At 68.5% G+C, this 55,615-nt stretch carries 58 protein-coding genes and 1 tRNA gene; 39 read left to right on the top strand and 20 right to left on the bottom strand.

From position 1 onward, the window contains the following. Positions 1 to 98: 98 nt before the first annotated feature. A complete protein-coding gene (locus tag EV653_RS17880) occupies positions 99 to 887 on the bottom strand; it encodes a polysaccharide deacetylase family protein (RefSeq protein WP_134104867.1) in 789 nt (262 codons plus the stop codon). 129 nt (positions 888 to 1,016) lie between these two features. Between EV653_RS17880 and EV653_RS17875 the strand changes: the two genes are divergently transcribed. The 5 genes from EV653_RS17875 (at position 1,017) to EV653_RS17855 (ending at position 6,893) form a co-directional block, all read left to right on the top strand. Then, the gene (locus EV653_RS17875) at positions 1,017 to 2,834 is read left to right on the top strand and encodes a bifunctional metallophosphatase/5'-nucleotidase (protein ID WP_202871725.1); all 1,818 of its coding nucleotides are present in this window, start codon (positions 1,017 to 1,019) and stop codon (positions 2,832 to 2,834) included. A gap of 43 nt (positions 2,835 to 2,877) precedes the next feature. Next, a complete protein-coding gene (locus tag EV653_RS17870) occupies positions 2,878 to 3,567 on the top strand; it encodes a FadR/GntR family transcriptional regulator (protein ID WP_238159863.1) in 690 nt (229 codons plus the stop codon). A gap of 11 nt (positions 3,568 to 3,578) precedes the next feature. Next, positions 3,579 to 4,307 carry a creatininase family protein gene (locus EV653_RS17865; protein ID WP_238159862.1) on the top strand — a complete coding sequence of 243 codons (729 nt, stop codon included), beginning with the start codon at positions 3,579 to 3,581 and terminating at the stop codon, positions 4,305 to 4,307. A 97-nt stretch (positions 4,308 to 4,404) separates the two neighbouring features. Continuing rightward, positions 4,405 to 5,358, top strand: coding sequence for an alpha/beta hydrolase family esterase (locus tag EV653_RS17860; RefSeq protein ID WP_134104861.1), 954 nt, complete (start codon positions 4,405 to 4,407; stop codon positions 5,356 to 5,358). Then, positions 5,355 to 6,893: an AbgT family transporter gene (locus EV653_RS17855; protein WP_134104859.1), complete on the top strand. Its 1,539-nt coding sequence runs from the start codon at positions 5,355 to 5,357 to the stop codon at positions 6,891 to 6,893. Before EV653_RS17860 ends, EV653_RS17855 begins: the two co-directional genes overlap by 4 nt. A gap of 9 nt (positions 6,894 to 6,902) precedes the next feature. Here the strand turns inward: EV653_RS17855 and EV653_RS17850 are convergent, their stop codons facing one another. Together EV653_RS17850 and EV653_RS17845 are read right to left on the bottom strand one after the other, a co-directional pair. Next, complete coding sequence (locus tag EV653_RS17850; protein ID WP_134104857.1) at positions 6,903 to 7,481, bottom strand: nicotinamidase; 579 nt, start codon at positions 7,479 to 7,481, stop codon at positions 6,903 to 6,905. A gap of 74 nt (positions 7,482 to 7,555) precedes the next feature. After that, the gene (locus tag EV653_RS17845; RefSeq protein ID WP_134104855.1) at positions 7,556 to 8,335 is read right to left on the bottom strand and encodes an SDR family NAD(P)-dependent oxidoreductase; all 780 of its coding nucleotides are present in this window, start codon (positions 8,333 to 8,335) and stop codon (positions 7,556 to 7,558) included. A gap of 136 nt (positions 8,336 to 8,471) precedes the next feature. On the opposite strand from EV653_RS17845, the gene EV653_RS17840 reads away from it, so the two are divergent. The 4 genes from EV653_RS17840 to EV653_RS17825 all read left to right on the top strand — a co-directional run bounded on the left by EV653_RS17840 (position 8,472) and on the right by EV653_RS17825 (position 13,136). After that, the gene (locus EV653_RS17840; RefSeq protein ID WP_134104853.1) at positions 8,472 to 9,623 is read left to right on the top strand and encodes a cation:proton antiporter; all 1,152 of its coding nucleotides are present in this window, start codon (positions 8,472 to 8,474) and stop codon (positions 9,621 to 9,623) included. After that, positions 9,620 to 10,657 carry a DUF2252 family protein gene (locus EV653_RS17835; protein ID WP_134104851.1) on the top strand — a complete coding sequence of 346 codons (1,038 nt, stop codon included), beginning with the start codon at positions 9,620 to 9,622 and terminating at the stop codon, positions 10,655 to 10,657. The genes EV653_RS17840 and EV653_RS17835 overlap by 4 nt, the downstream gene beginning before the upstream one ends. Before the next feature lie 114 nt (positions 10,658 to 10,771). After that, a complete protein-coding gene (locus EV653_RS17830) occupies positions 10,772 to 12,313 on the top strand; it encodes a fibronectin type III domain-containing protein (protein ID WP_134104849.1) in 1,542 nt (513 codons plus the stop codon). A gap of 58 nt (positions 12,314 to 12,371) precedes the next feature. Further along, positions 12,372 to 13,136: a sulfite exporter TauE/SafE family protein gene (locus EV653_RS17825; protein ID WP_134104847.1), complete on the top strand. Its 765-nt coding sequence runs from the start codon at positions 12,372 to 12,374 to the stop codon at positions 13,134 to 13,136. Positions 13,137 to 13,156: 20 nt separating this feature from the next. Here the strand turns inward: EV653_RS17825 and EV653_RS17820 are convergent, their stop codons facing one another. Further along, positions 13,157 to 14,152, bottom strand: coding sequence for an ElyC/SanA/YdcF family protein (locus tag EV653_RS17820; RefSeq protein WP_134104845.1), 996 nt, complete (start codon positions 14,150 to 14,152; stop codon positions 13,157 to 13,159). Between the two features lie 81 nt (positions 14,153 to 14,233). On the opposite strand from EV653_RS17820, the gene EV653_RS17815 reads away from it, so the two are divergent. Beyond that, on the top strand, positions 14,234 to 15,469 hold the full coding sequence (locus EV653_RS17815) for a D-arabinono-1,4-lactone oxidase (protein WP_134104843.1): 1,236 nt from the start codon (positions 14,234 to 14,236) through the stop codon (positions 15,467 to 15,469). Here EV653_RS17815 and EV653_RS17810 read toward each other — a convergent pair. Next, on the bottom strand, positions 15,466 to 15,942 hold the full coding sequence (locus EV653_RS17810) for a MarR family winged helix-turn-helix transcriptional regulator (protein WP_134104842.1): 477 nt from the start codon (positions 15,940 to 15,942) through the stop codon (positions 15,466 to 15,468). The two genes, EV653_RS17815 and EV653_RS17810, sit on opposite strands and share 4 nt — an antisense overlap. Continuing rightward, complete coding sequence (locus EV653_RS17805) at positions 15,939 to 17,228, bottom strand: nicotinate phosphoribosyltransferase (protein ID WP_238160151.1); 1,290 nt, start codon at positions 17,226 to 17,228, stop codon at positions 15,939 to 15,941. The genes EV653_RS17810 and EV653_RS17805 overlap by 4 nt, the downstream gene beginning before the upstream one ends. 106 nt (positions 17,229 to 17,334) lie before the next feature. Between EV653_RS17805 and clpS the strand changes: the two genes are divergently transcribed. From clpS to EV653_RS17785, 4 genes are all read left to right on the top strand, one after another. After that, positions 17,335 to 17,622 carry an ATP-dependent Clp protease adapter ClpS gene (clpS, locus tag EV653_RS17800; protein ID WP_130444963.1) on the top strand — a complete coding sequence of 96 codons (288 nt, stop codon included), beginning with the start codon at positions 17,335 to 17,337 and terminating at the stop codon, positions 17,620 to 17,622. Next, positions 17,619 to 18,170, top strand: coding sequence for a DUF2017 domain-containing protein (locus tag EV653_RS17795; RefSeq protein WP_134104838.1), 552 nt, complete (start codon positions 17,619 to 17,621; stop codon positions 18,168 to 18,170). Before clpS ends, EV653_RS17795 begins: the two co-directional genes overlap by 4 nt. Continuing rightward, the gene (gene ileS / locus EV653_RS17790) at positions 18,171 to 21,209 is read left to right on the top strand and encodes an isoleucine--tRNA ligase (RefSeq protein ID WP_134104836.1); all 3,039 of its coding nucleotides are present in this window, start codon (positions 18,171 to 18,173) and stop codon (positions 21,207 to 21,209) included. It begins immediately after the preceding gene. A gap of 110 nt (positions 21,210 to 21,319) precedes the next feature. Beyond that, positions 21,320 to 22,297, top strand: a complete 978-nt coding sequence (locus EV653_RS17785; RefSeq protein ID WP_134104834.1) for an aldo/keto reductase — start codon at positions 21,320 to 21,322, stop codon at positions 22,295 to 22,297. Position 22,298: 1 nt separating this feature from the next. Here the strand turns inward: EV653_RS17785 and EV653_RS17780 are convergent, their stop codons facing one another. Then, the gene (locus EV653_RS17780; RefSeq protein ID WP_134104832.1) at positions 22,299 to 22,682 is read right to left on the bottom strand and encodes a hypothetical protein; all 384 of its coding nucleotides are present in this window, start codon (positions 22,680 to 22,682) and stop codon (positions 22,299 to 22,301) included. Positions 22,683 to 22,785: 103 nt separating this feature from the next. On the opposite strand from EV653_RS17780, the gene EV653_RS17775 reads away from it, so the two are divergent. Genes EV653_RS17775 through EV653_RS17765 form a run of 3 tightly spaced genes read left to right on the top strand, consistent with a single transcriptional unit; the run spans position 22,786 to position 24,489 of the window. Further along, the gene (locus tag EV653_RS17775) at positions 22,786 to 23,244 is read left to right on the top strand and encodes a Mov34/MPN/PAD-1 family protein (RefSeq protein WP_238159861.1); all 459 of its coding nucleotides are present in this window, start codon (positions 22,786 to 22,788) and stop codon (positions 23,242 to 23,244) included. A 1-nt stretch (position 23,245) separates the two neighbouring features. Continuing rightward, positions 23,246 to 23,539: a MoaD/ThiS family protein gene (locus EV653_RS17770; RefSeq protein ID WP_134104828.1), complete on the top strand. Its 294-nt coding sequence runs from the start codon at positions 23,246 to 23,248 to the stop codon at positions 23,537 to 23,539. Between the two features lie 2 nt (positions 23,540 to 23,541). Next, positions 23,542 to 24,489 (top strand): PLP-dependent cysteine synthase family protein, encoded by a 948-nt coding sequence (locus EV653_RS17765; protein WP_134104826.1) that lies wholly within the window; start codon positions 23,542 to 23,544, stop codon positions 24,487 to 24,489. Between the two features lie 93 nt (positions 24,490 to 24,582). Here the strand turns inward: EV653_RS17765 and EV653_RS17760 are convergent, their stop codons facing one another. Next, positions 24,583 to 24,876, bottom strand: a complete 294-nt coding sequence (locus tag EV653_RS17760; RefSeq protein ID WP_238159860.1) for a hypothetical protein — start codon at positions 24,874 to 24,876, stop codon at positions 24,583 to 24,585. A gap of 231 nt (positions 24,877 to 25,107) precedes the next feature. On the opposite strand from EV653_RS17760, the gene murI reads away from it, so the two are divergent. Next, positions 25,108 to 25,911, top strand: a complete 804-nt coding sequence (murI, locus tag EV653_RS17755) for a glutamate racemase (RefSeq protein WP_134104822.1) — start codon at positions 25,108 to 25,110, stop codon at positions 25,909 to 25,911. A gap of 147 nt (positions 25,912 to 26,058) precedes the next feature. Continuing rightward, entirely contained in the window at positions 26,059 to 26,805 is a 747-nt protein-coding gene (locus tag EV653_RS17750) for an MBL fold metallo-hydrolase (protein WP_134104820.1), read from the top strand. Between the two features lie 9 nt (positions 26,806 to 26,814). Here EV653_RS17750 and EV653_RS17745 read toward each other — a convergent pair whose 3' ends face one another. Then, the gene (locus EV653_RS17745; RefSeq protein WP_166679477.1) at positions 26,815 to 27,651 is read right to left on the bottom strand and encodes an alpha/beta fold hydrolase; all 837 of its coding nucleotides are present in this window, start codon (positions 27,649 to 27,651) and stop codon (positions 26,815 to 26,817) included. Positions 27,652 to 27,725: 74 nt separating this feature from the next. Here EV653_RS17745 and EV653_RS17740 point away from each other — a divergent pair, with 74 nt between their 5' ends. The 3 genes from EV653_RS17740 (at position 27,726) to EV653_RS17730 (ending at position 30,578) form a co-directional block, all read left to right on the top strand. Then, positions 27,726 to 28,427, top strand: coding sequence for a TetR/AcrR family transcriptional regulator (locus tag EV653_RS17740; protein ID WP_134104816.1), 702 nt, complete (start codon positions 27,726 to 27,728; stop codon positions 28,425 to 28,427). A gap of 61 nt (positions 28,428 to 28,488) precedes the next feature. Further along, positions 28,489 to 29,997: a DHA2 family efflux MFS transporter permease subunit gene (locus tag EV653_RS17735; protein WP_202871723.1), complete on the top strand. Its 1,509-nt coding sequence runs from the start codon at positions 28,489 to 28,491 to the stop codon at positions 29,995 to 29,997. Then, positions 29,994 to 30,578: an acyl-CoA-like ligand-binding transcription factor gene (locus EV653_RS17730; protein ID WP_134104814.1), complete on the top strand. Its 585-nt coding sequence runs from the start codon at positions 29,994 to 29,996 to the stop codon at positions 30,576 to 30,578. Before EV653_RS17735 ends, EV653_RS17730 begins: the two co-directional genes overlap by 4 nt. On the opposite strand, the gene EV653_RS17725 is transcribed toward EV653_RS17730, so the two are convergent. Further along, on the bottom strand, positions 30,579 to 31,379 hold the full coding sequence (locus EV653_RS17725) for an SAM hydroxide adenosyltransferase (protein ID WP_134104812.1): 801 nt from the start codon (positions 31,377 to 31,379) through the stop codon (positions 30,579 to 30,581). A 161-nt stretch (positions 31,380 to 31,540) separates the two neighbouring features. Further along, positions 31,541 to 32,713 (bottom strand): Gfo/Idh/MocA family protein, encoded by a 1,173-nt coding sequence (locus EV653_RS17720; RefSeq protein WP_134104810.1) that lies wholly within the window; start codon positions 32,711 to 32,713, stop codon positions 31,541 to 31,543. Positions 32,714 to 32,859: 146 nt separating this feature from the next. On the opposite strand from EV653_RS17720, the gene EV653_RS17715 reads away from it, so the two are divergent. The 4 genes from EV653_RS17715 to EV653_RS17700 all read left to right on the top strand — a co-directional run bounded on the left by EV653_RS17715 (position 32,860) and on the right by EV653_RS17700 (position 35,935). Further along, positions 32,860 to 33,768 (top strand): SGNH/GDSL hydrolase family protein, encoded by a 909-nt coding sequence (locus EV653_RS17715; protein ID WP_134104808.1) that lies wholly within the window; start codon positions 32,860 to 32,862, stop codon positions 33,766 to 33,768. Between the two features lie 10 nt (positions 33,769 to 33,778). Beyond that, on the top strand, positions 33,779 to 34,495 hold the full coding sequence (gene rph, locus EV653_RS17710) for a ribonuclease PH (RefSeq protein WP_134104806.1): 717 nt from the start codon (positions 33,779 to 33,781) through the stop codon (positions 34,493 to 34,495). Between the two features lie 76 nt (positions 34,496 to 34,571). Beyond that, positions 34,572 to 35,177: an RdgB/HAM1 family non-canonical purine NTP pyrophosphatase gene (gene rdgB / locus EV653_RS17705; RefSeq protein WP_134104804.1), complete on the top strand. Its 606-nt coding sequence runs from the start codon at positions 34,572 to 34,574 to the stop codon at positions 35,175 to 35,177. 167 nt (positions 35,178 to 35,344) lie between these two features. Next, positions 35,345 to 35,935, top strand: coding sequence for an ASCH domain-containing protein (locus EV653_RS17700; protein WP_134104802.1), 591 nt, complete (start codon positions 35,345 to 35,347; stop codon positions 35,933 to 35,935). A gap of 161 nt (positions 35,936 to 36,096) precedes the next feature. Here the strand turns inward: EV653_RS17700 and EV653_RS17695 are convergent, their stop codons facing one another. Further along, positions 36,097 to 36,705, bottom strand: a complete 609-nt coding sequence (locus EV653_RS17695) for a transcriptional regulator (protein WP_134104800.1) — start codon at positions 36,703 to 36,705, stop codon at positions 36,097 to 36,099. Further along, positions 36,702 to 37,073 (bottom strand): DNA-binding protein, encoded by a 372-nt coding sequence (locus EV653_RS17690; RefSeq protein WP_134104798.1) that lies wholly within the window; start codon positions 37,071 to 37,073, stop codon positions 36,702 to 36,704. The genes EV653_RS17695 and EV653_RS17690 overlap by 4 nt, the downstream gene beginning before the upstream one ends. A 72-nt stretch (positions 37,074 to 37,145) precedes the next feature. Between EV653_RS17690 and EV653_RS17685 the strand changes: the two genes are divergently transcribed. Further along, positions 37,146 to 38,267 carry a PEP/pyruvate-binding domain-containing protein gene (locus EV653_RS17685; protein ID WP_134104796.1) on the top strand — a complete coding sequence of 374 codons (1,122 nt, stop codon included), beginning with the start codon at positions 37,146 to 37,148 and terminating at the stop codon, positions 38,265 to 38,267. A 1-nt stretch (position 38,268) separates the two neighbouring features. Here the strand turns inward: EV653_RS17685 and EV653_RS17680 are convergent, their stop codons facing one another. The 4 genes from EV653_RS17680 to bcp all read right to left on the bottom strand — a co-directional run bounded on the left by EV653_RS17680 (position 38,269) and on the right by bcp (position 41,197). Then, positions 38,269 to 38,598, bottom strand: coding sequence for a nucleoside triphosphate pyrophosphohydrolase family protein (locus tag EV653_RS17680; RefSeq protein ID WP_134104794.1), 330 nt, complete (start codon positions 38,596 to 38,598; stop codon positions 38,269 to 38,271). Position 38,599: 1 nt separating this feature from the next. Then, positions 38,600 to 38,680, bottom strand: a tRNA-Leu gene (locus tag EV653_RS17675). Positions 38,681 to 38,733: 53 nt separating this feature from the next. Beyond that, positions 38,734 to 40,365, bottom strand: coding sequence for a substrate-binding domain-containing protein (locus tag EV653_RS17670; protein ID WP_238159859.1), 1,632 nt, complete (start codon positions 40,363 to 40,365; stop codon positions 38,734 to 38,736). A gap of 364 nt (positions 40,366 to 40,729) precedes the next feature. Next, positions 40,730 to 41,197 (bottom strand): thioredoxin-dependent thiol peroxidase, encoded by a 468-nt coding sequence (gene bcp / locus EV653_RS17665; protein WP_134104789.1) that lies wholly within the window; start codon positions 41,195 to 41,197, stop codon positions 40,730 to 40,732. 55 nt (positions 41,198 to 41,252) lie between these two features. Here bcp and EV653_RS17660 point away from each other — a divergent pair, with 55 nt between their 5' ends. From EV653_RS17660 to EV653_RS17635, 6 genes are all read left to right on the top strand, one after another. After that, the gene (locus tag EV653_RS17660; RefSeq protein WP_134104787.1) at positions 41,253 to 42,833 is read left to right on the top strand and encodes a circularly permuted type 2 ATP-grasp protein; all 1,581 of its coding nucleotides are present in this window, start codon (positions 41,253 to 41,255) and stop codon (positions 42,831 to 42,833) included. A gap of 16 nt (positions 42,834 to 42,849) precedes the next feature. After that, a complete protein-coding gene (locus tag EV653_RS17655; RefSeq protein ID WP_134104785.1) occupies positions 42,850 to 43,794 on the top strand; it encodes an alpha-E domain-containing protein in 945 nt (314 codons plus the stop codon). Positions 43,795 to 43,841: 47 nt separating this feature from the next. Next, complete coding sequence (locus EV653_RS17650; protein WP_134104783.1) at positions 43,842 to 44,666, top strand: transglutaminase family protein; 825 nt, start codon at positions 43,842 to 43,844, stop codon at positions 44,664 to 44,666. A 4-nt stretch (positions 44,667 to 44,670) separates the two neighbouring features. Then, a complete protein-coding gene (locus tag EV653_RS17645; protein WP_134104781.1) occupies positions 44,671 to 45,714 on the top strand; it encodes a glucose 1-dehydrogenase in 1,044 nt (347 codons plus the stop codon). Between the two features lie 68 nt (positions 45,715 to 45,782). Further along, positions 45,783 to 46,046 carry a DUF3618 domain-containing protein gene (locus tag EV653_RS17640; RefSeq protein WP_202871722.1) on the top strand — a complete coding sequence of 88 codons (264 nt, stop codon included), beginning with the start codon at positions 45,783 to 45,785 and terminating at the stop codon, positions 46,044 to 46,046. Then, positions 46,043 to 46,381, top strand: coding sequence for a GroES family chaperonin (locus tag EV653_RS17635; RefSeq protein WP_132210994.1), 339 nt, complete (start codon positions 46,043 to 46,045; stop codon positions 46,379 to 46,381). Before EV653_RS17640 ends, EV653_RS17635 begins: the two co-directional genes overlap by 4 nt. 61 nt (positions 46,382 to 46,442) lie before the next feature. Here the strand turns inward: EV653_RS17635 and EV653_RS17630 are convergent, their stop codons facing one another. Beyond that, complete coding sequence (locus tag EV653_RS17630) at positions 46,443 to 47,507, bottom strand: FAD-dependent oxidoreductase (RefSeq protein ID WP_134104777.1); 1,065 nt, start codon at positions 47,505 to 47,507, stop codon at positions 46,443 to 46,445. Positions 47,508 to 47,612: 105 nt separating this feature from the next. On the opposite strand from EV653_RS17630, the gene dapC reads away from it, so the two are divergent. The 6 genes from dapC (at position 47,613) to EV653_RS17600 (ending at position 54,223) form a co-directional block, all read left to right on the top strand. Next, a complete protein-coding gene (dapC, locus tag EV653_RS17625; protein WP_202871836.1) occupies positions 47,613 to 48,713 on the top strand; it encodes a succinyldiaminopimelate transaminase in 1,101 nt (366 codons plus the stop codon). An 84-nt stretch (positions 48,714 to 48,797) separates the two neighbouring features. Beyond that, the gene (locus EV653_RS17620; protein ID WP_166679476.1) at positions 48,798 to 50,153 is read left to right on the top strand and encodes a M15 family metallopeptidase; all 1,356 of its coding nucleotides are present in this window, start codon (positions 48,798 to 48,800) and stop codon (positions 50,151 to 50,153) included. Beyond that, positions 50,150 to 50,971 (top strand): hypothetical protein, encoded by an 822-nt coding sequence (locus EV653_RS17615; RefSeq protein WP_134104773.1) that lies wholly within the window; start codon positions 50,150 to 50,152, stop codon positions 50,969 to 50,971. Before EV653_RS17620 ends, EV653_RS17615 begins: the two co-directional genes overlap by 4 nt. 42 nt (positions 50,972 to 51,013) lie before the next feature. After that, complete coding sequence (locus tag EV653_RS17610; protein WP_134104771.1) at positions 51,014 to 52,180, top strand: amino acid deaminase/aldolase; 1,167 nt, start codon at positions 51,014 to 51,016, stop codon at positions 52,178 to 52,180. Next, entirely contained in the window at positions 52,177 to 53,475 is a 1,299-nt protein-coding gene (locus EV653_RS17605) for a D-arabinono-1,4-lactone oxidase (protein WP_134104769.1), read from the top strand. The genes EV653_RS17610 and EV653_RS17605 overlap by 4 nt, the downstream gene beginning before the upstream one ends. 28 nt (positions 53,476 to 53,503) lie before the next feature. After that, positions 53,504 to 54,223: a PIG-L deacetylase family protein gene (locus EV653_RS17600; RefSeq protein WP_134104767.1), complete on the top strand. Its 720-nt coding sequence runs from the start codon at positions 53,504 to 53,506 to the stop codon at positions 54,221 to 54,223. Here the strand turns inward: EV653_RS17600 and EV653_RS17595 are convergent. After that, the gene (locus EV653_RS17595) at positions 54,213 to 54,629 is read right to left on the bottom strand and encodes a hypothetical protein (RefSeq protein WP_134104765.1); all 417 of its coding nucleotides are present in this window, start codon (positions 54,627 to 54,629) and stop codon (positions 54,213 to 54,215) included. The genes EV653_RS17600 and EV653_RS17595 overlap by 11 nt on opposite strands. Positions 54,630 to 54,675: 46 nt before the next feature. After that, positions 54,676 to 55,605 (bottom strand): alpha/beta fold hydrolase, encoded by a 930-nt coding sequence (locus EV653_RS17590; RefSeq protein ID WP_166679475.1) that lies wholly within the window; start codon positions 55,603 to 55,605, stop codon positions 54,676 to 54,678. Positions 55,606 to 55,615: the final 10 nt, after the last annotated feature.

The following is a 55,615-nucleotide window of genomic DNA, read 5'->3' as shown; positions in this document are numbered from 1 at the left end:
CTAGCAGGGCAGCTCTAGCAGGGCAGCTCTAGCAGGGCAGCTCTAGCAGGGCAGCTCTAGCAGGGCAGCTCTAGCAGGGCAGCTCTAGCAGGGCAGGTCTAGCAGGGCAGGGAGCGGTACGTGTAGCCGAGCTTGGTCAGCTTGGTGAGCGCGCTGTCCAGGGCGGCGACGGTCTGGGAGCGGTTGCCGCCGCCGTCGTGCATCAGGATGATCGCGCCCGGGCGGGCGCCGGACATGATCGCGTGCTCGATATGGGCGGTGCCGGGCTTCTCCCAGTCCTTGGTGTCGACGTCCCAGAGCACCTCGTGCAGGTGGTCCGCCGCCGCGATCGCCTGGATCTTCGCGTTCGTCGCGCCCTCCGGGGGCCGCAGGCACTTCGACGCGATGCCTTGGCTGATCTCCTGCCGCACCTTCGCGTCCGGAAGCCGGGTCAGCGTCTTGTGGTCGTACGTGTGGTTGCCGACGTGGTGGCCGGCCGCGCGCTCGGCCGTGACCAGCTCCGGGAACTGCGCCACCTGGATCCCGATGACGAAGAACGTCGCCTGCGCATTGTGCTTCCGCAGTACCTGAAGGATCTTCGGCGTCCACTCGTGCTGCGGGCCGTCGTCGAACGTCAGGTACAGGACCTTGCCGTGGCCGGTGAGGTTCCAGTCGTCGACGGGCGGCTTGGGCGCCGGTGGCTTGACCGCGGGTTGCGTGGGTTTCGTCGACGACGGTTCGCCTCGCTTGGACGTGGTCGACGTACTGAGGAGTCCGTGACTCGACGCGTGGGCCGCGGGTTTCGCGGATGCGGACGAGTGTTTGGACGGACTGGCGGCTTGGGCTAGGACGGCACCGCAGAGCAGGGCGGCGACCAACGGCAGGAGTTTGCCGGGCGGCTTGGTCATGCACGGCATCCTCTCGCGTCGGGTGGTTCATCCAGGCACCGGGTCGCCCGTAGGGTGGCCCCCAGGCCGGAGATCCCGGCCCACAGACCAGTGAGGCGGCTGATGACCGACAGCGGTGAGCGTACGACGATGACCAGACGAACCCTGATCGGTGGAGCATCCGCCCTGGCCGCGGCCGGGTTCACGGCTGTGCCGGCGTACGCCGGTGGACCCGGGCCCGGCCGGACCGTCCGGTTGAGCGTGATGGGCACGACCGACCTGCACGGCAACGTCTTCAACTGGGACTACTTCAAGAACGCCGAGTACGACGACAGCGCGCACAACGACATCGGCCTGGCGAAGATCTCTACGCTCGTCACCGCCGTCCGGGATCGCATCGCCGCCGACCCCCACGCGCCGCGCCCGCTGCTGCTCGACGCCGGCGACACGATCCAGGGCACCCCGCTGGCGTACTACTTCGCCAAGATCGAGCCCATCACCGGCGGCCACACCCACCCGATGGCCGCGGCGATGAACCGGATCGGGTACGACGCGGCCGCGCTCGGCAACCACGAGTTCAACTACGGGATCGAGATCCTCCGCAAGTTCCAGCGGCAGCTGCGGTTCCCGCTGCTCGGCGCGAACGCCCAGGACTGGACCACCGGGCTGCCCGCGTTCCCGCCGTACGTGCTGAAGCGGGTGCACGTGCCGGGCGAGAAGCCGATCACGGTCGGCATCCTCGGCCTGACCAATCCGGGGATCGCGATCTGGGACAAGGCGAACGTCGAGAACAAGCTGAAGTTCGGCGGGATCGTCGAGCTGGCCAAGATCTGGGTGCCGCGGGTCCGCCAGGCCGGCGCCGACATCGTGATCGCGTCCGTGCACTCGGGGATGGATCTGTCCTCGTCGTACGGCGACGCGCTGCCGTACCCGGAGAACGCGTCCGTCCTGATGGCCGAGACGGTCCCCGGCATCGACGCCGTCCTCGTGGGGCATGCGCACCTGGAGATCCCCGAGCGCCTCGTTACGAACAAGACCAGCGGCGAGCAGGTCGTGCTGAGCGAGCCGCTGAAGTGGGGCATGCGGCTGTCCCTGATCGACCTCGACCTGCAGAAGGTCCGTGGGCAGTGGAAGGTGGTCGGCCGGCACAGCCAGGTGCTGAACGCGAACACCGTCGACGCCGACCCGCAGGTCGTCGGGCTGCTGCAGAAGGACCACGACAAGGTCGTCGAGTACGTGAACTCGAAGATCGGCACGTGCACCGAGGCGATGTCCGCCGCCACGGCACCGTGGGAGGACACGGCCGCACTCGACTTCGTCAACTTCATCCAGGCGGATGCGGTCTCGAAGGCGCTGGTCGGTACGCCGCAGGCGTCGCTGCCGGTGCTCGCGATCGCCGCACCGTTCAACCGGGCGGCCGCGATCCCGGCCGGCGACGTGTCCATCCGCGATGTCGCCGGGCTCTACATCTTCGACAACACGCTGCTCGCGGTGACGATGACGGGCGCGGAGATCAAGGATTATCTGGAGTTCTCGGCGCAGTACTACAAGCAGGTGACCGGGGCCGGGCCGTTCCCGTCCGACCAGGTAACCAACGCGCCGACCCCGACCGCTCCGAATGGCACGCCGGACTACAACTACGACGTACTCGGCGGGCTGACCAAGCCACTGACCTACAAGATCGACATCGCCAAGGCTGCGGGGGCACGCATCACGGACCTCGCATACGACGGGGTTGCGGTGGCGGCCGACCAGCAGTTCGTTGTCGCAGTCAACAACTACCGCCAGTCCGGCGGCGGCAACTTCCCGCACGTCTCCACCGCCCCGGTGGTCTACAACCGCCAGGTCGAAATCCGCCAGCTGATGATCGACTACGTCACCGCCACCGGCGAGGTCGACCCAACCACCTTCCACACCGTCGACTGGTCCCTGACCTCGAACGGCACCCCGATCGTCATCACCGCCTGACCCAGCTCTTGACCCGGGAAAGGCTAAGTGATTTAGTCAGTTTGTGACTTACTCAGCGGCTGAGGTGCCGCCCAGCCTGTCGGACCGGTTGACCGAGTCGATTCTCGGCATCATCCGGGACGGCGGGTTGGGGCCGGGGGATGCGATTCCGTCCGCGCGGGAGCTGGCGAAGCGGTTCGCGATCACCACGCCGACGGTCCGCGAGGCGCTGCGGAAGCTGGAGGCGACCGGGGCGGTCGAGTTCCGGCACGGCTCCGGTACGTACGTCGGTCCGACCATCAACAACGTCGTACTGGCGAATCCGCACCGTCCGCCGATCACCAAGGACTCGGTCCTGCAGCTGATCAGCGCCCGTCTCGTGCTCGAGCCGGCCGTCGCCGCACAATCCGCCGTCGCACGCCGGCCGGAAAACCTGGAGCGCCTGGAGGCCGCGGTCACCAACGCGCTGATCCCGCCCGGCGGTCCCGCGTTCGCGCTCAACTTCCACGTCGAGCTCGCCGCCGCGTCCGGGAACCCCTTGTTACAAGAGGTTCTGGCGTCCCTGCTGAAGGTGCGGGTGCGCGAGCAGCAGCAGATCCGCGCCCTGTACGACAACCGCGAGCGCGACCACGAAGAGCACCAAGCGATCGTCGAGGCCGTCCGCGCCCAGGACGCCGCCGAGGCCGAACGCCTGACCCGCGAGCATCTCGACAACATCCGCCGCGCCATCGAGTCCGCGCCGGAGTGGTCATGAAGCTTGCCGAGATGACGACTGACGAAGCGCTCGTCGCCGTACGCCGGTCTCCGCTGGTGATCGTCCCGGTGGGGGCGCATGAGCAGCACGGCGGCGGGATGGCGATGTCCACCGACACCGTGCGCGCCGTCGGCGTGGCCGAGCGGGTCGCGGAGCGGCTGGCCGGTCGCGCGGTGATCGCGCCGGCCGTCCCGTACGGCGTCTCGCCGCACCACATGGCGTTCGCCGGCACCATGACGTTGTCCCCGGCAACGTTCATGCAAGTACTCCGGGATGTCGTCGCAAGCCTGCACGAACACGGCTGGCGGCGGTTCCTGGTGATCACCGGGCACGGAGGGAACAACCCCGCCCTGTCCGTGCTGGCGCAGGAGTACGTCCGCAGCGAGCTCACGTTCGCGTGGACCCCGGTCACGTCCGTGGTGTCGGACCTGATCACAGGAGTCAGTGAGGTACACGGTCACGCCGGCGAGGCGGAGACCGCGCAGATGCTGTACCTGGCCCCGGACCTGGTCCAGGCCGATCGCCTGGAGCCGGGCGCCACCACGCTCGATGGATTGACCCCGACCGCCCGGCTGTCCCGGCAGTCGCGCGGACCGCGGCTGTCTGTCGGGTTCGACGCGTACCACAAGCGTGGCGTACTGGGTGACCCCCGTCGCGCCACCGCCGAGGACGGCCGTCTGCTGGTGGAGACCGCCGCCGACCGGATAGCCGCCTTCGCCGACGAGTTGCTCTCAGCCTGATGGCCTGACGCACCACCCCGAACACTGGACCTTCGCTCAGGGAGGTCCAGGCGCGAGCCTGCCCGCCTGCAGGCCGCCTGCCCGAGGAGGCACCCTGATGAACCTCGCACGCCCGAAAACCCTCAGCCTGTCCGGTTGGTATTCCACCCGGCGGATCGGCGCCCTGCTGGCTTCGGCGGCCCTGGTGACCGCCGCCACCACGTTGCCCACGGCAACCGCATCTGCCGCGTCCACCACACCGGGCTGCGGCAAGCAGGCCGCCCCGAGCGGCGACTACACGATCCAGAGCGGGGGTCTCACCCGCACCTACCGCCTGCACCTGCCGGACAACTACCGGAGCTCCAAGGCAGCCTCGCTCATTTTGGTGTACCACGGTCGCGGCAAGACCGGTGCTCAGACCGAGGCGTTCTCGGACCTGTCGAAACTTGACGCGATCGTTGCCTATCCCAACGGTGTGATCGGCGACGAGGACAAGCAGGCCTGGCAAGGAGCGCCGTACTCCGCCAAGGGTGTCGACGACGTGAAGTTCACCGCCGACCTGCTGGACGACCTGGAGTCGAAGTACTGCGTCGACACCCGCGCCGTCTACGCGACCGGCAAATCCAACGGTGCCGGCTTCACCGGGATTCTGGCCTGCCAGATGGCCGATCGGTTCGCGGCGATCGCGCCGGTCTCCGGCGCGTTCTACATCGAAGGCACGCACTGCGCGCCGAGCCGTCCGATTCCGGTGCTCGACATCCACGGCACCGGCGACACGACGATTCCGTACAGCGGTGACGGCGAGCGGGACCTGCCGAGTATCCAGACCTGGGTCCGCGACTGGACGGTCCGCGATCACTGCAATCCCGATCCGAAGACGAGTCAGCTCGGTGACGACGTCCTGAAGTTCACGTACAAGGGCTGCAAGGCAGACGTCGTACACGTCGCGGTCACCGACGGCGGGCACAGTTGGCCGGGCTCGGACTCCACGTCCGGACCGGGCTACGTGACGCAGACCTTCGAAGCGCACGAGTTGATCGGCGCCTTCTTCAAAGCGCACAAGCTCTCATGAGTACGGCTACAACCACCGACCGCGGGGAGCTGCCCCGGCTGGTCCGGGCGATGGCTGTCATCGAGCGGGTCGGGAACGCATTGCCGCATCCGTTCTGGCTGTTCTGGATCCTGTCCGCGATCCTCGCCGTCGTCAGCGCGATCCTGTCGGCCCTGGATGTCTCGGTGCTCTCGCCCAAGGACGGCAAGGAGGTCGCAGTACAGAACCTGCTGTCCGGTGACGGGCTGCAGATGGCCGTCTCGACGGCGATCTCGAACTTCGCCGAGTTCCCGCCGATGGCGACGATCGTGGTCGTGATCATGGGCGTCGCGCTCGCCGAGCGGACCGGGTTTCTGCAGGCGCTGATGCGGGTCAGCGTGTCGCGCGTGCCGACGTCGATGGTGGTGTTTGCGGTCGCGTTCGCCGGCACGATGGCGCACGTGGCGTCCGCGGCGGCGTACATCATCCTGGTCCCGCTGGGCGGGCTCGCGTTCCGTGCGGTGGGGCGGTCGCCGATCCTTGGCATCGTGGTGGCGTACACCGCGATCGCGTCCGGGTACGACGCGAGTCCGATCCCGACCCCGAACGACGCGATCTTCGCCGGCATCACTACGGCGGCCGCGAAGACGATCGATCCGAACGCGCACGTGTCGGTGCTGTCGAACTGGTTCTTCAACATCGCGTCGTCGATCCTGTTGGCGCTGGTGATCACACTGGTCGCGAGGCTCGTGCTGAGCAAGCGCACCGACCTGGACGCCGATCCGGAGGCACCCGGCGACGACCCGGATCAGTTGTCGGTATCAGTTGCCGAACGCAAGGGTCTGCGCCGGGCCGGCATCGTGTTCCTGGTCGCCGCGGTGGCGATCGTCGCTGTCCTGCTGCCGCACGATTCCCCGTTGCGCGGCAAGGACGGCAGCATCGTCGACTCCCCGTTCCTGGACGGGATCGCGATGGTGGTCGCCGTGCTGTTCGGTCTCGTCGGCATCACGTACGGCGTGGCGGTGAAGGCGATCGAGCGCGCGGCCGACGTACCGAAGCTGATGGCCGAGGGGATCAAGCAGATGGCGCCGGTACTGGTGCTGTTCTTCGCGATCGCGCAGTTCCTCGCGTACTTCGACTGGAGCAACATCGGCGACCTGCTGTCGGCGGAGTCGGCGCGCTGGCTGGGTGAGCTCGGTGCGCCGAAGGTGGTGATCTTCCTCGGCATCCTCGCGCTGCTCACGGTGATCAACGTCCTGGTGACGAGCGGCTCGGCGATGTGGTCGCTCACGGCGCCGATCCTGGTCCCGATGATGCTGCTCCTCAACGTCCCCGCCGAGACCACGCAGGCGCTCTTCCGCATCGCCGACTCGGGCTCGACTGCGATCACCCCGATGAGCCCGTACTTCGTGATGGCCCTCGGCTTCCTGCAGCGCTACCGCAAGGACGCCGGCGTAGGCACGCTGGCGTCGTACACCGTGCCACTGGCGGTGTCGATGACCGTCGCGTGGACCCTGCTGTTCCTGGCATGGTGGGCCCTCGGCATCCCCCTCGGCCCAGGCGCACCGGTCAGATAAGGGGACTCCTCAGGTGACGTTGACGCCGGCTGTACGCAGGTCGGTCAGGGCTTGTTCGGTGGTGGAGGGGGCGACGCCGGCGGTCAGGTTGATGAGGACGGTTGTGTCGAAGCCTTCCTTGCGGGCGTCCAAGGCAGTGGCGCGGACGCAGTAATCCGTCGCGATCCCGCAGACGTCGACGTCGGTCACGCCCTTGCCGCGGAGCCAGTCGGCCAGGGCGTGACCGCCTTCGTGCGACTTCCCCTCGAACCCGGAGTACGCCGCCGCATACTCACCCTTGTCGAAGATCGCGTCGAACGGCTGCGGGTCCAGATTCGGGTGGAAGCTGACCCCGTCCGTGCCCGCGACGCAGTGCCGCGGCCACGAGTGGACGTAGTCGGGCTCCCTGGAGAAGTGGTCGCCGGGATCGATGTGGTGGTCCCGGGTGGCCACGACGTACGCGTACTGGCGGTCGTCGGGTTCGGCCTCGTGCCATTCGTGGAGAAGTTCGCCGATCCGGAACGCTACGTCGGCGCCGCCGGCGACGGCCAGGCTTCCGCCTTCGCAGAAGTCGTTCTGCACATCCACCACGATCAGTGCCCGGGCCATCGCGACGCTCCTTCATCGGGGGAGTCCCTCAGCCCACGGTACAAGTGCCGACGCTGTCCGTGCTGTATTGCGCGCTACGCGGGTAGCAGGGTCCCGCCGGTGACGCGCAGGATCTGGCCCTGGATCGCCTTCGTCCTCGGCGAGGTGAGGAACAGGATCGCGTCCGCGAGTTCGGTCGTCTCCGGCAGGTGCCGTGCGCTGAACCCGGCCGCGATCTGCTCCAGCGCAGGCTGCGGGATCACCCGGTGCGCGCCGTTCTCCAGGGTGATTCCGGGCATGACGACGTTCACGAGTACGCCGTCCGCACCCAGATCGTGCTGCACACTCGCGACCAGCCCGTGCAGCCCCGCCTTCGCCGCGCTGTACGGCCACGATCCGGGCAACCCACGCTCGGCCAGATCCGTGGAGATCAGCACCAGCCGCCCGTGGGACGACCGCCGCAACGCCGGCGCCACCTGCTGCACCAGGTGGTAGTTGCCCTCGAGGTTGGCCCGCATGATCGGCACCCACCACTCCGGCCGGCCGGCCTCGACCTTCGTGGGCCGGTCGTGGAACTCGGCGTTGCCCCAGTCGACCGCGTTCGCGACCACCGCATCGAGCCCGCCCCAGTGCTCCACCACGGACGCGACCGCTGTTGCGATCGTCTCGGGCGCGGCGAGATCCATCGGTACGACGTACGCCGTGCCACCCGCGTCCTCGATCTCCGTCGCGACCGTCTCCGCGGCGTCCTTCCGCGAGTTGTAAGTGATCGCGACCCGCGCCCCCTCGGCGCCGTACGCGATCGCCGTCGCCCGTCCGATCCCCGACGACCCGCCCGTCACCAGCACCGCCGCGTCCTTGAATCCCAGGTCCATGACCCGTCCTTCCGGTATTTGTTAGTCGGCTAAGCAGAAAACTTAGCCGACTAATAAATGCGGCGCAACCCGTCCGCGTCTGCCGAATCCCAGGCGTGCGGGCGCACAATGGCGCTCTCCGGGGAAAGGAGCTGCGGTGAGCTTCACCGTGCTGGCCGTGGTGATTGCCGTCGGACTGATCGGTCCGCTGCTGGCGTTGCGGCGCGGTTGGCACATCCCGGTCGTGCTCGGCGAGCTGCTGGCCGGTGTCATCCTGGGCAAGACGGGGTTCGGGTACTTCGTGGCGTCCGACGACAAGTTCACGTTCCTCGCCGAGATCGGGTTCGGGCTGGTCATGTTCGTCGCCGGGACCCACGTTCCGGTCCGGGACGAGAGTCTGCGCAAGGCGATCCGGCCCGGGCTGCTCCGCGCGGTGGTGACCGGCATCGTCGCGACCGGTGTCGCCTACGCCCTGAACGCGGTCGTCGACACCGGGCACGTCGCGCTGTACGCCGTACTCATGGCTTCCTCGTCCGCGGCGCTGGTTCTGCCGATCGTCGACTCGCTAGGACTCGGTGGGCGGCCAGTGGTCGAGCTGCTGCCCCAGGTCGCGATCGCGGACGCCGCCTGCATCGTGGCGCTGCCGCTGGCGATCGATCCGCCGCACGCCGGGCGGGCCGCGCTCGGCGCGCTCGCGGTTATCGCTGCGGGTGCGGTGGCGTACGTGCTGCTGAACTGGGCGGAGCGGTCCGGCGTGCGGCGTCGGGCGCACAAGGTGTCGGAGGACCGCCAGTTCGCGATCGAACTGCGGGTCAGTCTGATTGTGCTGTTCGCGCTCGCCAGACTGGCGACGGCGACGCATGTGTCGATCATGCTGGCCGGATTCGTCCTCGGGCTGGCGGTCGCGGCCGTGGGTGAGCCGCGGCGGCTGGCCCGGCAGCTGTTCGCGCTGACCGAAGGGTTCCTCGGGCCGGTGTTCTTCGTCTGGCTCGGGGCGTCGCTCGACCTGCGCGAGCTCCTCACCAAACCGGAGTTCATCGGCCTCGGCGCAGCGCTAGGCCTCGGTGCCGTGATCAGTCATCTGTCCGGGATGCTGACTCGGCAGCCCATGAGCCTCGGCGTTCTGGCGTCGGCCCAGCTCGGCGTCCCGGTCGCGGCGGCGACGCTCGGTACGACGTTGCACGTGCTCCAGCCGGGGGAGCCGTCCGCGCTGATCCTCGGTGCGCTGGTGACGATCGCGGCCGGCGTCGTCGCGGGCGGCATCGCCGTACGGCGGGGTCTGGTCTCGGCGAAGGCGGTGTCGGGATGACGGCCGATCCGGTGGCGGCGACCGCGGCGTACGAACGATGGCTCGCGGGCCGGATCCCCGTCGTAGCGGAGGATCTCGAGCTCAAGCATCGCGAACTCGCGGCGGATCCGCTGCACTTCCTGCGCGGGACGTACTACCTCTGGCTGGAGCGCGTCGCCGAACTGGTGCCGAGCGTGCTGGACGGGCCGCAGGTGCCGGAGGTCGGTGACCTGCATGTGCAGAATTTCGGGACCTGGCTCGACCATCGCGGCGTACGGCGCTGGGGCGTCAACGATCTCGACGAGCTGGTCTGGGGCCCACCCGCCCTCGACCTGCTCCGGCTCGCGGTCTCGGCCGTGCTGACCCCGCAGGTGGCGATCAGCCCGAAGCGAATCTGCCGCCTGCTCCTCGACGGATGGTCCACTGCCGAACCGGGTCGCGCCGTCGATCTGGCCGATCCGGGGGCCGAGCACCTGCGTGCGCTGGTACCCAAAGCGACCGATGCCGATCGGTACTACGGCAAACTGCGCGAAGGCATGCCCGCGGACCCGTCGGTGCTACCGAGCGCGGTCAGGGCGGCCGTCGAGATCGCTGATGCCTCCTGGCACCATCGCCAGGCGGGCACCGGATCCCTCGGCCACCCGCGGATGGTTGCTGTTGGCAAAGACATTGCGCGCGAGGTGAAGATCGTCGGTCCACTCACCACGGGCTTCGTGCCGATCGGTGCGCAGGCGGACGACCTTCTGTACGGCCGCGTCCTGAGCGCCGTCCGCGGACCTTATCCGATGCGTCGCATCGACGGTTGGCAACTCCGCGCCCTGTCCCCGGACGTCGAACGCATCACGATCGAATCCCTCCGCCCGAAAGCCGTCGAACTCGTCCTGACCTCGATGGCCCGGGCCGCCGCCGACGTCCACGGCGTCATCCCACACCACCTCCACGACGCCCGCCGCCACGTCGAGACCCTCCCACCCACCTGGCTGCTCGATGCCACCCATCAACTCGCGGAGGACACCAAGTCCTGCTTCGAGGAGTACGCCCGCTCCAGGAGCTGAAACGCGCGGCCCGGTTTCGCGACAAGGTGAGCGGACAGTTATCGTTTGACGGCGCATAGTCACCGAGTCATGGGTCGGCATCTTCCGCCGGAGCGGGCCCAGGGGGGTTCGCTCATGAAGAAGGCTGTCCTGGCAGTTGTCACCGGCGCGGCTGTGGTCGCCGCGGCGCTGGTCCCGTCCGGCCCGGCGGTGCAGGCCGCGACCGTGGCGAGTGCGCATACGGCGCCGCGGGGATTCGGCTCGGCGTTGTCGTCGGTGGAGCAGTCGTCGTGGCAGACGAACGCGAGCGTGAACTCGGTCGCCGTCGCGGGTGACCTGGTGTTCGCGGGCGGCCTCTTCACCCGGGTGCGGCCGCCGGGGAAGGCCCGCGGTGTCAGTGACGTGGCGCGGAAGTACTTCGTTGTGCTCAACCGGACCACCGGCGTACCGACGCGGTTCGCGCCGCAGGTCAACGGGCCGGTGTGGAGTGTGGCGACGTCGCCGGACGGCCACTGGGTCGTGATCGGTGGTGACTTCACCGCCGTCAACGGGGTGCCGCGGTCGCGGGTGGCGATGTTCAACGTGGCCACCGGCAAGCTGGTCTCGGGATGGGACCCGGTGGTGAACTTCCGGGTGGCGGCACTGAAGATCACCGACAAGACGGTCTACCTCGGCGGCTCGTTCGGCCAGGTGGACAAGATGGCCCGCAGCCGTCTCGCTGCGGTCACGCTAAGCACCGGCACGCTGCTGCCGTGGAGCCCGGACGCGAACGACGACGTCCACGCGATCGAGGTGTCCACGGACGGCGATCGGGTGTTCGTCGGCGGTGGCTTCACCCGGATCGGCGGCCGGAACGATCACGCCCTCGCGATGCTGAACGCGACGACCGGCGCGGTGCTCCCGATGCCCGCGATCGCGGCGATCCCGCCGAGGTCCGAGGACTGCGACAGCCAGGTGAAGGACCTCGAAGTCCAAGGAAACAAAGTCTTCGCGGCCAACGCCGGCTCAGGTATCGGCTGCTACGACGGGGTGCTGGCCGCGGACGCGACGACCGGCAAGCTGATCTGGCAGAGCAACTGCCTGGGTGCGACCGAGGCGATCAAGGCGATCGGCAACTGGCTGTACAAGGGCTCGCACGCGCACGACTGCAGCTCCGACGGCGGGTTCCCGGACAAGACCGGGATGCATCATCTGCTCGTCTACAGCACGATCACCGGCAAGCTCGGCCCGTGGTTCCCGAACACCGATGCGGGCGGGGAGACTCTCGTCGGCCCGCTGGCATTCGCCTCCGGGGGCAACGACCTGTGGGCGGGCGGCGATTTCACCGAGGTGAACGGCGTACCGCAGGAAGGTCTGACGCGATTCACCAGCGCCCCGGGCGGCGCCGCGCCCGCCCGGCCGGCCGCACCGAAGGTCGCGAGCGCCCGGGCCAACAAGGTGACGATCAGCTTCCCGACCGTGCTCGACCGGGACAACCTCACCCTCACCTACCTGCTGTACCGCGGCAGCACGCGGATCGGCAGCTGGTCGCGTACGTCGAACTCCTGGACGACGCCGACCGTGACGACCGTCACCGACTCGCGTCTGACCAGCGGCCAGGGGTTGTCGTACCACCTCGAGGTCAGCGACGGCCGCAACGTCCGGAAGAGCCCGACGGCCAAGGTCAAGGTCCGCTGACTCGACTCCGCCTACCGCCGTACCGTCCGGCCGCTTGACGTGTGATTGGGTGGTCGGCATGACCGGCGCGGAGCACTTGGCAGTGATTGCTGCCGGGCTCGGTGCAGGCATCCTGACCTCGACCGTCGGTGTCGCGTCGTTGCTGAGCTTTCCGGTGCTCATCGCGCTGGGGATCCCGCCTGTCGTCGCCAACGCGTCGAACACTCTTGGACTCTTACCGGGCGCACTGAGTGGCGCGTTCGGGTACCGGCGCGAGCTGCGTGAGGTGCCGCGCCACCAGACGCTTGCCGTCGTGGTCATCTGTGCCGTCGGCGCGATCGGCGGCGCCGCGCTGCTGCTGGCGCTGCCGTCGCGCGTGTTCGCGGCGGCGGCGCCTTGGCTGATCCTGTTCACCTGCCTGATCGTCGGGGTCCACCCCTGGATCTCCCGTTGGCTGCGCTCCCGATCCGGCCACCCGCACGGGCTGCGGCGATCGATGTCACCGGCAACGATTCTGTTCACCGCGCTGACGGGCGTGTACGGCGGCTACTTCGGCGCCGGAGCCGGAGTGATGATGATGGCCGTCCTCGGCCTCGGGCTCGACCTGGAGCTGCGGATCGTCAACGGTCTCAAGACACTCGCGCTGCTCGCGGCGAATCTGGTCGCGAGCATCATCTTCGTCTTCATCGCCGACCTCGACCTGACCGCGAGCGGCCTGCTCGCGGCCGGCTCCATCGTCGGCGGGTACGTCGGCGCCCACATCGGCCGCCGGCTCCCGGCCACAGTGCTCCGGGTCCTGATCGTGCTCGCCGGCGTGGTCGCCGCCGTACTGATGCTGCGCTAGCTGGAGAACTGGATGGACAGCTAGACGTGCTGCGAGATCGCCGCGGCGGCGATCAGTAGGCAGATGCCGCCGTTCAGGTACGGGTGGCTGACCAGAATCGCGACGAACTCGCGGATCGTTGCCGTCGGCCAGTAGTACGCCGCGGTGGGGGAGCCGATCACCTGGCCGTTGACCTTCGCCCTGCGCGCCGTCATCGCGGCGCGGAACGCGTGGAAGTTGTTCGTCACGATCAGGCAGCGGTACTTCGGCGTCCGTGCGACCATCAGCGCCCGGCTGAACGTCAGGTTCTCCAGCGTGCTGGTCGACCGGTCCTCGCGCAGGATGCGGTCGTCGGGGACGCCACGCTCGATCAGGTACGACGCCATGGCGTGCGACTCGGGGACGTCCTCGTCGGGGCCCTGCCCACCGGACGTGATCATCATCGGCGGACGGCCCCTGCGCAGCGCCCGGTCGTACACCTGCTTGGCGCGGTCCAGCCGGCTCGCAAGCAGCGGCGGGACCCGCGAGCCGCGCAGGCCGGCGCCGAGCACGACCACGAAGTCGACCTTCCGGGACGAGCGGACCCGGCTGTAGACGAACGCGTACACCAGGAAGCAGACGAACAGGAACGCGATGTAGGTCAGCACCCCGATCAGCACGGAGCGCAACGCCGCCAGCGGCTCCCAGCCGATCTTCTGCACCGCCACGCTGAACACGACGAACCCGATGATGCCCAGCCCTGCGAGCAGCGACAGCAGGTTGGTCAGGCGACGGCCTTCCCGGCGCAGCATCGTGATGCCGTTGACGACCAGGAACACCGCGAGGACGGCGATCGCCAGCGGGATGATGCCGAGGATCGCCAGCACCAGCCAGCGGGCCGCGGTGTCGTTGAACGCGTCGACGACGAAGATCATCCCGATCCCCGCGAATATCAGCGTCAGGACCAGGAAGATCCCGTTCTTGAACAGCCGCCGGTCCCGCAAGAAGCTGACCGCGAAGACGACGAACCAGAACGCGGCGATCAGGAAGGCGTACATCGGGCACATGAAATCACGGCGCCCTGACCAGAAGCTGGAACTGCCGGATTCGTGAGTGTCCGCGTGTGCGAGGCTGACGCCATGAGCAGCGTGACTAACTGGGCCGGCAACGTCAGGTTCGCCAGTGAACTGCAGCGGCCTCGGTCCGTCGAGGAACTGCAGCAGCTGGTCGCGGCGGCGGACAAGGTGCGGGTGCTCGGCACCGGGCACTCGTTCAACCGTATCGCCGACAGCACCGGCACGCTGGTGAGCGTGCAGGATCTGCCCGCGACCGTCGAGGTCGGCGAGCGCGGGGTGACCGTCTCGGCCGGACTGCGGTACGGCGAGATCACGGCTGCCCTTCAGGCCCAGGGTCTCGCGCTGCACAATCTCGGATCGCTGCCGCACATCTCGGTGGCGGGCGCCTGCTCGACCGGCACGCACGGGTCCGGGGACGGGAACGGGCCGCTGGCCGATGCGGTCAATGCGATCACGTTCGTTGACGCTCGCGGCGAGCTCGTCACGCTGACCCGTGATGACGAGGACTTCGCCGGCTCGATCGTCTCGCTCGGTGCGCTCGGCGTGACGGTGAGCATGACGCTCGACGTACAACCGTCGTACCAGCTCAGCCAGGTGGTGTACGACGGGTTGCCGGTGGAGCGACTCGGGTCGGACTTCGCCGAGGTGATGGGGAGTGCATACAGCGTCAGCGCGTTCACCGACTGGGTCGACCCGGATGTGATGGTCTGGCGGAAGTCGCGTGATCTCGGCGAGCCGGCGCCCGAGTGGCTGGGCGCCCGTCTCGCGGACGGGCCGCGACACCCGATCAAGGTGATGCCGGCCGACTACGCGACCCAGCAGGGCGGCGTACCGGGTCCGTGGAACGAGCGGCTCCCGCACTTCCGGCTCGAGTTCACCCCGAGCAACGGCGACGAGCTGCAGTCGGAGTACTTCGTACCGCGCGAGCGGGCGGCCGAGGCGTTCGAGGTACTGCGGGCCTTGGGCAACCAGTTCGCGCCGGTGATCCAGGTGTCCGAGGTACGGACGATCGCCGCCGACGAACTGTGGCTGAGCCCGAGCCAGGGCCGTGACACCGTCGCCCTGCATTTCACCTGGATCCAGGACGAGGCCGCGGTCCGTCCGGTCGTGGCTGCGATCGAGGAAGGGCTTGCCTTCCTCGACGTACGACCGCACTGGGGCAAGGTCTTCGCCGCCGATGCCGCGACGCTGGCCGAGCGCTACCCGAAGGTGAAGGATTTCATCGAGCTGGCGGCGAAGTACGACCCGGCCGGCAAGTTCCGCAACGACTACCTCGACACATTCCTGCCCCGGGGCTAGAGCTGGGTCACGTCCTCGAGGGTCGAGCCGATGGTCCACAGGAGGTTGCGGAGGATGCGGCGGTCCTCGGGGGTGAGGTGCGCCAGCGCCCGGCGACCTGCGCGGTCGTAGATCTCCTGGACGGTGTGGGCGAGCTCGACGCCGCGGTCGGTGAGTTCGATCCCGACCTGCCGGGCGTCGGTGCTGCTCTTCACGCGGCGGACGAGGCCGGCGGCCTCCATCCGTTGGGTGGTTTTGGTCGCGGTCGGAACCTCGACGTCCAGGACCTTCGCGAGCTTCGCGACCGGGAGCGAGCCGTGGTGCAGGAGCTTGGCCAGGACGAGCTCCTGGCCGGTGTGGAGTCCGGTGCCGGCCAACTCGGCGCCGACGGCCTTCCGGGCGGCGCGGTCGGCGAACCGCAGGGCGACCAGCACGTCGGTCACCGAGGCGGGGGCCTCGGGCGGCCACTCGTCCTTGGCGATCTCCGCGCTCATGTATGGCTCCGGGGATGGAAGGGGTTGCGGGCGTCGTAGTCGCCTTCGTACTCGGTCGGGATGGCCGGCTCGCCGCGGCTCAGCTGGCTGGCCGAGCGGGGGAGCTCGTCGCGGACCTTCTGATGGAACGCCTGGGACTCCGCCGGCGTGGTCCGGCCGATGATCTTCCCGGCCTCGACCAGCGGTTTCAGCAGCACGCGGTCGTCGCCGTCGTCGACCGGCTGCTCGCCGACCCCGATGAGCTCGATCTCCGCGACCCCGGCCGCCGACCGGCGCCGCAGCGCCCATTTCCGGCCGCCGATCGAGATCTTGTCCGGGCTCTTCTTCGCGACCGGGACCAGCGCGCCGCTCTCGTCCTCGCGCGCGACCAGCTTGTACACGAACCCACAGGTCGGGTACCCCGAGCCGGTGACCAGCGACGTACCCACGCCGTACCCGTCGACGGGCGCCGGGGCGAGCGCGGCGATCTGGAACTCGTCCAGGTCGCTGGTCACGATGATCCGGGTCTTGGTCGCGCCGAGCGAGTCGAGCAGCTCGCGGACCTGACCGGCCAGCGAGGGCAGGTCGCCCGAGTCCAGCCGGACCGCGCCCAGGTCGGGTCCGGTCAGCTCGATCGCGGTCCGGACCGCCTCCGCGACGTCGTACGTGTCGACCAGCAGCGTGGTGCCCTTGCCGAGCGCGTCGACCTGGGACCGGAACGCGTCCCGCTCGCGGTCGTGCAGCAGCGTGAACGAGTGCGCCGCCGTACCGGTGCTGGGGATGCCGTACCGGCGGGCCGCCTCCAGGTTCGAGGTCGCGGTGAAGCCTGCGATGTACGCCGCCAGCGCCGACGCAACCGCCGCCTCTTCGTGGGTACGCCGCGAGCCCATCTCGATACAGGGCCGGCCGCCGGCCCACCAGGTCATCCGCGACGCCGCCGAGGCGACCGCCGAGTCGTGGTTCAGAATCGACAGGAAAACGGTTTCCAGGAGCACTGCCTCCGCGAACGAGGACTCGACCACCAGGACCGGGGAGCCCGGGAAGAAGATCTCGCCGTCGGCGTAACCGGAGATGTCGCCGGTGAACCGGTAGTCCGCCAGCCAGTCCCGGGTAGCCTGGTCAACGACGCCGCGATCGGCCAGGAAGGCGATCGTCTGCTCGTCGAAACGGAACCGCTCGAGCGCGTCGAGCAGCCGGTTGACGCCGGCCACCACGCCGTACCGGCGGCCGTCCGGCAGGCGGCGGGCGAACAGCTCGAAGACCGAGCGGCGTTGCGCCGTGCCGTCGGCCAGGCTGGCCTGCAGCATCGTCAGCTCGTAGTGGTCCGTGAGGAGCGCCGTCGAGTAGGGCGCGGTGTCTGTCACAAGGGCAGCCTATTGCGAGACTCGGACCGATGATGGGGAGAATGGACAGGTGAGCACCGCACCGAGCGAGTTGGACAGCCCCGAGGTCACCGAGGCGATCCAGCTGAGCCCGCCCTGGATGACGATCGTCTGGAACGATCCGGTGAACTTGATGGACTACGTCACGTTCGTGTTCCAGACGTACTTCGGCTACTCCAAGCAGAAGGCGGAGAAGCTGATGCTCCAGGTGCACCAGGAAGGCAAGTCCGCGGTCTCGAACGGCAACCGGGAAGCGATGGAACGCGACGTGGAAGCCATGCACTCCTACGGCCTGTGGGCCACCTGCGAGAAGTCGTGACCCGGTTCCGCAAGCGCCGCAAGACCGTCGTCGTCAGCTTTGCCGAACACGAGGCGGACATCCTGGCGAACCTGCTCCGCAACCTGGTCGAGCTCCTGTACGACGGCCTGCCGCCGCGCTCGGCCGAATCCTCAGACCCGCTCGCGGCGCTGCTGGAGTCGGACGGGCCGACCTCGCCGCCGGAGGACGTCGTCCTGCAGCGCCTGCTGCCGGACGCCTACAAGACCGATGATCTGGCCTCGGCCGAGTTCCGCCGCTTCACCGAGCGCGGTCTGCGCGAGGGCAAGGTCACCGACGCGAAACGGGTCCTGTCGGCCCTCGAGGAGTCCGGCGCCGACGAGATCGCGCTGGAGCCCGACGAGCAGCTCTCCTGGCTCCGCGCCTTGAACGACTTGCGGCTGGCGATCGGCACTCGCCTCGACATCAAGGACGAGGAGGACTACTCCACCTGGGAGAAACTCCCCGACGACGACCCGCGCCGCCTCACCTACGACCTCTACGACTGGCTCGGATACCTCCAATCGGCGTTGCTGCATAACATGCGCTAGGTGAGCTATCCGAGGGTTGGGGCGCCGGACTTTCCTGGGATCGAGCGTGGGGTGCTCGAGTTCTGGGAGGGTGATGGGACTTTCCGCGCGTCGTTGAAAGGTGAGGACGAGTTCGTCTTTTACGACGGGCCGCCGTTCGCCAACGGGTTGCCGCACTACGGGCACCTGCTGACCGGGTACGTGAAGGACGTCGTACCGCGGTACCAGACGATGCGCGGGCACCGGGTCGAGCGGCGCTTCGGGTGGGACACGCACGGGCTGCCGGCCGAGCTGGAGGCCCAGCGGGTGCTCGGGCTGAAGACCAAGGCGGAGATCCTGCAGCTGGGGATCGCGAAGTTCAACGACGCCTGTCGGGCGTCGGTGCTGAAGTACACGGACGAGTGGCGTACGTATGTGACCCGCCAGGCGCGATGGGTCGACTTCGAGCATGATTACAAGACGCTCAACCCCGACTACATGGAGTCGGTGATCTGGGCGTTCAAGACGCTCTACGACAAAGGCCTGGTGTACGAAGGGCTGCGCGTCCTCCCGTACTGCTGGAACGACGAGACGCCGCTGTCCAACCACGAACTGCGGATGGACGACGACGTCTACCAACCGCGCCAGGACCCGTCGGTCACGGTCGCCGTCGAGCTCGAGACGGGCGAGCGGTTGCTGGCCTGGACGACGACGCCTTGGACGCTGCCCAGCAATCTGGCGATGGCGGTGGGGCCGGACGTCGACTACGCGGTTGTTCTGGTGGACGGCCGGGAGACGATTCTGGCCGAGGCTCGATTGGCTGCCTATGGGTACACCGACGTCGTCCGGCGCCTGAAGGGCACGGACCTGATCGGCCTTCACTACACCCCGCTGTTCGACTTCCTCGCCGGGACCGACAACGCCTTCCAGGTGATCGCGGCCGACCACGTCACGACCGACGACGGTACGGGCGTCGTGCACATGGCACCGGCGTACGGCGAGGAGGACCAGCTGGCCTGCGACGCCGTCGGGATCCCCACCGTGCTGACCGTCGACGACGCGGCACATTTCACCGCCGTCGTTCCGCCGTACCAAGGCCTGCACGTCTTCGAGGCGAACCGGCCGATCATCCGCGACCTGCGCGCCGCCGGGGCGCTGGTGCGCGAGGACAGCATCGTGCACAGCTACCCGCACTGCTGGCGGTGCCGAAACCCGCTGATCTACAAGGCGGTCTCGAGCTGGTTCGTCGAGGTGACCCGGATCCGCGACCGGATGGTCGAGCTGAACGAGCAGATCACCTGGGTGCCGGAGCACGTCAAGCACGGGCAGTTCGGCAAGTGGCTGTCGAACGCGCGCGACTGGTCGATCAGCCGGAACCGGTTCTGGGGCTCACCGATCCCGGTCTGGCGATCGGACGATCCGGCGTACCCGCGGATCGACGTCTACGGCTCGATCGAGGAGCTGGAGCGGGACTTCGGGGTGGAGGTCCGCGATCTGCATCGACCGTACGTCGACGAGCTGACCCGGCCGAACCCGGACGACCCGACCGGGCGGTCGACGATGCGGCGGGTGCCGGATGTGCTGGACGTGTGGTTCGACTCGGGGTCGATGAGCTTCGCGCAGGTGCACTACCCGTTCGAGAACACCGAGTGGTTCGAGAATCACTTCCCAGGCGACTTCATCGTCGAGTACATCGGGCAGACGCGCGGCTGGTTCTACACGATGCACGTGTTGGCGACGGCGTTGTTCGACCGGCCGGCATTCCGGTCCTGCCTGAGTCACGGGATCGTGCTCGGCAACGACGGGCAGAAGATGAGCAAGTCGCTGCGGAACTACCCGGACGTCACCGAGGTCTTCGACCGCGACGGCGCGGACGCGATGCGCTGGTTCCTGATGTCCAGCCCGATCCTGCGCGGCGGCAACCTTGTCGTCACAGAACAGGCCATCCGCGACGGCGTCCGCCAAACCCTGATCCCGTTGTGGAACGCCTGGTCCTTCCTCACGCTCTACGCCAACGCCGCCGGCGTGTCCGGCACCTGGTCGACCACGTCGCCGCACGTCCTGGACCGCTACCTCCTCGCCGGCCTCCGCACGCTCGTCGTCGACGTCCAGACCCATCTCGACCGCTATGACATCGCGTCGGCCTGTGACGCAGTCCAGGGCTACACCGAGGTTCTCACCAACTGGTACATCCGCCGCTCCCGGGACCGCTTCTGGTCCGGCTCACAGGACGCGATCAACACGCTCTACACCGCCCTCGAGGTCCTGTGCCGTACGGCGGCACCGCTCCTGCCCCTGGTAACCGAGAACATCTGGCGCGGGCTGACCGGGGAACGGTCGGTGCATCTGACCGACTGGCCGTCGTACGCCGAACTCCCCGACGATCCTGAGCTGGTCGAGCGGATGGAGCGCGCCCGTGAGGTGTGTTCGGTGGCCTCGTCGATCCGGAAGTCGAGCGGGATCCGGGCTCGGCAGCCGTTGCTGACATTGACGGTGGCCAGTGCTGCCGATCTGGCCGACCTGGTGCCGCTGATCGCGGCCGAGGTGAACGTTCGCGACGTCGTGCTGACCTCGGCCGACGCGGTCGACGCGCCGGTGTCGCAACGGTTGACGGTGAATGCGCGGGCAGCCGGCCCGCGGCTCGGTCGCGACGTACAGCAGGTGATCAAGGCATCGAAGAGCGGGGACTGGTCGGTTTCCGCCGAGGGTGTAGTAGTTGCTGGCGGCATCGAATTGCAGGACGGCGAGTACACGCTGGAGACCACGCTCGCCGACGGGCACGAGGCGAGTGCGCTGCTGCCGGGCGGCGGGTTCGTCGTACTGGACACGACGGTCACGCCAGATCTGGAAGCGGAGGGGGTCGCGCGGGACGTCGTACGCGCGATCCAGCAGGCTCGGCGGGACGCGGGGCTCGAGGTCACCGACCGCATCCGCGTGTCGGTGACTGCCGAACCCGCGGTGGTCGCGGCCGTGGAGACGCACCGCGAGCTGATCGCCGGTGAGGCGCTGGCCGACGACCTCGAGGTTGCCGAGGGTCGAGAACTGAGTGTGCGCGTCGAGAAGGCGGACGCGCATCACTGACCAACCATCGCCGCGTGCCTGGGTTCACGCTCAACCCGTCCAGGCTGGGGCCGGCCTGATGGACTTGGTCAGTGGCTGGTGTTCGGCAGCGGGAGATTAGTCTGCTGTCCATGGAGACGCGGAGGCTTGGACGGACCGGCCGGGACGTGGGCGTGGTCGGGCTCGGTGCGTGGCAGTTGGGCGCGGACTGGGGCGCGGTGGACGAGAGCGACGCGCTCGGCGTACTGCAGGCGGCCATCGAGGGCGGCGTCACATTCATCGACACCGCCGACGTGTACGGCGACGGGCGCAGCGAGCGCCTCGTCGGGCAGGTGCTGAAGTCCCACGATGGGCTGACCGTCGCGACGAAGATGGGCCGCCGGGTCGAGCAGGTCCCCGAGAACTACACCCTCGACAACTTCCGGGCGTGGAACGACCGCTCCCGCCAGAACCTCGGCGTGGACACGATCGACCTGGTCCAGCTGCACTGCCCGCCGACGCCGGTGTACTCGAACGACGAGGTGTTCGACGCGCTCGACTCGATGGTCGAGGAGGGCCGCATCGCGGCGTACGGCGTGAGCGTCGAGACCTGCGCCGAGGCCCTCACTGCGATCGCGCGGCCGAACGTCGCGTCGGTGCAGATCATCCTCAATGCGTTCCGCCTGAAGCCGCTCGACGAGGTGCTCCCCGCCGCGCAGGCGGCCGGCGTCGGCATCATCGCCCGCGTTCCGCTGGCGAGCGGTCTGCTCTCCGGCAAGTACGACGAGCACACCACGTTCTCAGCCGACGACCACCGCACGTACAACCGCCACGGCGAGGCCTTCGACGTCGGCGAGACCTTCTCGGGGGTGGACTTCGCAACCGGCCTGGAAGCCGTCCGGCGCCTCATGCCGTGGCTCCCGGCCGGTGCCACGATGGCCCAGTTCGCCCTCCGCTGGATCCTCGACCAGCCCGGCGTCTCGGTCGTCATCCCCGGCGCCCGCAACCCCGAACAGGTAGCCGGCAACATCTCCGCCGCCACCCTCGCCCCCCTCACCGACGACCAACTGACCGCCGTCCGCGCCACCTACGACGAACTGATCCGCCCCCAGCTCCACGACCGCTGGTAGTTCAGGCGTTCACGACCGCAAGCGTCGTGCTGACGATCCCAGAGACGATGGCGACGATCGCACCGAGCGTCGCGAGAATCTTGCTCCCGCTGACCCACAGGCCTTTGTTCAGCTCCCGCCAGCGTCGGGGGACGAACGCGAGCTTCAGCTTCTGCCACTTGTGCTGGCGGTAACTGCAACCCATCAAGATCCCGCTCGAGTTGTTGCGGCACAGCTGGCCGGTGCGGGTCTCGGCGCCGCAATACACCGGCGCCTGGAACAGGAAGTACGCCGTGACCAGCGTCCATCCGACGATCAGCACAGCCGGACCCAGCTTCCATGTCCAGGCCGTGGTGATGAGAGCGACGAACAGCAGATAGCCCCAGTACTTCCGCAATCCCCTCATGTTCACGCAGTATCACCTACTGGCTACTCTCCGAAACCATCCAGTATCTGGACGCAGGACGGCGTCGGCGGGACGGGGCAGTTCGGCCAACTACCGTGGAGTCGTGCTGGTCATTGAGCAGGAGACGTACGACGCGATCGTCGCGCATGCCCGGAAGGATCATCCGGATGAGGCGTGCGGTGTGGTTGCGGGGGCGGAGGGGTCGGATCGGGCTACCCGGTTTATCCCGATGCTGAACGCGGCGATGTCGCCGACGTTCTACGAGTTCGACTCGGGGGACCTGCTCCGGCTGTACAAGGAGATGGGCGAGCGGGACGAGGAGCCGGTGGTGATCTACCACTCGCACACCGCCACCGAGGCGTACCCGTCGCGGACCGATATCAACCTCGCCCAGGAGCCGGGCGCGCACTACGTGCTGGTGTCGACGCGCGACGGTGCGGACTCCCCGGCGTACGACGGGCCGGTCGAGTTCCGCTCGTACCGGATCGTCGACGGCGAGGTCACGGAAGAAGAAGTACGCGTGGTTGGTTCCTATACAGAAACCTTTCAAGGAGAAGACTGAGATGGCGATCGAGCTGCGCGTGCCGACGATCCTGCGCACCTACACCGGCGGTGCGAAGGCGGTCGACGGCGACGGAACGACCCTGGCCGAGTTCATCGACAACGTGAACGGCAACCACCCGGGCCTCAAGGAGCGCATCGTGGAGGGCGAGCCGGAGGAACTGCGCCGGTTCGTGAACGTCTACGTGAACGACGAGGACGTCCGGTTCACCGGCGGCCTGAAGACCGAGGTCAAGGACGGCGACGTGGTCGTCGTGCTGCCGGCGGTGGCCGGCGGCGCCAAGAGCACGGTCTGACGATGCGTTTCGACAGCCTGCTCGACTCGGTCGGCGGCACCCCGCTGGTCGGCCTCCCGAAGCTCTCGCCGTCGGGGGACGTCCGGCTGTGGGCCAAGCTCGAGGATCACAACCCGACCGGCTCGATCAAGGACCGGGCCGCGCTGCGGATGCTGCTGGACGCGGAGAAGGACGGCCGGCTCCGCCCGGGCAACACGATCCTCGAGCCGACGTCGGGCAACACCGGCATCTCGCTGGCGATGGCCGCCAAACTGCGCGGCTACCGGATGGTCTGCGTGATGCCGGAGAACACCTCCGAGGAGCGCCGCCAGATCCTGCGGATGTGGGGCGTCGAGATCATCTCGTCCCCGGCCGCGGGCGGATCCAACGAGGCCGTCCGGGTCGCGAAGCAGGTCGCCGAGGACCACCCGGACTGGGTGATGCTGTACCAGTACGGCAACCCGTCGAACGCCCTGGCCCACTACGACGGCACCGCGCGCGAGATCCTCGCGGACCTGCCGTCGGTGACGCACTTCGTCGCAGGCCTCGGCACAACCGGCACGTTGATGGGCGCCGGCCGGTTCTTCCGCGAGCACAAGCCCGAGGTGAAGATCGTCGCCGCCGAGCCGCGGTACGGCGAACTCGTCTACGGCCTGCGCAACCTGGACGAGGGTTTCGTCCCCGAGCTGTACGACGAGACGCTGATCGACGCCCGCTTCTCGGTCGGCCCGCGCGACGCCGTCCGCCGGGTGCGCGAGCTGCTCGACAACGAAGGCATCTTCGCGGGTATCTCGACCGGCGCGATCTTGCACGCCGCGCTCGGCCAGGCGGCCAAGTGCGTGCGTGACGGCGAGACCGCGGACATCGCGTTCGTGGTCGCTGACGGCGGCTGGAAGTACCTGTCGACCGGCGCCTACGAGGGCACGATCGACGAGGCCGAGGACCGCCTCGAAGGCCAGCTCTGGGCCTGACAGGCCGGATGGTCCGGCCCGGCGGGCGGAGCGCCGGTCCGGGGATGCCTTTTGTTGCCTCGGGCATCCAAAGGGTGTTAGGTCATGGCCGCCTTACTGTTGTTTGAAGAAGAGCCTGCGGCCCAGTCGGGGCTGGATCCCGCGGCCCTTGCAGCTGTTGCACGGGCGTTGGGCGTAGCTGAAGACGCTGCCGTGGTGCCGGCCAGCACCTTTGCAGCGGCCGCATTTCGCGTTCGGGTGCAGGGACAGTGAGACGACGTACAGCGCGAACGCCGCCATCAGGAGCAGCAGCAGCATGCCGGCCGGCCCGATGGCCGTCAGCACGTCTGCGGCAGTGCTCGTGTTCGAGTCCGAGGCCTGACTGGCCGCCTGTCCTGCGGCGGTCACGTGGTCAGGCTGTGGAGTTGGTGCGGTGCCCAGTACCACCGCGAAGTGGTGCGCCAGGTTCATGGCATCACGAGGGGCGGTCGAACAAACATCGCTACAGAGTGGCGCGCATCACGCGAAAAGGCAATTCCATAACGTAAAGATGTGGATAACCTCGGCGTGTCTTCTGGTGAGGTTAGGTAAGGCTCCCTTCGGGTCTGCCTGTCCGCGGACCTGTATAAGCTTCCACCCGTGGCAGACGCACCGGTGGGGATCTTCGATTCAGGCTTCGGGGGACTCACCGTCGCCCGCGCGGTTCTCGATCAGTTGCCGCACGAACCGATCCTGTATCTCGGCGACACCGCCCGCCAGCCGTACGGTCCGAAGCCGATCGCCGAGGTGCGTGAGTACGCGCTCGAGTGCCTCGACCACCTGGTCGAGGCCGGGGTGAAGATGCTCGTCATCGCGTGCAACTCCGCCAGCGCCGCGATGCTGCGTGACGCCCGCGAGCGGTACGACGTACCGGTCGTCGAGGTGATCCTGCCCGCGGCCCGGCGAGCCGTTGCCGCGACGCGCAATCAGCGCGTCGGTGTGATCTGCACCAGGGCAACAGCTCAATCGCTTGCCTATGAAGACGGTTTCGCCGCGGCGCCGCAGATCGAACTGTTCACGCAGGCGTGCCCGAAGTTCGTGCCGTTCGTCGAGGCCGGCGTGACGTCGGGGCCCGAGCTGATCGAGGCCGCGCACGAGTACCTCGATCCGATGGTCGACGCCGGCGTCGACACGCTGATCCTCGGCTGCACGCACTACCCGCTGCTCACCGGCGTGATCTCGTACGTGATGGGCGACAACGTCACCCTGGTCAGCAGCGCCGACGAATGCGCCAAGGACGTCTACAGCGCGCTGACGAAAACGGGCCTGCTCCGCCCGGACAATCTGCCGGCTCCGCAGCACCGCTTCGTGACGACCGGCAGCCCGGACGAGTTCGCGGCGATCGGCTCGCGGTTCCTCGGGCCGGTGCTGTCCAGCGTTGACCAGTTCGCCTGGGTTCGCTGAAGTGTGACCTGGGTCGCACTTGGCGCCCAGCGAGCGGCGCCGGATGTTGTCAGCGGCATCGGTCAACCGCGGAACGCCTGTGTGGCAGGCGGATCGACGCGTCGGCCTTGCCTGCAAACGTCGGAACTCGCCGGTAGTGTTCCAGGTATGAAGCTCACCGTGATCGGTTGCTCCGGGTCCGTGCCCGGGCCGGACTCGGCCGCCTCGAGCTATCTGGTCACTGCCGACGGGTTCAACCTGGTGCTGGACCTCGGCAGTGGTGCGCTCGGTTCGCTCCAGCGGCACCTCGCCGTGCCGGAGATCGGGGCGATCGGCCTGTCCCACCTGCATCCCGACCACTGCATGGATCTGTGCGGGCTGTACGTCGCGGCGAAGTATGCGCCGGGCTCGCCGATCCCACGGATCCCCGTCTTCGGCCCACCCGGGACGGCGCAGCGGATGGCGCTCGCCTACGACCTGCCGCTTGATCCGGGGATGGAGGAGCAGCTGGACTTCCATGCCTGGCAGGAAGTCCAGACCGTCGGGCCCTTCACGATCCGAACGGCGCCGATGGTGCACCCCGTTCCGGCGTACGCGATCCGCGTTGAGCATGGCAACAAGTCGCTCGTCTACACCGGCGACACCGGGCCGAACGACGCGTTGATCGACCTCGCCCGCGGCGCCGACGTACTGCTGTCCGAGGCGGCGCTGCCGGACAACGATCCGCACAATCCGACCGACCTGCACCTGACCCCGGCCGACGCCGGCGAGCACGCCAAGAAGGCCGGCGTGAAACGGCTCGTCATCACCCACGTCCCTCCGTGGTACGACCGCGTCACCCAGGCCGAGAACGCCCGCCGTACCTTCTCCGGTCCCGTCGAGATCGCCACCCCCCACGCCGTTTTCGACATCTGACGCGTCGTGTCAGGCGAAGAAGTCGCGTAGGGACTGAGCGACCTCGGACGGGCCGCCATCGTCCGTAGGGCCGGAGTGGTCGAGCTTCGGGATCGTGACCCGTTTCGAGCGGGCCAGTACACCGGTCAGTGCCTCCAGCGCGCACCCGAAGTACGCCGGACTGCGCGATCCCCCGAGCAGGAGGACATCCGCGTCGACCGTCGCGTAGTCGTCGGTCGTGTCCGCGAGTTGCGCGACGAGCTGCATGTCGGCGGACATCGTCGGGACGAGGTCGGGGATCGGTACGTCGTCACCCTTGGCCTCGCGCTGGAACCGGAACACGAGGTTCAGCGGCGGGACGAGGATGAACCGCGGGAGCGTGCGGAACACCCGATCCGCTTCGAGACCCTTGAGCACGCTCACCAGCGCCGCCGCGATCCTGCCGTCGGCGAGCTCGCGGCGGTACCGCGGCACCCAGTCGACCGGGACCGAGCCGTTGATGGACAGCGGCGGCTCGTAGAGCGCGAGCTTCTCGATGGACGGCGTCACGCGCGCCGTACGAAGGCCGATCAGCGCACCTGAACTCAGTCCGAAGACGCGCGACGCGTCGGTCTCCTTGAGCATCGCCTGCAGGTCCTCGACCTCGCGCTCGATCCCGTAGTCGATGCCGTGCGGCCCGCTCAAGCCGCGTCCCCGGCGGTCCGGCACGGTAATGGTGAAGTCGTCCGCCAGTGCTTCGGCCAGCTTCATGAAGTCCTGCGCGGCGAGCATCGACCCGTGCAGCACAATCACCCCCGGCCCGCTTCCACACTGCCGGAAGCCGATCGTCGTGCCGTCGGCGGACACCACAGACCCCTTGCGATACATCCGTCCTCCCCAAACCCGGGCACACTGTACGCAGTAACCGTACTGCGAACAGCGTGCGCAGTAAACTCCCATCCATGGACCGACCACCGATCTGGCTCCGTCCGGAGCGCGCCGCCCGCGGGCCGCGGCCGGCGCACAGTCGCGACGAGATCGCCGCGGCCGCCGTCCGGGTCGCTGATGCCGAAGGGCTCGCGGCGGTGTCGATGCGGCGCGTGGCGACCGAGCTCGGCACCGGCACGACCTCGCTCTACCGGTACGTCGACGGCAAGGATGAGCTCTTCGACCTGATGGTCGACCGTGCGATGGGTGACGGCCGGCCGCCGGTTCCGACGGGGAATTGGCGCGTCGACCTGGCGGCGGTCGCCCATGCGCAGCGAGCCATCATGTTGCGTCATCCCTGGCTCGTCCGACTCCCCGCGACCAGGCCCGTCCTCGGCCCGAACACGCTCGCCTGGCTCGAGGCGACGTACGCCGCGGTCGACGTGCCGGGGCTGGATGCCGACGAGGTGCTGGCGCAGGCGGCGACCTTGCTGACCTTCGTTCGTGGTCATGCGCTGGAGGAGCTGACCGAGCGCGAGGCGGGCTCGACGATGGCGGACTGGCTGACCAAGCAGTCGCAACGGTACGCCGAACAGGTCATCGGGAGCGGCGTCTACCCGCACTTGAGCCGGATGATGATCGAGGCCGAGACGCCGCATGCGGCCGACCGGTTCGACCGGCTGTTCGCGCGGAGTCTCGAGCACGTGCTGACCGGGCTCGCGGCTGGGCGGGGCTAGACATCGAGTAATTCTGAGATCTACTCTCAAATTAGAGCTGATCTCAGAAAGGTGTCTCGTCATGACCGCTACTACCCTCGACCCGCGCCGGTGGTGGGCGCTGGGTGCGATGTCCATCAGCCTGATCGTGATCGGGCTGGACCTGACCGTGCTGAACGTCGCGCTGCCGACGCTCGCCACCGATCTGAAGGCGTCGACGAGTCAGCTCCAGTGGTTCGCGAACGCCTATACGCTCGTGCTCGCCTCGCTGCTGCTCCCGGCCGGGCTGCTCGGCGACCGGTTCGGGCCGAAGCGGCTGATGCTCGGCGCGCTCGTGGTCTTCGGGCTGGCGTCGACGGCCTGCGCGTTCGCGACCACGCCGGGCCAGCTGATCGCGGCTCGCGCGGCCCTCGGGGTCGGATCGGCGTTCCTGATCCCGCTGTCGATGTCGTTGCTCAACCTGCTGTTCGCGCCGGAGGAGCGGCAGCGGGCGATGACGATCTGGCTGATGGCGAACTCGATCGGGATCCCGCTCGGCCCGCTGCTCGGCGGCTGGTTGCTCGACCACTACCGCTGGGGCTCGATCTTCCTGATCAACCTGCCACTAGTTGCGATCGGACTAGTTGCAGTGGCACTGCTGATCCCGACGACGGCCGGCCACCGATCGCGGCGGATCGACGGACCAGGGATTCTGCTCACTGCGGCTGGGCTGGTCGCGCTGACGTACGGGTTCATCGCGGCTGGAGAGCACGGGTGGGGTTCGGTGTGGGCGCTCGGTGCGATCGCGGGCGGAGTGGTCTTCCTGACGGCGTTCTGGGCGTGGGCCCGGCGTACGGCGGATCCGTTGGTCGACCTGAAGCTGTTCAGGTCGGCGGGATTCACGTGGGGGACCGTGCTCGCGACGCTGGCCTCGTTCGCCTTGGTGGGGTTGCTGTTCGTGCTGCCGCAGTTGTTCCAGGCTGTGCAGGGTGCGGACGCGTTCCAGGCCGGGCTGCGGTTGCTGCCGATCATCGGCGGGATGCTGATCGGCGCGAAGGTGGCTGAGCGGCTGCTCGAGCGGGTCGGAGCGCGGGTGACCGTGGTGATCGGGTTCTCGTTGATGCTGGCCGGGTTGGTGATCGGAGCGTTCACGAAGGCCGGCGACGGCTACGGCTTCACCGCGATCTGGGTGAGCCTGGTCGGGGTGAGCATCGGATTCACGTTGCCGCCGATGAACGGGTTGGCGCTGGCGGCCCTGCCGATCGAGCGGAGCGGGTCCGGGTCCGCGCTGATCCAGGCGTCACGGCAGGTCGGCGGCACGCTCGGTGTGGCGATCCTCGGGACGGTGCTCAACGCGGCGTACCGGAGTCATCTCGATGTCAGCGGGTTGCCGCCCGCGGCTGCGGACGTGGCTCGCGACAGCGCGTCGGCCGCGATCGCGATCGGTTCGCCCGGCGTGACGCGCTCGGCGCAGGCGGCGTTCGTCAACGGCATGGACGTGACGCTGTGGGTGTGCAGTGGACTCGCGGTGGCCTCGATCGTGCTCGCGCTGGCGTTTCTGCCACGCCGTACCGCGGTTGCCGACCAGGAAGTTGTCACAATCGGAGCATGAGCGGGCTGCGGGAACGGAAGAAGGCCAAGACCAGGGCGGCGATCCAGGAGCATGCCCTGCGATTGTTCCGGGACCAGGGGTACGCCGAGACGACCGTCCAGGAGATCGCTGCCGCGGCCGAGATCTCGCCGGCGACGTTCTTCCGGTACTTCCCGACCAAGGAGGACACGATCGTCCTCGACCGGCTCGACCCGATGATGATCGAGTTGTTCCGCAACCAGCCGGCTGAGCTGAGTCCGACCGAGGCCCTCCGTGCGTCGATCCGGCAGAGCCTCGACACCCTGACCGAGGACGAGTGGGCGCTCGAGTCCGAACGCCAGCGGCTGGTGATGAATGCTGCCGAACTGCGGGTGCGGATGCTCGACCAGCTCTACGAAGGCATCGACCTGCTCGCCTCCCTCGCGGCAGAACGCACCGGCCGGGCTCCCGACGACATCGCCGTTCGGGCCTGGGCCGGGGCGGTCGTCGGTGTTGTGCTGGCGACGTACCAGCAATTGGAGGTCGACGGTCCGCTCCCGAAGTACCTCGAGACGCTGGATCGCGCCTTCGACCAGCTCGGCGGGCTCCGGCTCGAACCGTAGTCAGGCCACCTGCTCGGCGACCTGTACCGACAACGGATCGCCCGGCCGCAGGCCGAACGCGGCGGCCGCGGAGCCACCGCGGATCACCAGCTCGGTGAACCCGGTGCCCGAGCTGCCCTGGATGAGGCCGGGCGTGTTCCGCGGTACGGCGGTCAGGTGTGGGTAGCACGTCACGTCCTTGCCCTGGGCAACAGTTACGACGTCGCCGGGAGTGAGTCCGAGATCGCGGTCGAGTTTGCAGTTGCCGAAGTTGTCGACCACGGCAACGACCGGGTCCGCGTCGCGGGTCTCGGGGACAGCGGTCTCGACGGCGGGTACGGCGCGACCGTCGGCGACCCATTTCGCCAGCAACGGCAGGTACCACAGGCTGCGGAACTGCGTGCCGGCGATCTTGTCGATCTCGCCCGGTGCGAAGCCGGCCGCGGTCACGGCCTGGCGGATGTCCGTCACGTAGACGTGGCTGATGCCGAGCTCGCGGCGGACCAAGGAGAGGGCGCGGGCGCTGAAGGTGCTTGCTACCAGATGCTTGCCGTGCCAGAAGAAGCAGAACGGTACGCCGTTCGGCCAGACACCGTCGCGCGGCGCGATGTTGAGCAGGGTGATCGTCGGGTGGCCGTCCTCGCCGAGGGACTCGGTGGCGAGTAGGCAGTCGAGCAGGGTCAGTGCGGCGAACGACTCCGGATCGGGCCCGTCGGCGGCGACGATGGTCGGCGACTGGCCGAACAGGGCGCCGATCCGGGTGCTGAGTCTGGCGCGGGCGTTGCCGTCATGACAGTCGGTGATGTAGGTGATCGGGTACACAAGGACTCCACGAGGTTTGCAGCGGGTTGGAAACGAAAGAGGCCCCCGACATCGGGGGCCTCTCGCTGCAAGCACACGTGCCTACGCCGCTGAAGTCCTCCCGCATCGAGGGCTCAGCATTCGCATAGCGGCGTACCAGGTCACGTCGTGGATCGTAGCACTCAGCGAACCTGGCCGTTGTCGAAATACGCGACCAGGGCCGGGTCGAGCGGCGGGATGTCCTGCGGTACGCCGTCCGCGCGCAGCGACTGGGTCGCGGCGTAACCGGCGGCGACCGCGGCACGGGCGGCGACCGGGGAGGTGAGCGTCGCGCCGCCGTCGCGGACGAAGTTCACGAACTCCGCGACCAGGTGCGGGTCGGCGCCGCCGTGGTGCTCGGTCTCGCCGGCGATCTCCACGACCTGGTCGGCATCCTCGCGGTACCCCGACCGACGGCTGTTCCAGACCTTCACCACACCGCCCGCCGTGTCACCGAAGTTCTCGAGCCGGCCGTGCGTGCCGATGACGGTGTAGTTGCGCCAGTAGTCCGGCGTGTAGTGGCACTGCTCGTAGTTCATCAGCACGCCGTTGTCGAGCAGCAGGTTCACCTGCGAGATGTCCTCGACGTCCATCACCGGAGCCAGGCCCTTCTGCTCCAGCGGCGGCCAGTTCTTCTCGCTCACGAACTCCTTGAACCGCTGGTCCGAGCGATCCTGCCGGTCCGTGATCCCGCCGTACAGCGTCAGCGCGCCCATCGCGTTCACGCGCGTCGTGTAGCCGCCGGCCAGCCAGTGCATCACGTCGATGTCGTGGGCACCCTTCTGCAGCAGCAGTCCGGTGGTACGGCGACGGTCCGCGTGCCAGTCCTTGAAGTAGAAGTCACCGCCGTGGCCGACGAAGTGCCGGCACCAGATCGCCTTCACGTCGCCGATCGCGCCGTCCTGGATCAGCTTGCGCATCGTCAGGACGACGGACATGTGGCGCATGTTGTGGCCGACGTACAGCCGCGCGCCGGTGTCGTACGCCGCCTGCAGCACGCGGTCGCACCCTTCGGTGGTGATCGCCAGCGGCTTCTCCACGAAGACGTTGACCCCGGCCCGGAGGAAGTCGATCGCCGGCCCCTCGTGCAGGTCGTCCGGCGTTGTCAGGAAGACACCGTCGAGCTTCTGCTCCAGCAGTTCGTTGTGGTCGGCGTACGCCGATGCCTGCGGGTACAACTCCAGGGCTGCGTCCCGCTGGGGCGCGGACGGGTCGGCAACGGCCACGACCTCCGACCCCTCGCCGGGGCGGTGCGCGTACTGCGCGATCCGACTCCGGGCCCCGAGTCCCACCACGCCAAACCGAAGATCACTCATACCAGCCAACTCCTGCACATAGTTGTTTCCAGAAGCCTAACTCCGAGCAGTTCTGATCCTCAATCACCTGCCTTTGCCATGACGTTGCCCCACTCGTCATCCGCCGAACATCACAGTCTCGCTCCGTGCGCCCACCATGGCGGAATGTGAGCCTCCACTACGTGGCACTGGGGGACTCGACCACCGTAGGTGTCGGGGACCCGATGAACGGCAGCAGTACAACCGACCTGTCCGGTGCCGGTGCGCGCCCGGGCGAGGGGTGGCGGGGCTGGGCCTCGCTGCTCGCCGACTCCCTGGCCAGCTCCCACCGTGTGACGTTCTCCAACTTCGCGACCAGCGGCGCCACCGTGCCGATCGTCGCGACCGAGCAACTGCCCGAGGCGATGTCCGTGGCCGACGGCCGGATCGACATCGCCTCCTTGATCGCCGGGGTGAACGACACCCTGCGCTCCACGTTCGACGCCGGCCGGATCCGCGACCACCTGCACCAGATCGCGGACGAGCTGACAGCCCGCGGCGCGCTGTTGCTGACGGTCCGGTTCCACGACCACGGCAAGGTGTTCGGCCTGCCGAAATGGCTGCGGCGGCCGCTGTGGCACCGGATCGAGCAGGTCAACGTCGTGTTCGACGATCTGCACGCGCGCTACGGCGGGATCCGGCTGGACATGGCCGACTACCCCGAGGTGTACCGGCGGGACTTCTGGAGCATCGACCGGCTGCATCCGGGGGAGCGCGGGCACCGCAAGCTCGCCCGCGCGTTCGCCGACGAATTGGCGGTCCGCGGGATGCCGATCGACGTACGCCCGGAGCTGGACTGTGCATACCGGCCGCCGAGTCGCTGGGCGGACGCGATGTGGCTGGTGCGTGAAGGCGTGCCGTGGGTGGGGCGCCGGGCCAACGACCTGCTGCCGTGGGCGGCCAGAATGGCGGTCACCCAGGTCCGGCCACCGAGCCGCCCGTCGCTCGTCCTCCCACCGTCGTCACTCGACCTGCCGCCGGCGGCCGTGGTGCTTCCGCCTTCGTCCAATGCGGAGGTCCAGCACCTGGAGGCATAGGGTCTGATTCATGGCCCGTATCGATGGACGTAACGCTGACCAGCTCCGCCCGGTGACGATCACCAGGAACTGGCTCGACCATGCCGAGGGCTCGGTGCTGGTCGAGTTCGGGCGGACCCGGGTGCTGTGCGCGGCGAGTGTGACCGAGGGCGTGCCGCGCTGGCGGAAGGGATCGGGGCTCGGCTGGGTCAGCGCGGAGTACGCGATGCTGCCGCGGGCGACCAACACGCGCTCGGACCGTGAGTCCGTGAAGGGCAGGATCGGCGGCCGCACGCACGAGATCTCCAGGCTGATCGGGCGCTCGCTGCGGGCCGTGATCGACTACAAGGCGCTCGGCGAGAACACGATCCTGCTGGACTGCGACGTACTGCAGGCCGACGGCGGGACGCGCACTGCCGCGATCACCGGCGCGTACGTCGCACTGGCGGACGCGGTGTCGTTCCTGCGCGAGAAGAAGCTGCTGAAGAGCGAGCCGCTGACCGGGACGGTGTCGGCGGTGTCGGTCGGGATCGTCGACGGTGCCCCGATGCTGGACCTCTGCTACGAGGAGGACGTCCGGGCCGAGACCGACATGAACCTGGTGGTCACCGGCGAAGGCAAGTTCATCGAGGTGCAGGGCACGGCCGAGGGTGCGCCGTTCGACCGCGCCGAGCTGGACAGCCTGCTCGCACTGGGCGTCGCGGGCTGCGCGGACCTGGCCAAGCTGCAGCAGGAGGCGCTGGCATGAACGAGCGGAGCGAGTTCATCGTCGAGCACAGCGTCCTTCGTGCCTCATCCGCGCCCGGAGCGAAGCGAGGACGTGGATGAGTACAGTCCTGCTGGCGTCGAACAACAAGAAGAAGCTCGAGGAACTGCGGCGGATCCTGACGCCGATCGTGCCCGGCATCGAGGTGCTCGGGCTCGGCGACGTACCGCCGTACGACGAGCCGGCCGAGACCGAGCCGACGTTCGAGGGGAACGCGCTGCTCAAGGCGCACGCGGCGCTGAAGGCGACCGGGCTGCCGTCGATCGCGGACGACAGCGGCATCTGCGTCGACGCGCTGAACGGGATGCCCGGCGTACTGTCGGCGCGCTGGTCCGGGCCGGCCAAGGACAATCACGCCAACAACCTGCTGCTGCTCGGTCAGCTGGAGGACGTTCCGGACGAGCGGCGCGGGGCGTCGTTCGTGGCGGCGGTGGCCTTCGTCCGGCCGGATGCCGACGACGAGGTCGTGATCGGCGAGATGCGCGGGTCGGTCATCCGGGAGCTGCGTGGCAGCGGCGGGTTCGGGTACGACGTACTGTTCCAGGCCGAGGGGTACGACCGGACCACGGCGGAGCTGTCCATCGAGGAGAAGGACGCGATCAGCCACCGCGGCAAGGCGCTCCGCGCGCTGGCGCCGCTGGTCGCGAAGGCGTTGGGGAGTTAGGCCCTGTCTGGTAACCCAGCGCCTACTGCGGGGCACTCGGCACGGCACCTCGCCGCACGGGACCGAAGGCCACGATGCTCCGCATCGAGACCTTCGCCCCCGCACGCCGAGCTACCGCACCGAGCACCTCCTCGCTACGGCGCCGGTTTACCAGAAAGGACCTAGCCATGTTGTTCGCAGGATCGGATCGCGACGGGGTCGCGGACGGGAAGATCACCGTCGCCTATCGGCGGTGGGCCGAGCCGCGGGTGGTCGAGGGCCGGATCTACCGCACGAACGCGGGCCGGATCCAGATCGACAGCATCCGCACGGTCAACCCGGAGCTGATCGCGGACACCGATGCCGAGGTCGCTCTGGCCGACCGCCGCAACGCGAAGGATGTACGGCGGCGGTTGCGTGGTGACGAGTCGATGCCGACGTTCCTGATCCGCTTCCACCTGGTCGAAGGGCCGGATCCGCGTGAGGAGTTGGCCGCGCAGACGTCTTTGTCGCCTGAGGAGCTCGCCGACCTTCGCGCTCGCCTCGACCAGTTCGACCAGCTGAGCCACCACGGCGCGTGGACGACCGAGACGCTCCGGCTGATCCAGTCCCGGCCTGCTACCCGGGCCGCCGATCTCGCGGCCTCGGTCGGGCGGGAGACCGCGCCGTTCAAGCTCGACGTCCGGAAGCTGAAGAACCTCGGCCTGACCCACAGCCTCGAGGTCGGCTACGAGCTGAGCCCCCGCGGCGCGGCGTACCTGGATGCCCTAGGCAACTAGCACTGCTCCGCGAGGCCCCGGCGAACTTCCCCGTCGCGCGTCCACTGGGGTTTTGACCATCTGAGGGGTCAACCCCGGAGTTGGTCGGTTGTTACGTCGGTATGCGAGGGGGCAACCGACAAGCTGAGGGGTCAACCCCTCAGCGGTTCGCGGGCGTGGTGTTAGAGCTCGTTGCTGCGGTGGAGTTTGAGGGTGGCGAGTAGGTCTTCGTGGAGTTCGAACCAGACCCGGTGGCAGGAGTCGACGTCGGAGCGGTCGACCCAGGATGTGTCGCCTGCGGTGGCGCGGGCCAGCGCGGTTGAGAAGCGGGTGTCGTAGCCGCGGAAGCGCGGAAGGACGCTTGTGAGGCGGGCCGTGATCGGGGCCAGGGCGGTGTCGAGGACCTTGAGTTCGTGGAGGACGCCGGCGTCCCACGCGGGGTCGGTGTGGTCGTTCGCGGCGAGCGGGTCGGTGGGCGACGGGCGTAGTTGCCAGTCGGTGCAGGCCTGCTGCAGAAGTGCGTTGAGCGGCAGGAAGTCGGCGTACACCTCCTGGACAGCGTCGGGGTTGCCCAGCTCGGCCGCGAGTAGGCGCTCGTTTTCGGCGCGGCCGGCCTCGGTCAGGGACCAGCCGGAGGTGCCGGCGAACGTACTGCGGGTTGTCCAGCCCCGCGCCTCGGCGTCCTCGAGTGTGTCCTCGACGGCTTGCGGTGGGAGGTTGAAACGCCGGGCGACGATCGGGGTGTCCGCGAATCCCAGCAGGCGTACGGCGTGCAGCACCAGGAGCATCATGAGTCCATCCGCGCGGCGAGCCGGTTGAACCTTTGCTGACAGGCCTGCGGTGAACTGAATCCCATCGCGTCGGCCATCTCCGCCCAGGTCAGGCCGGAACTCCTCGCGAGGAAGAGCAGACCGGACTCGACCTCCTCGACCTCGGCGCGCGCGGCCGGCAGGAGCGCGAGCGCAGCGAGCAGGTCGTCGCCGCTCAGCTCGGCCGACCGCCAGGCCGCGAACTGCGTCAGATCCACCGCCGACAACGGAACCGGCGCAGGCCGCCACGGCCGAGCCGGCAGCTCCTTCGCGCCTTTGGCGAGGAGCTGTTCACGGGCCTCGCGCTGACGCTCGGCCTGGGCTTGATCCGAATCCTGCTTGCTTCGCATCCGCCTACAGTGGATTATCAACAGAACGTTGTCAACGTTCTGTTGTCAACGTTCCGTTGATCGGAGGTAGGCGTGCTGGTGCCGATCGCGGAAGCGACCGTGGACGCGTACGGCGGGAAGGCCGGCGGGTTGGGCGCCCTCATCCGCGCCGGCCTCCCGGTCCCGGATGGCGTGGTCGTACCTGACGGCGCGGTTGCGGACGAGCTTGGGCAGTGGCTTCACCGGATGGGTAACCCGTTGGTCGCCGTACGGTCGTCGGCGGCCAACGAGGACACCGCGCTCAGCTCTGCCGCGGGACAGCACGACAGCTTCCTCGGCGTACGAGGGCTGGCGGCTGTCCTGGACGCCGTACGTGCCTGCCGTGCGTCGGTGTGGTCGCCGCGAGCGGTCGCTTATCGCGACGGCGCCGAGGCGCCGCCGATGGCCGTGATCGTTCAGCTGCAGGTGGACGCGGACGTCTCCGGTGTCATGTTCACCGGTGACGACGCGACGACGATCGAGGCGTGCTGGGGCCTGGGCCCGAGCATCGTCGAAGGCCGGGTGACACCCGACCGATACGAGGTCGCCGACGGCAGAGTCACCCGCACGATCGCCGACAAACGAACCGCCCTCACCCTGACCGGCACCCAGCAGGTCCCCACCGCCCGCCGCCGCAGCCCCACCCTCTCCGACGCAACCGCCGTACGCCTAGCCACCCTCGCCCACCAGGCTGCAGCCGCGCTAGGCGCCCCTCAAGACCTCGAATGGGCAATCGCCGCCAACACCCCGTGGCTCCTACAATCCCGCCCCATCACTGCCCAGCCCCCACTCCCCGCGCCCTCCCCAACCACCCCCGCCAGCGACACCCCGGCCACTCTGGGCACCGCCTGCGGCACCTCAGACATCTTCAGCGGTACGCCCGGCAGTCGCGGTACGGCAACCGGGCCGGCGCGGGTCGTCCGGGGCCCAGCCGACTTCGCTCACGTCCGCCCGGGCGACATCCTCGTCTGCCCGTTCACCGATCCGGCCTGGACCCCGCTCCTGTCCATCGCCGCCGGCGTGATCACCGAACAAGGCGGCGTCCTCTCCCACGCCGCCATCGTCGCCAGAGAACACCAAATCCCCGCCGTCCTAGCCGTCCCGGACGCCACCAGACGGATCCCCGACGGCGCCCGGGTAACCGTTAACGGCACCACCGGGCAGATTCAGGTCTGAGTCAGCGGTTGTCGCCGCTGCCGCTCAGCTTGTTTCGGGACTGGCGGTCGGCGAGTTTGGTGAGGTTCAGGTGGGCTACTTGTTCGAGGGGTACGTCGAAGTGGTTGGCGAGGACTGCGATGTACCAGAGAGTGTCGCCGAGTTCCTTGGTGAGGTCTTCGGGGTCCCATTGGGTGAAGTCGCTGTCCTTGTCGCGGACGATCTTCTTCGCCTTCTCGGCGAGTTCGCCTGCTTCGCCGACCAGTCCGAGGAGCAGGTGGAAGACCTCGTTGGGCTTGTCCTTCGGGGCGGCGGTCCGGAGGGCGGCCTGCTGGTACTCGTTCAGGTGCATGTGCCAGAGGCGGGAGTTGAACCCGCACGCCCGGGGGCGCCGGCACCTAAAGCCGGTGTGTCTGCCGTTCCACCACTCTGGCTGAAGAGGCGCGGTCGCCTCCCCTAGACGAACATCCTAGGGGAGGCGACTGCGTCAGCGGCTCTGCAGGGCGTCGATGAAGACGTTCTTCAGGTCGCCGGGCTGGCGGGCGACGTACGCCTGGCCGCCGGTGGCCTGGGCCAGGGCGCTGAGCTCGTCGGCGTTCACCTCGGGACCCATACCGAGCGCGATGATGCGGACCGGGCGGCCGGGGTCCTGCAGACCGCGCAGGGTGTTGACCGCCTGGGCCAGGGTCGGGCTGCCCGGGTCGTCGTTCTTGCCGTCGGTGAACAGCAGGATCGAGTTGACCGCACGCTGGTCGTATCCCCGCCGTACGGCGCGGACCGCGGCGATCGCGGTGTCGTACAGCCCGGTGCCGCCGTTCGCGATCGGGTGCTGGATCTTCAGCTGGTCGACGATCTTCCCGCGCTGCCGCTTCGACAGCGGTGCGATCGGCACCAGCTCCTTGTAGTCGGCCCCGTCAACCCCGATCTTGGTCGAGAACGTCCACAGGCCGAGCGACGCGCTGTCCGGGAACAGGCTCAGGCCGCCCGCCGCCGCCTCGATGGTGAGCTGCATGCGGGTCTTCGTGCCGACCTTGTCGTTCATCGAACCGGAGACGTCGATGACTGCCAGCGAGTGCGTCAGCAGCGACAGCCGGGTCCAGTTCTGCAGCGTGGTGTCGATCGCCTCGCTGGTCGGCTTGGTCAGCTGGTTCACGTCGCCGACACCGCGGCCGCCGCTGAGCGGGCTCAGTTGGGTGTCGCGGAACCCGGCCTGGTCACGCGCCTGCCCGGCCGAGTCGGTCAGCAGCTCGCCGGCCAGCGCCTGGGCGGCGTTGGACGCCGCGTCGGTGTCGGACTTGGCGGTCACCACGATCGGGTAGTCCAGGTACAGCGTGCCGGTGGCCGGCTGGATCACTCGCAGCTGATTGTCCGGGTGGTCTTCCTGGAACTTCACGAAGCTCTGCTCGGACGCCGGGACGATGACCGAGCTGCCGTCCTGGTCCGCCCGGCCGAACAGCGCCTCGACGTCCGTGTACGGCTTGGCCATCGAACCGAGGCGCTGCGCCAGCGGAACGATCACCTGCGACATCTGGGTCTCGGACGCAGAGGTCTTCGCCCGCTCCGCCTGTACGGCGAGCAGCGCGAGGGCGCCGGGCGAGGTGCTCAGCGGGTCGAGCAGGGCCGGCTCGGTCTTGCTCATGATGCGCAGCCACGAGGAGGTGTCGGCGAAGTTCGTCCTCCGGCCGACGAGCACCATCGGAGAGGTCGCGATCGACTGCACCGCGATGGTCGGGACGCTCTGGCCGTCGTCGGCCTGGGCGACCCACAGCGAGGAGTCCGGTACCCACAGGTCGGGCCGGTTGTCACTGCCGTGCGCGACGTCGCGGGCGATCTGGGACGACGGGGCCGCGGTGATGGTGAACTGCAGGCACGGGTTGCCGTCCTTACCGCCCTTGGCCGCCAGCGACTTGGCCGCGGCTTCGAGCGAGGACTGCATCTCGGGCGTGGTCGCCATCTGGATCTGTGTCGGGTCGTCACACGCCTTGTTGCCGCCGAGGAATCCGTCGGCACCCGACTCCGAGCCGAAGGAGCGGACCACGAACACCGCTCCCAGTGAAAGCACCAATAAGCCGACCGCGGTGATGTACACCGAACGGCGGTTGTTGTTACTTCCCGTCACCGCAGAGGAATGTTTTCCCATCGCGGCAGGTCCCTCCCTCCCAGAGGCTGACTGCGCGCGCAGATTACCCGGTTTCGGCAGGTCAGGGCGAAGGCCGCGACGATTCTTGACACAGCTGTGGTTGAACGCGGGTGGCCCCCGCAGTACTGCTCTTTCACAAGAACGCTGTAAAACTCACCCACCGTGTCGGGGCCGTCGCGGTCCGGTGAGATCCTGGTGTGATCCAAATCACAGCAACGAGTCTGCTCAAACGACCGTTCCATGGACCATCTCCGTGAAACGGTCGAAGGTTTCCCTCCGGAACAGCCCAGGGGAGGGTGCCTTTTCACACCCCTCTTAACAGGGTGGATTCACAGCGGGGGATTCACAGGCCCAGGTCTCGGCGCAGCTTTGCGACGTGCCCGGTGGCCTTCACGTTGTACTGCGCGACGGCGATCTTCCCGTCCGGGTCGACGACGAACGTGGACCGGATCACGCCGGTTACCTTCTTGCCGTACATGGTCTTCTCGCCGAACGCGCCGTACGCCTGCAGGACCTCCTTGTCGGGGTCGCTGAGCAGCGGGAACGTCACGCCGTCGCGCTCGCGGAACTTCGCCAGCTTGGCCGGCTTGTCCGGGGAGATCCCGAGTACGGCGTACCCGTGGGCCTGCAGCGAGTCGAGCGAGTCGCGGAAGTCGCACGCCTGCTTGGTGCAGCCCGGGGTCATCGCGGCCGGGTAGAAGTAGACGATCACGTTCTTCCCGCGCAGGTCCTTCAGCGCCACGTCGTTGCCGTCGGCATCGGGCAGGGTGAAGTCGGGTGCGGTGTCGCCGACGGACAGACGATCGGACATCAGGGCCCTCCACGAATCGATTGAAGTGCCGCAATCGTACGTGCAAGATGCGCAGATGAGCCGCGCATCTTCCCGCCCCTTGTTCGACGGCTACCTGGATCCGCGCCGCCCGCACGCCGGGGCGTACGACGAGATGTTCGACCCGGTCGACGGCGTCCGTACGGCGTACAAACGGCTGCACGACTCACTCATGCCCCTGCAGCCCGCGGACCTGACTACGCGGGCCGAGGCGCTGGACCGGGCACTGGTGGACCAGGGCATCACGTTCAGCCTGTCGGGGGAGGAGCGGCCGTTCCCGCTGGATCTGGTGCCGCGTGTGATCACCGCGGCGGAGTGGTCCCGGCTGGAGCGTGGCGTGGTGCAGCGGGTGCGTGCTCTCGAGGCGTTCCTCGCCGACATCTACGGCGACCAGCAGATCGTCGCGGACGGCGTACTGCCGCGTCGGCTGATCACCTCCTGCGAGCACTTCCACCGGCAGGCAGCCGGTATCGCACCGCCGAACGGCGTCCGCATCCACGTGGCCGGCATCGACGTGGTCCGCGACGAGCAGGGTGACTTCCGCGTGCTCGAGGACAACCTGCGCAGCCCGTCCGGGGTGTCGTACGTGATGGAGAACCGCCGGACGATGGCGCGGGTGTTCCCGGACCTGTTCGCCAAGCACCGGGTCCGCGCTGTCGGGGATTACGCAGTACATCTGCTCCGGGCGCTGCGGGCCGCGGCCCCGACGGATGCGACCGATCCGAACGTCGTAGTACTGACGCCGGGCGTCTACAACTCGGCGTACTTCGAGCACTCGCTGCTGGCGCGCCAGATGGGGGTGGAGCTGGTCGAGGGCCGGGACCTGTTCGCCCGCAACAACGTCATCTACCTGCGGACCACGGAAGGCGAGCAGCGGGTCGATGTGATCTACCGGCGGATCGACGACGAGTTCCTGGACCCGGTGCAGTTCCTGCCGGACTCCGCGCTCGGTGTCGCCGGTCTGGTGAATGCGGCGCGGTCGGGTAACGTCGTGATCGCCAATGCGGTGGGCAACGGTGTGGGCGACGACAAGCTGATCTACACGTACCTGCCCGAGATCCTGAAGTACTACCTGGGCGAGACGCCACTCCTGCCGAACGTCGACACGTACCGGTGCTGGCTGCCCGCGGAGCAGACCGAAGTACTGGATCGCCTCGACGAGCTGGTCACCAAGCCGGTGGAGGGCTCTGGCGGGTACGGCATCGTCTTCGGACCGGATGCCTCGCCGAAGGAGCTCCAGGCGCAGCGTCGTCGTATCAGGGCCAATCCGCGCGGCTGGATCGCGCAGCCCGTCGTACAGCTGTCCACTGTGCCCACGAAGGTGGGTGAACGGCTGCAGCCGCGACATGTGGACCTGCGGCCGTTCGCTGTCAACGACGGCGACGACGTGTTCGTTCTGCCCGGCGGGCTGACCAGAGTGGCGATTCCGGAGGGCAGTCTGGTCGTCAACTCGTCACAGGGCGGCGGCTCCAAGGACACCTGGGTGCTGGCGCCCAGAGCGTCCGACGAGGACGCCGAGCTCCGCGGACCCGGTCTGGGGACGCCCGCACCGAGGACGGACAGTACGCCGGAGCGTGGTCCGGAACTGAACGTCGCCCAACAGCAGCAGCAACAGTGATGGGGAGGTGCTGACGATGCTCGCACGCAACGCCGAGTCGCTGTACTGGATCGGCCGGTACGTCGAACGTGCGGACGACACCGCTCGGATCCTCGACGTGTCGGTGCACCAACTGCTCGAGGACGCCACCGTCGACGCGGACACGGCCAGCCGCAGGCTGCTCTCGGTCCTCGGCATCACTCCGCCCGACGGCAGCACGCTGGACGTGTGGGGACTGACCGAGCTGGTCGCCATGTCGCCGGAGACCGGGTCGATCGTGTCCTCGATCGCCAGTGCCCGCGAGAACACCCGCGTCGCCCGCGAGGTGGTGTCCAGCGAGCTCTGGCAGTGCATCAACGCCATGTGGAACGCCGTACCCGAGCGTCAGCGGGCTGCGCGGCGAGTGGGGCCGCACGAGTTCTTCACGTTCGTCGAGGACCGGGCGGCGATGTTCGCCGGGCTGGCCGACTCCACGATGAGCCGGGACGACGGCTGGCGGTTCCTGGTGCTCGGTCGCTCGGTGGAGCGCGTGGACATGATCGTCCGGATGCTGATGTCCCGAGTCGGCGACCGGCCGACCTCACCAGGCTGGGTGACGGTACTGCGTTCCGCCGGCGCGCACGACACGTACTTGCGGACGTACCGCGGCGCGCTGGATGCCTCGCGGGTCGTGCAGTTCTTGTTGCTGGACCGTCTGTTCCCGCGGTCGGTGTTCCATGCCTTGCAGCAGGCGGAGTCCTGTCTGGACGACCTCGACCACGGGCCTGCGGCGCGGATCGGTGCCGGTGCAGAGGCTGCGCGGTTGCTGGGCAAGGCCCGGAGCGAGCTGGAGTTCCTCCGGCTGACAGACCTGCTGGACGATCTGACCGGCAGACTGCAGGACCTGCAGACGATGGTCCGTGAGGTCGGCGAGGCCGTGTCGCGTCAGTACTTCCATGCGGTGCCGTGGATCGAGTGGAACAACGCGGAGGTGAACCTGTGACCGGGGCGGTGGGGCGGGGAAAGAATCAAACACAGTGGCGTCTCCGGGTGGTGCACACGACTGGCTATCGGTACGCGACTGCTGTCACACAGTCCTACAACGAGGCCAGACTGACTCCGCGCCATGACGACCGGCAGAACCTCATGGTGGCGCGGCTGGAGACGGTCCCCGCGACTCGTGCGTACAAGTACACGGACTACTGGGGTACAGAGGTGAACTCCTTCGACCTGCACACTCCGCACACCGAGCTCAAGGTGGTCGCGGCCTCCGTAGTCGAGACGACCGACCAGGCCACACCGTCAGTTGCCGCAACCTGGTCCCAACTGAAGTCACCTGACGTCCTCGACGCGTACGCCGACTACCTGGAGTGGTCCGCCTACGTCCCGAAGCACGGTGAGCTCGCTGCCGTCGCACGCTCGCTCCGCAAGGGCTGTACGCCGCAGGAGACTGTGCTGGCCGTGTCGAAGTGGGTGCACGGCAAGCTGAAGTACCAGCGCGGCACCACTGGTGTGCACTCGTCGGCTGTCGACGCCTGGCAGGCCGGTGAGGGCGTGTGCCAGGACTACGCGCACCTGACCTTGGCCATGTTGCGGGCAGTCGGCGTACCGGCCCGCTACGTCTCCGGATACCTGCACACCAAACCGGATGCGTCGGTGGGGGAGACGGTTGTCGGTGAGAGTCATGCGTGGGTGGAGGCGTGGACAGGTGAATGGTGGGGATTCGATCCGACCAACGACATCCCGATCGGTCACCGCCACGTCTGGGTGGCGACCGGGCGGGACTACGGCGATGTGTCTCCGCTGAAGGGCATCTATTCCGGCGGCGCCGCGACGGCCATCGAGGTGACCGTGGACATGACCCGGTTAGCCTGAGCGCATGCGGGCCATGACAGTGACGCCGGGCAAGTCCGACTCGGCGACAGTAGGCGAGGTCTCGGAGCCTCCCGTTGCCGACGGTTCGATCCTCGTGGAGGGCCTGCTGACGGGTATCTGCGGGACCGACATCGAGCTGGTGTCGGGGGCGTTCGGCAGCGGACGTCCGGGGTCGGACCAGCTGGTCGTCGGACACGAGTCGCTCGGGCGCGTGCTGGAGGCCCCTTTGGGCTCCGGCTTCGATGCCGGCGACCTGGTGGCCGGAGTGGTCCGCCGACCGGACCCGGTGCCCTGTCCGGCGTGTGCGCGCGGCGAGTGGGACTTCTGCCGCAACGGTCAGTACACCGAGCGCGGCATCAAGGAAATGGACGGGTACGGCGCTGAGCGCTGGCGGGTCGACCCGTACTTCGCCGTGCCGATCCCTGCTGAGCTGGGGGAGCTCGGCGTACTCGTGGAGCCGGCCAGCATTTTGACCAAGGCGTGGGAGCAGGTGGACCGGGTTGGCGCGCGGTCGTGGTTCGGTCCGCAGCAGGTGCTGGTCACCGGAGCTGGGCCGATCGGGCTGCTCGCGGCGCTCATCGCCCGGCAGCGCGGGTACGACGTACATGTGCTCGACAGGGTCTCGGACGGGCCGAAGCCGGAGCTCGTACGGGCGCTGGGTGGGACGTACCTGACGGACCTGAGCGAGCTCGGTGTCGTGCCTGATGTGGTGATTGAGGCGACCGGAGCCGGGCAGCTGGTGTTCGACTGCGCATCGCTGCTCCCACCGGCCGGTGTGATGTGTCTGGCCGGGATCCACCCCGGGCCGGCGACTGTCGACGTAGAGCTGGACGCGCTGGTCCGGCAGTTGGTGGTGCGCAACGCCGCACTGGTCGGGACCGTGAATGCGGGGAAACGGCACTACGCGGACGCTGTCGACGTGCTGCTCGCGGCTGATCGGGCCTGGCTGCAGCGGTTGATCACCCGGACCGTGCCGCTGTCGCAGTGGCCGGATGCATTGGTGTGGGAACCGGACGACATCAAGGTGGTCGTGGACTTGCGGGGATGACCTGCGAGGATGGTGGGTGACGAGGGGCAGATCGGGGCATGCCCCGCGGATGGAAGGAGCGTCGACAGGTGTCGGACACGAAGGCTCGGACCGCCGAGCAGATCGAGGCGGACATCGCCGCCACCCGGTTGCGCCTGGCCTCGACCGTCGACGAACTGGTCGACCGGGCGAACCCGAAGAACGTGGCCCTGCGGCAGGTCGAGCAGGCCAAGTCCCAGGTCTTCGACGAGCAGGGCCGGCTGCGGACCCAGAAGATCGCCGCGGTCGCCGCCGCGGTGGTCGGCGTCGTCGGCATGCTGCTGATGATCCGCCGGCTGGTGGGTCGCCGGTGACTCCACGCAAGCGGCTGTCCGACGACAAACTCCCGATCCGGATGCTGCACGACCGCGTCCTGGTCTCCCTCGAGCAGGAGGGCGAGCGTAAGTCGTCGGCCGGCATCTTGATCCCTGCCACCGCGCAGATGGGCCGCCGGCTCGCCTGGGCGAAAGTGGTGGCCGTCGGGGCGAACGTGCGGACGGTGGAGGTCGACGACCGCGTTCTCTTCGACCCGGAGGACCGGGCCGAGGTGGAGGTGCGCGGCGACGACTACATCCTGCTGCGCGAGCGCGACCTGCACGCGGTCGCGGCCGGCCGTCTCGAAGACGGCCAGACCGGCCTCTATCTCTGAAACCGGCCCTGTCTCTGGAGCAGATCTATCGCTGGAAACGGCTCTATCGCTGGAAATGGCTCTATCGCTGGAAATGGAAGTGGGCCGGAGTGTCCGGCCCACCCGTGACCAGGTCACGGACGAACGCGCCCACCAGCGGCACGAACTTGAAGCCCTGGCCCGAGAACCCCGCGGCCACGGTGATCGGTCCGGCCCGGTCGATCACGAAGGTGGCCGAAGGCGTGTTGTCGTAGAGGCAACTGATCGGAGTGGACCGGGAAGGATCCAGCCCGGGGTACCACTGCTCGACGTACTCCAGCAGTGCCGAGTCCCGCTCCGGCTCCGGCCGGAAGTCACGCGTATCGGGGTCGACCTCCGGTCCGCTCGCGTGCAGGCCCACCTTCACTCCGGACCCGGGCTCGTAGAGGCCATAGCTGTCCGGACCCCAGTGCACGAAGCTCGGCCACTCCATGTTCTCGGAGATCGGTGCAAAGAACCGCGGCTGCTCCTGCGTCACTCTGAACGGCGGCAACGGCACCAGACCGCTCAGCAACTTCGGAGTCCACGGCCCAGCGGTCACCACGACCTGCCGCGCCCGCACAGCCCCACCGGGTACGTCGAGCTCCACCAGGGCGTCGTGGATCCGTAGCGCGCGTACTGGCGACTGCACGCGGAGCTCCGCGCCCAGCCGAGCAGCCACCGTCTGCAACGCGTGCACCGCGCGATCGGCGTACAGCCGACCTGATCCTGGCTGGTAGAGCACCGGACTCTCGAACCGGAACCCGGGCCACCGCTCCGCAGCCTCCTCCGCGGCGAGCACCGACCCGGTTGCCGCGTGCAACAACCGGAACGTGTCGACCGACTCGGGACTCGTGCCGTGGTCGATCCCACCGGTCTCCTCGAGCAGCGTCTCGCCCGAGTCGGCCTCCAGTTCGCGCCACAACGGCCGCGCCCGCTCGGTCAGCTCGGCCGCCTCGGCGTCATCCGCAGCCGGCCGGAACAACCGGGTCGCGCCGTGCGAGCCACCCCGCTCGTGCCCGAGCGTGAACTGCTCCAGTACGACGACCTCGCGCCCCGCAGCCGCCAGCGCACGAGCCGCCGCCGACCCCATCGCACCGGCCCCCACCACCGCCACGTCGTACGTCATCCCAGCAGAGTACGGGCGGCGCGCAGGCGTCAGAAGGCGTCAGGTTCTCGCGGAGCGGGCAGGCGGAGGCGGCGCGATCGGCAGGCGGGGGAGAATGGGCCCGTGATCTTCGAGACCTCCAGTCGGTTGCCAGACTTCCCATGGGACAAGCTCGCCCCTTACAAGCAGAAGGCGGCCGAGCATCCCGACGGCATCGTCGACCTGTCCATCGGCAGTCCGGTGGACCCGGTGCCCGAGCTGGTGAAGAAGGCGCTCGCCGACGCCGCGGACGCCCCGTCGTACCCGACGACCCTTGGTACGTCGGCATCGCGGCAGGCGGCTGTGGACTGGATGGCCCGGCGTCTCGACGTGACCGGAGTGGACCCGCAGAGCGGCGTACTGCCCGTGATCGGCACGAAAGAGCTGATCATGATGCTGCCGACGCTGCTGGGCATCGGCGCGGGCGACACGGTCCTCATCCCGGACCTGGCCTACCCGACGTACGAGGCGGGCGCTGCACTCGCCCGCGCGACCAGCGTGCCGGTGGCGGACCCCACGACGTACGACGGCCCGGTGCGGGTCGCGTACCTCAACTCGCCGCGCAATCCGTCCGGTGAGATCACCTCCGCGGACGATCTGCGCCGTGCGGTCGAGTGGGCGCGGGCGAACGAGGTACTGCTGGTCAGCGACGAGTGCTACACCGAGTTCGGCTGGGACGAGAAGCCGGTGTCTGTGCTGCACCCGGACGTGTCTGGCGGCAGCTTCGACAACCTGCTCGCGGTGCACTCGCTGTCGAAGCGGTCCAACCTGGCCGGGTACCGCGGTGGCTTCGTGGCCGGTGACCCGACCGTGGTGACCGAGCTGCTTGTCGTACGCAAGCACGCCGGGCTGATGGTGCCGTCGCCGATCCAGGCTGCGATGGCTGCCGCGTTCGCGGACGACGTACACGTGGAGGAGCAGCGTGCTCGCTACCTCCGTCGGCGTGCCGTACTGCGCGACGCTCTAACTGATGCGGGCTGGGAGATCACGCTGTCCAACGGCGGGCTCTACCTGTGGGCGTCGCACCCGTCGTACGACGCGTACGGCTCGGTCGGGGCGTTGGCGGACCGGGGCATCCTGGTCGCTCCTGGCGCGTTCTATGGCGCCGCCGGCGAGCGACACGTCCGCGTCGCGCTCACCGGGACCGACGAGCGCATCGACTCAGCGGTGAAGCGACTGCAGGAGTAAACGAAGTCCGCGCTCCCCTGTGACGTCTCCCGGTGTGGCCGCCTCTTATAGGGGGTAGGACTTGTCGAGGGGAGGGTGAGGCGGATGAGACGCTTCGTTGGGGTGGCTGTTGCGGTGCTGCTGGGTCTGGGGCCGGTGGGTGTCGCGTACGCGGACGACTCCCCGTCGCCCAGTGTCACGCCAACCGAGACGCCCGCAACCCCGTCGCCCACGCCCAGGCCGGCGGTAACGCCCGCGGCTACTACTCCCACGCCCGCTGCGACTCCCACACCTGCCGCCACTCCCACGCCTGCAGCGACTCCCACCCCGGCCTGGTCGATCACGCTGGATCAGCCGGCCGCGTCCTGGGAGGACAAGCCGACGGTCTTCACCGGCAAGATCAGCCAGCCGATCACCGGGTCGTACATCACCCTGTGGCAGCGCGTCCCGGGCGCCTGGGTACTGCGTGCGTCGACCCGCACCACGACAGGCGGCGCGTACAGGTTCAGCTACATCTCGGCGTCCACCGGGACCTGGGCGTTCCGCACGATGATCGGTGTGAAGGCGGAGACGGCGCTCGCGATCTCGGCGTACCGGACCGTGCCGATCCAGGACCGGAAGATCCTGATCAACACCCCGGCAGCCTGGTACGCCACGCTTACCGGCGTCTCGGTGACCGGCCGGATGGTGCCGGCCGAGCCGGGCAAGGAGTTGGCTCTGCAGAGCTATCTCGGCAGCGGCAAGTGGCAGCTGCTCAACATCGGGGTCATGGATGCCAAGGGCAACTTCCGGCTCCGGCTCCCCGATGACCTGCCGGCCACCCGGACCGTGCGTGTCGTCACCAGGTACGTCAGCCAGGCAGCGATGGAGTACTCCGGCCTCGCCACGATCGTCATCAAAGCCGCGCTGAACCCCAAGGTGTACGCCGTCTCCGCCGCGATGGTGCCGAACACGTACCGGGCCGGCTGTCCGGTCGCGCCGGCGTCGCTGCGGCTGCTGCAGCTGAACTACTGGGGTTTCGACGGCCACGTACACCGCGGCGAGCTGATCCTGCGGGACGCCGCGGTGGCGAAGATGATCACGGTCTGGACCACGACGTTCGCGTCGAAGTTCCCGATCCGGCAGATGCGACGGGTGGACGTGTTCGGCGGAAGTGACGTGAAGTCGATGACGGCCGACAACACCTCGGCGTTCAACTGCCGGCGGGTGACCGGTGATCCGTACTCCCTGTCGCCGCACTCGTACGGGTGGGCGATCGACATCAACACCGTGGAGAACCCGTACCTGGCCGCGAACGGCGTCTGGTACCCGTCGAACGGGCTGACGTACCGCACGCGTACGCCGGCGCGTCCCGGCATGCTGTTCGCGAGCAGCGTCGCCACGAAGGCATTGATCGGCCAGGGCTACTTCTGGGGAGCCGGCTGGGCCAAGCCCGACTACCAGCACTTCGAGCCGAAGTGAGACGCGTCGACCGTGTCCTGAGCGGCTGGCGCGGATACGTCGGTGTCGCTGGAATGCTGGCGGTCGTACTCGCGGGCTGCACCTCGAACTCGGCTGCCCAGCAGCCCGCACCGGGTGTCGTCCAGCAATCCGCCACGCCAGTCATCCCGAGCACCGTCGGCGGCACTGTGCCGGTGCCGCCCGCCACCATGAGCACCGCCAAACCCACGGATGCGGCCGTCCCACCGGAGGTGCCGGAGCAGGCGACCGCGCCACCACCCGCCAACGCCGGACCGCTCACGGCCCACAACCTGCCGACTCCCGACAAGCTCGGCCTCGGCTGGAAGACCTACACCGACCCAGGCGGCGCCGAGGCCGGATTCATCGGCAACAACACCTGGACCCGCCGCCGCGATCCCCACCAGGCCTCCTATGAAGCCCTGCCCTCCGGCTGTGCAGGCAAGCCCGTCACCGGCGCCCTCCCCATCCCGGCGTACGCCCTGACCGGCAGCTACCGGACAGCCGACAACCAGCCCGCCACCGCCCTCCTGCTCCGCTTCAAAGACTCCGGGCGGGCGACGAGCTACTACGCCGGATACCAGGCCCGCATGAAGGCATGCGGCGCGGGCGGCGACCTGTCTGTCAAACAGCTCTGGACCACCGCCACAGCAACTGCGGCAGTTCGCACTTACGCCGCAGCCGAGTCGTACGTAGATCTCTCGGTGGTCCACGGCTCCACAGTCGCCCTACTCGCAACCACCTCCGCCCAACCAGACAAACAGTCCGACTGGGCGCACACCGTCGTACCCGCTCTGGAGCAAGTGATCGACGAATCCTAAAGCTGTATTACCTTTCAGTATTCTGTGACCTACACTCCGGTTATGGGTGACTTCGACAGGTATGCCCGTCTGACCGCCGGCCTCGACGCGCCGTACGCGGTGATCGATCTCGACGCCTTCCGCCGGAACGCGGACGATCTGGTCCGCCGCGCCGGGGGTACCCCGATCCGCGTCGCGTCCAAGTCGGTCCGCTGTCGTGCGCTGATCGCCGCCGCGCTGGAGCGCCCCGGCTTCCACGGCGTGATGAGCTACGCGCTCCCCGAGGCCCTCTGGCTCGCGCGCAACGGCGTCGACGACATCCTGCTCGGCTACCCGACCACCCACCGCACCGCTCTGCGCGAGCTCTCCGAAGACCCGGAAGCGGCCGCGCGGATCACGCTGATGATCGACTCGCCGGAGCACCTCGCATACATCAAGGCGGCTGTCGCCGGTACCGCGCGCATCCAGGTCTGCCTCGACGTCGACGCATCGCTCCGCGTCTTCGGCCAGCATCTCGGCGTACGCCGTTCGCCGCTGCGGACCCCCGCCGACGTTGCGGCCCTTGCCCGTACCGTCGCCTCCGACGACGCGTTCGAGCTGACCGGCGTGATGTTCTACGAGGCGCAGATCGCCGGTCTGCCCGACACCTCACCGGCCGTCCGTTGGGTCAAGCGGCGTTCGGCAGCCGAACTCGCCGATCGCCGTGGCGCAGTCGTCGATGCCGTGAAGCAGGTCGCTGCGCTCCGGATCGTCAACAGCGGCGGGACTGGCAGCCTGGAGATCAGCAGCGCCGACCCCTCCGTCACCGAAGTCACCGCCGGCTCCGGTCTCTACGGCCCGACCCTCTTCGACAAGTACGACATCTTCCAGCCGGAGCACGCGATGGCCTACGCCCTCGACGTCGTACGCCGTCCGGCACCGCGCATCGCCACGCTGTTCGGCGGCGGTTACGTTGCGTCGGGGCCGGCGAAGAAGTCGCGGTTGCCCTTGCCTGCTTGGCCGTCCGGCCTGAAGCTGCTCGGCACAGAGGGCGCCGGCGAGGTGCAGACTCCGGTCCAGGGACAATCGGCCGATCTGCTGCAGCTCGGCGACAGAGTCTGGATGCGCTACGCGAAGGCGGGCGAGATGCTGGAGCGGTTCGACGTCGTGCACGCGATCGGCTCAGGCACGTCGGGCGATCAGGTGAGTGAGTTGATCACCTACCGCGGCGAAGGGAAGAACTTCGGATGAGCACCTGGCGGAACTGGGCCGGCACGGAGTCGGCGTCCGGGATCGAGACCCTGCGTCCGGGGTCGACCGACGAGCTCGCGGCCGCGGTCAAGTCCGCCGCCGAGCAGGGCAAGAAGCTCAAGGCGGTCGGCTCGGGGCACTCGTTCACGGGTTGCTCGGTGCCGCAGCAGGTGATGATCCGCCTCGACGGACTGTCGTCGATCACCCACGCCGACAAGGATTCCGGCCGGGTGACGGTCGGGGCGGGCACCGGCCTGCGGAAGCTCAACGCGGGGCTGGCCGCCTTCGACCTCGCGATGGCGAACCTCGGCGACATCGACAAGCAGACGATCTCCGGCGCGATCTCCACCGGTACGCACGGGACCGGCGCGGGGCTCGGCGGCCTCGCTACGCAGGTCGTCGCGCTCGACCTGGTCACCGCGGACGGCTCGGTCCTGCACTGCTCCGCCGAGGAGAATCCGGACGTCTTCGCCGCGGCCAGGATCTCGGTCGGCGCGCTCGGCGTGATCAGCTCGCTCACGCTGCAGTGCGTGCCCGCGTTCCTGCTGCGCGCTCAGGAGATGCCGTTACCGCTGAGCGAAGTACTGGACGGCTTCAACGAGCTTGCCGACGGCAACGATCACTTCGAGTTCTACTGGTTCCCCCACACCGACATCGCGCTGACCAAGCGGAACAACCGCGTCTCGGCGGGCGTCGATGCAGCTCCGGTCGGCCGGATCCGCGGCTGGGTCGACGACGAGCTGCTGTCCAACAAGGTCTTCGAGCTGACCAACCGGCTTGCCGTACGCCGGCCCGGCATGGTTCCGCGGATCAACCAGCTCGCTTCGCGCGCCTTGTCGGCGCGGGAGTACGTCGATGCGTCGTACAAGGTGTTCTGTTCCGAGCGCAACGTGATCTTCCGCGAGTCGGAGTACGCCGTGCCGCGCGAGCACGTGGTCGGGGTGGTCCGCCGGCTGCGGGACTGGATCGACACCTCGGGGTCGCGGATCCCGTTCCCGATCGAGGTGCGGGTCGCCGCGCCGGACGACATCTGGCTGTCGACGGCGTCGGGGCGCGAGACGGCGTACATCGCGATCCATCAGTACCACCGGCTGCCGCACGATCCGTATTTCCGGGCGTTCGAGAACATCGTCGCCGAGTACGACGGGCGCCCGCACTGGGGCAAGCTGCACACCCTCACCGCGACCGAGCTACGAGCGCGGTACCCGCACTTCGACGACTTCCTCGCCGTCCGCGACCGCCTCGATCCGCAGCGCACCTTCGAGAACGCATACACCCGGCAGGTCTTCGGCTGAGCGCTCGCCGGGCGATAGCCTGCCAAGCATGAATGCTGCGGAGGGGCTCGAGCCACTGGCCGAGGATTGGCAGACAGCGCTGGCGATCGTCGCGCACCCGGACGATCTCGAGTGGGGATCGGCGGCCGCGATCGCGCGCTGGACCGGCCAGGGCAAGCAGATCGCGTACTGCCTGCTGACGTCAGGCGAGGCGGGGATCGACGGCGTCGACCCGGCCGAGTGCGGACCGCTGCGGGAGGCCGAGGAGATCGAGTCGGCCCGGATCGTCGGAGTCTCCTCGGTCGAGTTCCTCGGTCAGCCCGACGGGACGATCGAGTACGGCGTACCGCTGCGGCGCATCATCGCCGCCGCGATCCGCCGGCACCAGCCGGAGATCGTCATCACCGGCAACTTCCGCGACACCTGGGACGGCGACGTCGCGCTGAACCAGGCCGACCACATCAACACCGGCCGCGCGGTGGTCGACGCGGTCCGGGACGCCGCCAACCGGTGGATCTTCCCGGACGCCGGCGACAAGTGGGACGGCGTACGGCAGGTCTGGGCAGCCGGCTCACCCAACTCGCGGCACGGGGTGGACACGACCGACACGTTCGACCTCGGGTTGCAGTCGCTGAAGGCACACCAGGCCTACATCGACGGGCTGAACCGCGCCTTCGACCCGGAGGAGTTCCTCGAGGGCGTTTCGCGTCCGACCGGCACTCGGCTGGGCACGAAGTACGGCGCGCGGTTCGAAGTCTTCACTCCGTAGGCAGCTCGCGGGACGCCTGCAGGTGCGGAGGCATCGGCTTCGGGTGCCGCGGCTCGCGATCGCCGGCGGTGCCCGGGCCGGGTGGGTTGCCCGGGCCGACCCACGAGCGGACCAGCGCGCGACCGCCCTTGCGGGTCATCCGGACCAGGTCGATCTGCTGGACCTGGCTGGCCGGGATCCCCAGCTGGGCCAGGCTGCGGTTCGCCATCGCACACGCGGCGTCGTGCTTGCGCGGCGAGAGGTTCTGCTGGAGGACGATCGCGATCGTCCCGTCCGGAAGGTCTTCGACCCGCTGGAACCGCATGCCCTTGTCGAGCGACCAGGACTTGAGGGCGAGCTCGAGGTAGGCGGAATCGGTCAGTCGTCGATCGGTCTTCGCGCGCGCAACCACTTCGTAACGGGCCATATCCCGATCATCCGTCGCTCCGCCGGCGTTTTCCAGGAATCTGCGATCAGCGAAGTGCGTTGATCGCCGCCGCCACCTCGGTCGGGTTGGAGATCATCGTGAGGTGATTGGCGTCCGGGATCAGCGTCGGCGCGGGGGCTCCGATGCGACCGGCCGTCTCGGTCGCGTTGCCGCCGTTGGCGTCGAGCGCGCCGAACACGACCGACTTCGGGACGCGCAGCCGGCGGAGTTCGGCCAGGCGATCGGCGGACACGGCCGGGATCCCGTGCGCGGTCATCTGCCAGACCGCCTTCTCGGCGCCCGGCTGCCGGAACGGACGCGTCCAGTCGTCGACGTTCATCGCCGGGCAGTCGGGGGAGCAGACGCTGTTGTAGATCTTCTTGAGCAGCCAGCCCTGGTCGAGCACCAGCCGGAACAGCGAGGTCCGGTACGGCGGGACGATCAGCCACCGCGGCGGGCCGGCCTGCCCACCTGGCAGCGGCAGCGCGTCGCCGTCGAGGAACATGATCCCGGCCATCCGGTTCGGCGCCTCCAGCGTTGCCTCGGCGACGACGCCCGCGCCGAGCGAGTGCCCGACCAGGATCGGCCGCGGTTCACCCGGCCCGCCGAGGTGCATCGCGTCGAGGAATCCGAGCAGTTGCGCCGCGAGATGCTCGATGGTGTACGGCGCCTTGCGCTCGGAGTACCCGTAGCCGGTGATGTCGTACGCGTAGACGCGGTGGGTCGTCGCGAGCAGCGGGACGAGTCGGGACCAGGTGTCGACGGACTCCGCCGCACCGTGGACGAGGACGACGGGCGTGCCCGACGTACCCCAGGTCTCGTAGCGGGTGTTGAGATCGCCGGTCCGGACGTACTTCAGGCCGGGAGGCGGTGTGGCGGTCCTGTCGGTGGCGAGGTTGTAGCCGAGCGATGCCGCGGTGACGATCAGCCAGAGCCCGAGAAGTCCCAGAAACCCCCGCCACAGGAACCGTTTCACGCCCCCAGTC

The sequence above is a fragment of the Kribbella pratensis genome (genome assembly GCF_004365355.1).
Taxonomy (GTDB): Bacteria; Actinomycetota; Actinomycetes; order Propionibacteriales; family Kribbellaceae; genus Kribbella.
The sequence above is the reverse complement of the archived record's forward strand: the minus strand, read 5'-3'. Positions and strand labels throughout refer to the sequence as shown.

Coding starts and splice junctions, on each gene's coding strand:
- EV653_RS17880 (WP_134104867.1), bottom strand. CDS start 887: ATGACCAAGCCGCCCGGCAAACTCCTGCCGTTGGTCGCCGCCCTGCTC.
- EV653_RS17875 (WP_202871725.1), top strand. CDS start 1,017: ATGACCAGACGAACCCTGATCGGTGGAGCATCCGCCCTGGCCGCGGCC.
- EV653_RS17865 (WP_238159862.1), top strand. CDS start 3,579: ATGACGACTGACGAAGCGCTCGTCGCCGTACGCCGGTCTCCGCTGGTG.
- EV653_RS17860 (WP_134104861.1), top strand. CDS start 4,405: ATGAACCTCGCACGCCCGAAAACCCTCAGCCTGTCCGGTTGGTATTCC.
- EV653_RS17855 (WP_134104859.1), top strand. CDS start 5,355: ATGAGTACGGCTACAACCACCGACCGCGGGGAGCTGCCCCGGCTGGTC.
- EV653_RS17850 (WP_134104857.1), bottom strand. CDS start 7,481: ATGGCCCGGGCACTGATCGTGGTGGATGTGCAGAACGACTTCTGCGAA.
- EV653_RS17845 (WP_134104855.1), bottom strand. CDS start 8,335: ATGGACCTGGGATTCAAGGACGCGGCGGTGCTGGTGACGGGCGGGTCG.
- EV653_RS17835 (WP_134104851.1), top strand. CDS start 9,620: ATGACGGCCGATCCGGTGGCGGCGACCGCGGCGTACGAACGATGGCTC.
- EV653_RS17830 (WP_134104849.1), top strand. CDS start 10,772: ATGAAGAAGGCTGTCCTGGCAGTTGTCACCGGCGCGGCTGTGGTCGCC.
- EV653_RS17825 (WP_134104847.1), top strand. CDS start 12,372: ATGACCGGCGCGGAGCACTTGGCAGTGATTGCTGCCGGGCTCGGTGCA.
- EV653_RS17820 (WP_134104845.1), bottom strand. CDS start 14,152: ATGTACGCCTTCCTGATCGCCGCGTTCTGGTTCGTCGTCTTCGCGGTC.
- EV653_RS17815 (WP_134104843.1), top strand. CDS start 14,234: ATGAGCAGCGTGACTAACTGGGCCGGCAACGTCAGGTTCGCCAGTGAA.
- EV653_RS17810 (WP_134104842.1), bottom strand. CDS start 15,942: ATGAGCGCGGAGATCGCCAAGGACGAGTGGCCGCCCGAGGCCCCCGCC.
- EV653_RS17805 (WP_238160151.1), bottom strand. CDS start 17,228: ATGCTGCAGGCCAGCCTGGCCGACGGCACGGCGCAACGCCGCTCGGTC.
- EV653_RS17785 (WP_134104834.1), top strand. CDS start 21,320: ATGGAGACGCGGAGGCTTGGACGGACCGGCCGGGACGTGGGCGTGGTC.
- EV653_RS17780 (WP_134104832.1), bottom strand. CDS start 22,682: ATGAGGGGATTGCGGAAGTACTGGGGCTATCTGCTGTTCGTCGCTCTC.
- EV653_RS17770 (WP_134104828.1), top strand. CDS start 23,246: ATGGCGATCGAGCTGCGCGTGCCGACGATCCTGCGCACCTACACCGGC.
- EV653_RS17765 (WP_134104826.1), top strand. CDS start 23,542: ATGCGTTTCGACAGCCTGCTCGACTCGGTCGGCGGCACCCCGCTGGTC.
- EV653_RS17750 (WP_134104820.1), top strand. CDS start 26,059: ATGAAGCTCACCGTGATCGGTTGCTCCGGGTCCGTGCCCGGGCCGGAC.
- EV653_RS17745 (WP_166679477.1), bottom strand. CDS start 27,651: ATGTATCGCAAGGGGTCTGTGGTGTCCGCCGACGGCACGACGATCGGC.
- EV653_RS17740 (WP_134104816.1), top strand. CDS start 27,726: ATGGACCGACCACCGATCTGGCTCCGTCCGGAGCGCGCCGCCCGCGGG.
- EV653_RS17735 (WP_202871723.1), top strand. CDS start 28,489: ATGACCGCTACTACCCTCGACCCGCGCCGGTGGTGGGCGCTGGGTGCG.
- EV653_RS17730 (WP_134104814.1), top strand. CDS start 29,994: ATGAGCGGGCTGCGGGAACGGAAGAAGGCCAAGACCAGGGCGGCGATC.
- EV653_RS17720 (WP_134104810.1), bottom strand. CDS start 32,713: ATGAGTGATCTTCGGTTTGGCGTGGTGGGACTCGGGGCCCGGAGTCGG.
- rph (WP_134104806.1), top strand. CDS start 33,779: ATGGCCCGTATCGATGGACGTAACGCTGACCAGCTCCGCCCGGTGACG.
- rdgB (WP_134104804.1), top strand. CDS start 34,572: ATGAGTACAGTCCTGCTGGCGTCGAACAACAAGAAGAAGCTCGAGGAA.
- EV653_RS17700 (WP_134104802.1), top strand. CDS start 35,345: ATGTTGTTCGCAGGATCGGATCGCGACGGGGTCGCGGACGGGAAGATC.
- EV653_RS17695 (WP_134104800.1), bottom strand. CDS start 36,705: ATGATGCTCCTGGTGCTGCACGCCGTACGCCTGCTGGGATTCGCGGAC.
- EV653_RS17690 (WP_134104798.1), bottom strand. CDS start 37,073: ATGCGAAGCAAGCAGGATTCGGATCAAGCCCAGGCCGAGCGTCAGCGC.
- EV653_RS17680 (WP_134104794.1), bottom strand. CDS start 38,598: ATGCACCTGAACGAGTACCAGCAGGCCGCCCTCCGGACCGCCGCCCCG.
- bcp (WP_134104789.1), bottom strand. CDS start 41,197: ATGTCCGATCGTCTGTCCGTCGGCGACACCGCACCCGACTTCACCCTG.
- EV653_RS17660 (WP_134104787.1), top strand. CDS start 41,253: ATGAGCCGCGCATCTTCCCGCCCCTTGTTCGACGGCTACCTGGATCCG.
- EV653_RS17655 (WP_134104785.1), top strand. CDS start 42,850: ATGCTCGCACGCAACGCCGAGTCGCTGTACTGGATCGGCCGGTACGTC.
- EV653_RS17645 (WP_134104781.1), top strand. CDS start 44,671: ATGCGGGCCATGACAGTGACGCCGGGCAAGTCCGACTCGGCGACAGTA.
- EV653_RS17630 (WP_134104777.1), bottom strand. CDS start 47,507: ATGACGTACGACGTGGCGGTGGTGGGGGCCGGTGCGATGGGGTCGGCG.
- EV653_RS17620 (WP_166679476.1), top strand. CDS start 48,798: ATGAGACGCTTCGTTGGGGTGGCTGTTGCGGTGCTGCTGGGTCTGGGG.
- EV653_RS17610 (WP_134104771.1), top strand. CDS start 51,014: ATGGGTGACTTCGACAGGTATGCCCGTCTGACCGCCGGCCTCGACGCG.
- EV653_RS17605 (WP_134104769.1), top strand. CDS start 52,177: ATGAGCACCTGGCGGAACTGGGCCGGCACGGAGTCGGCGTCCGGGATC.
- EV653_RS17600 (WP_134104767.1), top strand. CDS start 53,504: ATGAATGCTGCGGAGGGGCTCGAGCCACTGGCCGAGGATTGGCAGACA.
- EV653_RS17595 (WP_134104765.1), bottom strand. CDS start 54,629: ATGGCCCGTTACGAAGTGGTTGCGCGCGCGAAGACCGATCGACGACTG.